Genomic DNA, 57671 nt, shown 5'->3' on the forward strand with positions numbered 1-57671 from the left:
GCGCATCGGCGTTCCGAGCGGCTCCTTGCAGTGAGAGTCGGCTATCGCTAAACGATAGCCGGATGTCGACGGGACGTCAGGCCTGGGCTGCTAAAACACGCCTTTCCCAGGGAGTAATTTCATCATGGAAACTGGTCAGCTCCAGTGTCTTCGAAGCGATGTAGCCTTCGATGAATTCCGCGCCGAACAGTTCCTTGGCCAACTGACTACGTTTCAGACGCTCAAGTGCCGCATGCAAGGTACACGGCAACGAAAGATTGTCCGGCACTTCGAACTCACCCTGGATCGGCGCACTCGGCTCCAATGCCTTCTCGATGCCATACAACCCCGCCGCCAGGCTGGCGGCAATCGCCAGATACGGGTTGGCATCGGCCCCCGGCAAGCGGTTCTCGACCCGACGGGCCACCGGCAAACTGGCCGGAATCCGCAGCCCCGCCGTCCGGTTGTCGTAGGACCAGCAGGCATTATTCGGTGAGGCGTAAGGGTGGCACAAGCGCTGATAGGAGTTCACGTTCGGCGCAAACAACGCAGTGAAATCGGCCATGCACGTTTGCTGACCGGCAATGAAATGGCGGAAGGTGGCCGTCTCCTGCCCCGCCTCGTCGCTGAACACGTTACGCCCCGAATCGATCTCGACCACGCTCTGGTGGATATGCATCGAACTGCCCGGCGTATGCGCCAACGGCTTGGCCATGCACACCACGCTCAGGCCGTGCTTGAGGGCCACTTCCTTGAGCAAGTGCTTGAACAGGAACGTCTGGTCGGCCAGCAACAGCGGATCACCGTGCAGCAGATTGATCTCGAACTGGCTGACGCCCATTTCGTGCATGAAGGTATCGCGAGGCAACCCCAACGCAGCCATGCACTCATAGACTTCATTGAAGAACGGCCGCAAGCCGTTGTTGGAACTGACGCTGAACGCCGACTGACCGTCTTCGCGGCGACCGTCCAGCCCCAGTGGCGGTTGAAAAGCCAGGGTCGGATCGGTGTTGGGGGCGAAGACAAAAAACTCGAGCTCGGTCGCCACCACAGGCGCCAGGCCGCGGGCCGCGTAACGGGCAATCACCGCCTTGAGCTGGCCACGGGTCGACAGGTTGGAACTGGTGGTGGTGCCCAGTTCATCCGCATCGCAAATGGCAAAGGCCCGCGGTGGATGGCTCCAGGGCAAGCGATGAATTTGCGCAGGGTCCGGGATCAGCGCCAGGTCGCCATCGTCGCTGCCGTAAAACCGCGCTGGCGGATAACCGCCCATGATGCATTGCAGCAGCACACCCCGCGCCATCTGCAAACGTCGACCGTCGAGAAAACCCTCGGCGGTCATCACTTTGCCCCGTGGAACGCCATTCAAATCCGGCGTGACACATTCAACTTGATCAATACCCGTCAATCGCTGCGCGAGTGAACTCAGGCCAACGGTCGTCATGACGCTATCCTTGTTATTGTGCGGGCCGCGAACGGCGACCGTACAAAATAGGCTCCACGTGTTCGGAATTTCAAGCAGCGTTAATAAATATGCTGCCGGTCAGGGCAGGTAAAGACGGAACACTCCACCACCCAACGGCCCGCCATTGCTGATTTCGGTACGCCCACTCACGCCATTGCGCTGATGCAGCGCGGCAATTCGCCCGGCAAAGTACAGGCCCAGCCCGGTGCTGCCGGTGCTTTGATTGATGCCCTGCACATAATCGGCCTGACGCTCGATCATCTGCGCCGGATACCCCTGGCCATCGTCATTGATGGTCAACACCAGTTGCCCGGCTTCGTCGCTGACGCTGATCAGAACGGCATGCCGTGCAAAGCGAATGGCGTTGTTGATGCAGTTGGCCAATACCGACGCGATCAACTCGCGGTCGAAGAAACCCAGCGGGCACAGCGGGTCCACTTCATAGGTGGCCATGATGCCGCGGCTGGCGAACACCTCCTGATGACAGGCCAGTTGCGCTTCGATGAAGTCGTCCAGTTCATGGTAGGCCGGTTGCAATGGCATCTGGTTGACGCCGAGCTTGTACAGCCCCAGCAACTGCACCAGCATGCCGTTGAGGTGGGCGAATTCGAAGTCGATCACACCCTGCTCCGGCGCCTGCCGCGCCGACTCCGGCAATCGCCCCAGCCACTGGCTGTGGGCCTGCATCAACATGGCCAGCGAGTTCTTCATGTCGTGCACGGTAGAGGCGATTACCGTGGAGAAATCCAGTGCCTGTTCGTTGTCGTTCATTGGCCAAGCGCCTTGCTTTTCAGCTTCTGGTAACGCGGATAGCGCGCGTCGGAGTCGGGCATCAGGCCAACCATTTTCAGGCAGGTCCGACATTCTTCCAGCTCCGCCGAAGGAACGCTGGTATCGGTGCCATGCAACAACGACTGCGCCATGTTCAGGGCGATACTGATGTTCTTCGGTTGCATCGCCAGGGCCTTGCGGAATACCTGCCGGGCCTCCACCAGGTTGCCGGTCTTGTAGACGCGCACCCCCTGACGGTTGAGTTCCGCGGCGGCATTGCCGGAATTGAGGATGCTCGGGTCGTCGGTCTGCTTGGCGATGTCCTTCATGACCACCGGATCGTCGCCGTAGATTTCCACGCAGTTTTTAAGCATCGCGGTCCCTGCCTCGGTCTGCCCGAGCAGTTTCAGCTGCTTGGCCACCAGCAAAGCCGCCTCGGCGCTCATGAATTGCTCCATGCCATCCAGACGCAGCAAGGCTTGCTCGGTGAGCTTGTCCGCCGTCTCGGCGTCGTTGAGCAACAGGCTGGTGGCCTTCATCAGGCGCGCGCGGATTTGCAGGCCCGGATCGGAGGGATTTTCCTTGGCCACGGCACTCAATGTGGTGTTGATTTCCAGGCGGGTGCGCGTGTCCAGGCCCCGTTCGCTGCCCTTGCTGATCAACGCATGGGCCAGGCCGAGGTTGCTTTCGGCATCCTTGAACCGCGATTGCGCACCCTGGCTCACGGCCTGGCGATAGGCCTTGGCCGCCGTGTCGAAGTCCTCGTTGGTCATCGCCAGCTTACCGAGCAACGCTTGCCGGCGTACCGCCAGCGGCGACAGGCGAATCGCCTCTTCCAGGACGCGCTGCGCACCCTTGGTATCCCCTTCGGCGACCAGCACGTCCGCCATGCCGTCATACAGCGACGGCATCATCGGGAAGACTTTCAGGGCTTTTTCATAAATGCCCTTGGCCTGCCCGACCTGACCACGCTTGAACAGCAACTTGCCCAACCCGGCAAACGCCCATGGCAACGGGCGGTCGGCGATGATGCCGTCGTAGAGACGCTCCAGCGCTTCGTTCTGATTCAGGTCGCGCAGGGCATCGGCGCGATAGCGCAGGCACAGCGGCGAGTAACGAATATCTTGTTTACACAGGGCGATGCAGGCATTGAGCACCTCCATCGGCTTGCCCCGGTCGAGGGCCTGCAGGATCGGCTTGAGCAGTGTCTTGCGCTGCTCCAGGCGCTCCAGGCGCTGAGCCAGGCTGGAACGGTTGAACGGCTTGGTCAGGTAGGCATCGGGCTCATGCTCCAATGCACTGAGCACCATGGCCTGGCTGGTTTCGGCGGTGACCATGACGAACACCGCTTCATGGCTGATCAGTTTTTCTACCATCAGGTCTTCGAGCACCTGCTGGCCATTCTTCTTGCCGTCACCCAGGTGAAAGTCCTGCAGGATGAAGTCATATTGCTTCTGCGAGCACATTTTCAGCGCCTGCTCGCCGGTATCGGCAGTGTCCACTTCCTTGACGCCCAGTTCACGCAGCATCGACCTGACCGAACTGCGGAAGTCCGAGAAATCATCGACGATCAGAAAACGCTTTTGGTGATACGACAGCATCGAAGATTTCCAGGCAATTTAAGAAGAAGAACCCAAAGGCAAATACACGGACGGACTCAGCTTCGCAGCCCTTGATTTGGCGCGCAGATGATAGCTGGTAGCCCTTAGCCATCAAACACCTTCTCATCGCCAATCAACACATGCATCGACGCGAGAAAAGGCTCGTAACTGCCCGTGTTATCGGCCAGCCATGGCATTCCCTTGAGAACCTTCCCCAACGCTCACTCTGAATATGTGAAGGCGTTACAGAAAACGAGACATCACGCACAAAAAAGCCCCACCGGAATCAATCTTCCGGCAGGGCTTTTTTGGACAGCAAAGTGCTGATGAATGATGGTGTCCCAGGGCAGGTTCGAACTGCCAACCTTCCCCTTAGGAGGGGGATGCTCTATCCAATTGAGCTACTGAGACACACGATGACCGCGACGATACGCGGTGCGATGGACGGCGAGCATGTTAACGGCCGGGCTGGCTTTTGTCATGTCGTCCGTAGGCTTTTTAAGTGTAGGCAGACGCCTCGGCCGGGCGCGGACTTGTTTACCGTGCAAATTGCATCACTGCAAAAAGCCATCATTGCAAAATGCAATACAGCACTTTACCAAAAATAACTTAATTCATTGTTTTTAAAGAATTTAATTGCCGATAAACTCTGGCATGCGAGCTGCTTCTGCTGTTCTCACAGAACAACCGAGGCCCGCCCCATGAAGAGCGCCCTTTCACTCTCCTATGCCATCGCACTGGCGGTTTTAGCGGGAGTTCATTTTGTTCCCGAGAGCAGCGCTATGCAGGTTGCCCAACGTATGCCGCATTACCTTCAGTTGCAGAAGGCACCGCAGCTGGCAGTGACGAGTGACCGGCACGGCTTTGTCAGTCAGGAAAACACCCTGATGCCGGCTCCATCCGCAGAACGTTTGGTATTTTGAATGACCCTCACCAGGAGTACTGCATGTCCAGATCAGCCGCGAGTTTCTTCATCCTCGCCTTGTCGAGCGGCATTTTTCATCTGTCATTGACCCAGGACATGGTCGTCACCCTTCCCCTGATCGCCTGTGGCGTATTCAGTGCGCTTTTCGTGCTCGCATTGATCGCCGGGCGCAAGATCAAGTTTGATCCGGTACTGCGTTGATCCTGACATGGCAGACCCGCTGCAAGGGCCTGCCATCCATCCTGAATTCACCCCCGCCATACGACTTCCCCTAGTAAATCGGCCATTTGCCACTATTCTGTAAAAGGTAAGGAACAGGGATCGAGTTCACTTTTTCCTGCCCGTCGGAAACCTTTCGTCGGGTGGAGAAAGCCCGAAGTGATACGGCCTGGTCGAACTTTTCAAACCAGTCCGCATTTCTGATAATTGGTGCTGGCAGAACGCCTTTATCCAGTTCAATATTTGTCACAGAATTGACGCCAAGGATATGGCTACTTTGAGGCATGATGCGCGCCTCTATCAATTCAGGTTGAACATTTGGTCAGAGCGCTTGTCCTACCAGACATCCTGCGGCCAATCCCGAAAACCGCTCCCCTGAACTAACCGGTTAAATATATGCGCCCATTGAAACAGGCAATTTATTCCAGCCGTACGGCTGACAAGTTCGTCGTACGTCTGCCAGACGGAATGCGTGAACGCATTGCCGAGGTGGCTCGCAATCATCATCGCAGCATGAACTCCGAAATCATTGCGCGCCTTGAGCAGAGTCTTATTCAGGAAGGCGCACTGGGAGAAGAGTTGAGCATGCGCCTGGACAGCCCGGAGCTTTCCTTGCACGAACGGGAGCTGCTGCAGCGCTTCCGCCAGCTCTCCCATCGACAGCAGAACGCCCTGGTTTCGCTGATCGCCCATGACGCTGAAATGGCCGCCGACGCGTCCTGATTCAGCCAGAAAGCCCAAGCCAGCCTGATCGCTGGCTTTTTTTTGCCTGAAATCCGGGCACAAAAAACCCGCCAAATGGCTAATGCCAGTCAGTTAAGCTGACTGGCATTTTTGTTTTTGATCGGATACTTCGGCGATTTGAGCCTGATTGCGCGGGGATAAATGCGTTCCTCCCGGCGATGCGGCAAGACATAGTGTGGGGCCGAGGCATGTAACTCGGCGAGATATTTGGGGATGCTCCCCGAGCGATCTACAGAAACACCGTTGATAAACCCCAGGATCGCCCAAGTGCACGCGGTGAAGCTCAGTTCGCACGGATGGATGCCCGGACAATGGCGACTCATTTCCACCATCTGATAACGCAACAGGTTGTAGCCCAGCAACACGCCCCACAACTCTTGCTCGATCATCTCGGGCGTCTTGCTACGCAACGTGTAGCTGCTGTTGAGCAGTGTCTGTTTCATTTCCCTGAACCCTAATTCGATCTCCCAGCGATGGCTGTACAGGTCGACGATTTCATCGGATGGGAAACGCAGCGGATCGGCCATCGACGTCAAAATCTGACAGGCCTTGCCCTTGACGGTTTTGCTCAGGAGCCTTGCGGTCAGGCGCTCCGGCAATCCCGGCCATTGCTTGCGGGCTTGCGGCGAAGTACTTAACAAGACAACCGCATCCTGGCGCCCCAAACGCTGAACCACTTCGTACTGCGTGCCTTTGCGTAACGGCATCAGCCAATGCCGCTCGGTGCCGGCCTGCTGCCATTGGTGCAACAACCCCAAAGAGTAGAAACCGCGATCGAACAGCGTCAGCGAGTGATCCGGCGTGGTGTCGATCAGTTGCTCTGCCAGCTTCATTTCGTTGCTGCGATAGCCGTCAAAAGCGCTGCCGATCAGCAAATGGCTGGTCAGCTCCATTTGGCAGACCATGCGTACCTGAGGAAAACCGGTATCGCCATGCTGGTTGCTGGCGGAGTCGTAACGCGCACGGTTTTCGGGGGTGTCGGGCGTTCGCCAGACGACGCCGTCGACCCCCAGCAAACGCAACCCGGCCCAGGTCGGATGGCCGGCCGCTTCATGCCAGCTTTGCTGCGTCAGATCGAAGACTTGTCGTACCGCCTCGCTGCCCAATCGCTGACGAGCCTGGACTACGGCGCTGGGCGCGACCAGCGGGCGTTGCCCGGGCAGCATGATGTTCATGCGACTGACCACATCCCACGCCGACATGCGCCGGAAAAACGCCATGGAGATGACGCACCAAAGCATCATTTCCAAGGGTAAGCGTCGCTTGCGCAAGGTGGCGACACCGGCTTGTTCCAAGGCCTGTTCGACCAGCGATGGATCAAGCAACGAGTCCAATCCCTCGAGGGAATTGGGAGTCGAGACGAAGTTGTGGGTCAGTTCCAGTGCCCGAGCCAGACGCATAAAAAAATCCGATGCCTATTCAGGCATCGGATTTTGATTTCTTGCGGCCAAAGGTCAAGCAATGAGACTTAACTGATCGGCATTAGCCAAATGGCGGGTTTTAGTGAAGTGGACTTCAGAGCAGGAAGATTGTCGCCAGCCCCAGGAAAATGAAGAAGCCGCCGCTGTCGGTCACGGCCGTGATCATCACACTGGCCCCCATCGCCGGGTCGCGCCCCACCTTCACCAGGGTCATCGGGATCAAAACCCCCATCAACGCCGCCAGTAGCAAGTTGAGCGTCATCGCGGCGGTCATCACCACGCCCAATGACCAACTGCCATAGAGCAGGTAGGCGACCACACCAATCACCCCGCCCCAGATCACGCCGTTGATCAGCGCTACCGCCAATTCCTTGCGCATCAGGCGCGAGGTATTGCCGGTGCTCACCTGGTCCAGCGCCATGGCCCGAACAATCATGGTGATGGTCTGGTTACCCGAGTTACCGCCGATCCCCGCCACGATCGGCATCAAAGCCGCAAGCGCCACGAGTTTCTCGATCGAACCTTCAAACAAACCGATGACCCGAGAAGCCACGAACGCGGTAATCAGGTTGATCGCCAGCCAGGCCCAACGGTTACGCAGGGATTTCCAGACCGACGCAAAAATGTCTTCTTCTTCACGCAGACCCGCCATGTTGAGAACTTCGCTTTCGCTCTCTTCACGGATCAGGTCGACCATTTCATCGATGGTCAGACGACCGATCAGCTTGCCGTTCTTGTCGACCACGGGGGCGGAGATCAAGTCGTAACGTTCGAACGCCTGGGCGGCGTCGTAGGCGTCTTCGTCCGGGTGGAAACTCACCGGATCGCTGGCCATCACCTCGGCAACCTGTTTGTCCGGATCGTTGACCAGCAAGCGCTTGATCGGCAACACGCCCTTGAGGACGCCGTCGTAATCGACCACGAACAGCTTGTCGGTGTGGCCCGGCAACTCCTTGAGACGGCGCAGGTAACGCAAGACCACTTCAAGGCTGACATCCTCGCGGATGGTCACCATCTCGAAGTCCATCAGCGCACCGACCTGCTCCTCGTCGTAGGACAGGGCCGAACGCACACGCTCGCGTTGTTGCTGGTCGAGGGTCTCCATGAGCTCATGGACGACGTCTCGCGGCAGCTCGGAGGCCAGGTCAGCGAGTTCGTCGGCATCCATGTCCTTGGCGGCTGCCAGGAGCTCGTGATCGTCCATGTCGGCGATCAGCGTTTCACGGACCGAATCGGATACTTCAAGGAGGATGTCGCCGTCGCGATCGGCCTTGACCAGTTGCCAAAGCGTCAGACGATCGCCCAGCGGCAAGGCTTCAAGGATGTAGGCAACGTCGGCGGAGTGCAGGTCATCGAGCTTGCGTTGCAACTCGACGAGGTTCTGCCGGTGGACCAGGTTCTCGACCCGGTCATGATGCGGGCCTTCCTGGCGGTGAGTCAGGTCTTCTACAACTCGCTGGCGCTGCAGCAGTTCGACCACCTGAGCCAAGCGATCCTGCAAGCTTTCCTGCGTTTTCTTTACTTCAACATCGGACATAGGCGAACTCCACTCCCAGCAGCGGGGCACGCCGGAAGGATCAATCAGTCAATTCATGATTGGTGAAACGGGGTACTGAGTAACTACTGGGTAAGTCCATGGAGGTATTCCACAAGCCCCGGCGGGGCTGACGGGCGCAATGATACACCGCCTGACGGTTTTAAACGTTAAAAAATCTCGGCTGAAACAAGCGCTTGCACAACAAACCTGAGCATCGTCCTGATCCATGAAAATGCGACGACGCATTCTGAAAGGAAAACACACACACCCTTCGAAAATTGTAGTCGCTACCCTTGAAAAGGAACGTCACGGCGGACGCTGGGGAGCATGCAGAGGCGATCATCAATCAGCGGGTGGTCGCCGGCATGAGCCAGCAAGACGTCGAAAGCGCTCTCTGCAAGCCGGACAGGATCAGTATTCGCAATTCAGCCACGAGCTACCGCTACGACACCCAGAGAGGTCGTAGTGCATACGTGGAGTTCGACGAGAGGGGATGCACGAAAGGAAAAGCCAAATTCCAGACGGCAAAAAGCCCGCATGAAATGCGGGCTTTCTGTTGTATGGTGCACTCGACAGGATTCGAACCTGTGACCGCTCGGTTCGTAGCCGAGTACTCTATCCAGCTGAGCTACGAGTGCAATTTGTGTTTTTATACCAGATCACAACTGGTTGAAGCCAAGTTACTTGCATTGCTGCAACCAACTCTTAAATGGTGCACTCGACAGGATTCGAACCTGTGACCGCTCGGTTCGTAGCCGAGTACTCTATCCAGCTGAGCTACGAGTGCATTTGTTGCCGCGCATTATAGGCCGTCTAATCTCTATGTCAAACACTTTTTCTAGTAATTTCAACAACTTACCGAAGAAGCCAGATTACAACGTACTACGCAAATAATGGCGGAGAACGGGGGATTCGAACCCCCGACACCCTTTTGAGGTGTACTCCCTTAGCAGGGGAGCGCCTTCGGCCACTCGGCCAGCTCTCCGCAACACGGGGCGTATATTAACCAGCTTCTTCCCCGTTTGCAAACATAAAAAACGATAAAAATTAATGGCTTGGTTCTTCGTCCTTCTCTTTCTTGATACGCAGGTAAATTTCTTCCCGGTGAACAGCCACCTCTTTGGGGGCATTAACGCCGATGCGCACTTGATTTCCTTTGACGCCGAGCACGGTCACGGTGATTTCGCCATCACCGATAATCAGGCTTTCTGCGCACCGACGAGTCAGAATCAGCATACCTTTCTCCTCACGCATTACATTTCAGGGACAACAGTCTGCAAAAAAAAGGCACTCGACCCACAACCGGAGCGGTCGCAGCCCTACATGCCTGAGTATTGACTAGCGCGAGCAAAAGAACAGCCTCGAGGTTCACGCCATTCAAAAAAACAAAAGGCGCGGTCAGACCGCGCCTTTTGGCAAACGCATCACTCGCCCTGGCGGGCCGGTGCGTCCAGTTCGAAAGCCGTGTGCAGAGCGCGCACAGCCAGTTCCAGATACTTCTCTTCGATCACTACGGAGACTTTGATTTCCGAAGTCGAGATCATCTGGATGTTGATGCTTTCCTTGGCCAGGGATTCGAACATGCGGCTGGCCACGCCTGCGTGAGAGCGCATGCCGACGCCGACGATCGACACCTTGGCGATCTTGGTGTCGCCCACGACTTCACGGGCACCCAGCTCGCCAGCGGTCTTTTCCAGCACGGCCTGCGCCGCCTGGTAGTCGTTGCGGTGCACGGTGAAGGTGAAGTCGGTGGTGTTATCGTGCGCAACGTTCTGCACGATCATGTCGACTTCGATGTTCGCGGCACTGATCGGGCCGAGAATCTTGAAGGCAACGCCCGGGATGTCTGGCACGCCACGGATGGTCAGCTTGGCTTCATCGCGGTTGAAAGCGATACCGGAAATGATCGGCTGTTCCATGGTTTCCTCTTCATCAATAGTAATGAGGGTGCCCGGACCCTCCTTGAAGCTGTGCAGTACGCGCAGCGGAACGTTGTACTTGCCGGCGAACTCGACCGCGCGGATCTGCAGCACCTTGGAACCGAGGCTGGCCATTTCCAGCATCTCTTCGAAGGTGATCTTGTCCAGCCGCTGAGCCACGGACACCACACGCGGGTCGGTGGTGTAGACGCCGTCGACGTCGGTGTAGATCTGGCATTCGTCAGCCTTCAGGGCTGCCGCCAGCGCCACGCCGGTGGTGTCGGAGCCGCCACGACCGAGGGTAGTGATGTTGCCGTGCTCGTCGACGCCCTGGAAACCGGCGACAACCACCACACGACCTGCCTTCAGGTCACCGCGAATCTTCTGGTCATCAATCTGCAAGATACGCGCTTTATTGTGCGCGCTATCCGTCAGGATCCGCACCTGGTTGCCGGTGTACGACACCGCCGGCACGCCGCGCTTGATCAGCGCCATGGCCAACAGGGCAATCGTCACCTGCTCACCGGTGGAAACGATCACGTCCAGCTCGCGCGGAACCGGTTGGCCGTCGCCACTGATTTGCTTGGCCAGATCGATCAGACGGTTGGTTTCGCCGCTCATTGCAGACAGCACAACCACCAGGTCATCGCCGGCATCACGGAATTTCTTAACCTTGTCGGCGACCTGCTCGATTCTCTCGACAGTGCCGACCGAGGTGCCTCCAAATTTCTGTACGATCAAAGCCATTTCAAAGCCGCCTCTGCCCATGAAGGGCGCCCAAATAATCACTCAAACAGCGTTGCGGCCCACCACTAGACTGCGGGCCGCAAGTACTGCCTTATAGACCCTGCTCTACAAACGGAACGGTCAGGGCCAGTGCCGCATCCAGTGCGCCGGCGTCGGTACCGCCGCCTTGCGCCATGTCTGGACGACCACCACCCTTCCCGCCCACTGCCGCAGCGGCTTGCTTCATCAAATCACCGGCTTTGAGTTGGCCAGTCAGGTCTTTGGTTACGCCTGCAACCAGAACGACCTTTTCCTCATGGACACTGCCGAGCAGGATCACTGCGCGGCCGAGTTTGTTTTTCAGTTGATCGACCAGCGCCAGCAGCGCCTTGCCATCCTGACCGTCCAGACGCACGGCCAGCACTTTCACGTCCTTGACGTCCAGCGCCTGGGCCGACAGATCGTCGCCCGCGGCACTGGCAGCCTTGGCTTGCAACTGCTCGAGTTGCTTCTCCAGCAGACGGTTGCGCTCCAGCACAGCCGACAGCTTGTCGATCAGGTTGTCGCGGCTGCCCTTGACCAAGCTGGCCGCTTCCTTGAGTTGTTCTTCCGCCGCGTTCAAGTAGGCCAGCGCTTGCGCACCGGTGACTGCCTCGATACGACGCACGCCCGATGCCACACCGCCTTCGCTGATGATTTTCAGCAGGCCGATGTCGCCGGTACGGTTGGCGTGGATACCGCCACACAGCTCGACGGAGAAATCGCCCATGCTCAGTACGCGCACGTTGTCGCCGTATTTCTCGCCGAACAGCGCCATGGCGCCTTTCTGCTTGGCGGTTTCGATGTCGGTCTCTTCGGTTTCAACTTCAGAGTTCTTGCGAATCTCGGCGTTGACGATGTCTTCCAGCGCTTTCAGCTGTTCAGGCTTGATGGCTTCGAAGTGGCTGAAGTCGAAGCGCAGGCGCTGACTGTCGACCAGCGAGCCTTTCTGCTGAACGTGATCGCCCAGTACCTGGCGCAATGCGGCGTGCAGCAAGTGAGTCGCCGAGTGGTTCAGCGACGTGGCGTGACGCACCTCGGCGTCAACGTGGGTCTCGACCGGCGCACCGACGATCAGGCTACCCGAATCCAGGATACCGTGGTGCAGGAATGCGCCGCCGGTCTTGGTGGTGTCGCGCACGTCGAAACGCGCAGCGCCAGCCTGGAGGAAGCCGCAATCACCAATCTGACCACCGGATTCGGCATAGAACGGCGTCTGATCGAGAACGACCACGCCCTCTTCGCCTTCGCTCAATACGTCAACCGATTGCCCATCTTTATAGAGAGCAACGATCTTGGCGGAACCGCTGTGAGCGGTGTAACCGGTGAACTCGGTGGCCACATCGACCTTGACCAGGCTGTTGTAGTCCATGCCGAAGGAACTGGCGGAACGGGCACGGACGCGCTGGGCTTCCATCTCGCGTTCGAAACCTTCTTCGTCGATGGTCAGGCTGCGCTCGCGAGCGATGTCGCCGGTCAGGTCCATCGGGAAGCCATAGGTGTCGTAGAGTTTGAACACCACGTCGCCCGGCACCACGTCGCCTTTGAGTTCAGCCAGATCCTGCTCGAGGATCTTCAGGCCCTGCTCCAGGGTTTTGGCGAATTGCTCTTCTTCAGCCTTCAGCACGCGCTCGATGTGCGCCTGCTGGGATTTCAGCTCAGGGAAAGCTTCGCCCATCTCGACAACCAGGGCCGCAACGATCTGGTAGAAGAAACTGCCCTTGGCGCCCAGCTTGTTACCGTGGCGGCAGGCGCGACGGATGATCCGGCGCAGCACGTAGCCACGGCCTTCGTTGGACGGCAGCACGCCGTCGGCGATCAGGAAGCCGCAGGAACGGATGTGGTCAGCCACGACTTTCAACGAAGCCTGGGCGTCGTTGGTGCAGCCGATGGCCTTGGCCGAAGCGCTCAGCAGGCTCTGGAACAGGTCGATTTCATAGTTCGAGTGAACGTGCTGCAGCACGGCACTGATCCGCTCCAGGCCCATGCCGGTGTCGACCGACGGCGCTGGCAGCGGATGCAACACGCCATCGGCGGTGCGGTTGAACTGCATGAACACGTTGTTCCAGATTTCGATGTAACGGTCGCCGTCTTCTTCCGGCGAGCCCGGTGGGCCACCCCAGATGTCGGCGCCGTGATCGTAGAAAATCTCGGTGCAAGGACCGCACGGGCCGGTATCGCCCATGGTCCAGAAGTTGTCGGAGGCGTACGGCGCGCCCTTGTTGTCGCCGATGCGCACCATGCGCTCGGCCGGAACCCCGATTTCCTTGGTCCAGATGTCGTACGCCTCGTCATCGCTGGCGTAGACGGTGACCCAGAGCTTTTCCTTGGGCAGGTTCAACCATTTGTCGGAAGTCAGGAAGTTCCAGGCGTAGCTGATGGCATCACGCTTGAAATAGTCACCGAAGCTGAAGTTACCCAGCATTTCGAAGAAGGTGTGGTGACGAGCGGTATAACCGACGTTTTCCAGGTCGTTGTGCTTGCCGCCGGCGCGCACGCATTTCTGGCTGCTGACGGCGCGGGTGTACGCGCGCTTTTCCTGGCCCAGGAAGCAGTCCTTGAACTGGTTCATCCCCGCGTTGGTGAACAGCAGGGTTGGGTCGTTGCCCGGAATCAAAGAGCTGGAGGCTACACGGGTGTGGCCTTGCTCTTCGAAGAAGCGAAGGAAGGCTTCACGGATTTCTGCGCTTTTCATTAGGTTCTTCCACGGAGGCTGCGGCCAAAGGCCTGTTCGAAACGTCAACAGACGAAGCGACGGCAAAGGGCCGCATTATATCGGCCCTGCGCGCGGGGTACAGCGTGTTTATACGATAGAAACGGTCAATTGGAGTGCTAACGCTATCACTTGCGCGAAAAGTCGACGAATGTCGCGACGACCTGCTCGATTTGCGCACGGCTGATGTCCATGTGCGTGACCATGCGCAGACGCGCGGCGGCACTGAGCTTGATCCCGCGCTCGACGGCAAAGGCCTTGATCGCTTCGGCTTGGTCGCCCATCTGCACGTAAACCATGTTGGTCTGCACCGGCTCGACCTCGAAGCCCGCCCCGCGCAGGCCTTCGGCCAGCAACTGTGCGTTGGCATGGTCATCGGCCAGGCGCTGTACGTTGTTATCCAGCGCATACAGGCCTGCCGCCGCGAGAATACCGGCCTGACGCATGCCGCCACCGACCATCTTGCGCAGGCGCCGGGCCTTGCCGATCAGCTCGGCCGAGCCGCACAGCACCGAACCGACCGGTGCACCCAGGCCTTTGGACAGGCACACCGAGACGGAATCGAAATACTGGGTGATTTCCCGGGCATCCACACCCAGTTTCACTGCCGCGTTGTACAGACGTGCGCCGTCCAGGTGCAGTTGCAAGCCATGCTCGCGGGTAAAACTGCGCGCCCGGGCCAGGTATTCCAGTGGCAGGACCTTGCCTTGCATGGTGTTTTCCAGCGCCAGCAAACGGGTGCGGGCGAAATGGAAGTCGTCCGGCTTGATCGCCGCAGCGACCTGCGCCAGGTCCAGCGAACCATCGGCCTGCACTTCCAGCGGCTGTGGCTGGATCGAACCCAGCACCGCCGCGCCACCACCTTCGTATTTATAAGTGTGGGCCTGCTGGCCGACGATGTACTCGTCACCGCGCTCGCAATGGGCCATCAACCCCAGCAGGTTGCTCATGGTACCGGTCGGCACGAACAGTGCGGCGGCGAAACCCAGGCGCTGGGCCAGTTCGGCTTCCAGACGGTTGACCGTCGGATCTTCGCCATACACGTCATCGCCGGTCGCGGCCTTGGTCATCGCGTCGAGCATGCCGGCGCAAGGTTGGGTGACGGTGTCGCTGCGAAGATCGATAACACTCATGAATCTGGCCTCGGTAAGCAGGGGAAATCCCTTTCAGGTAGGAATTACTGCGGGCATGGCGACGATTAATCAACCCTTGGGCTCGGATAATGCTCACTAATAAAGCGAAATACTCGATAGCAATCATCCAAAAGGGGCCATGCGCACACCGCAAATATGTGATAAAAACGCTGCGCCGCCAAACATTCGGGCGGCAAAAACGTTCTCAGGGCGGGGTGCAACTCCCCACCGGCGGTAATTGCGCGCAATGCGCATAGCCCGCGAGCGCTTGGCGACGACGACGCTTCGGCGGTGGTTGGCGGCAAGGTCAGCAGACCCGGTGTGATCCCGGGGCCGACGGTCATAGTCCGGATGAAGAGAGAACGGGATTGACAACAAAGGGCCGTGCGCCGGCATTCGTGCGAGCGTGCGCACCCTCAGATCCCCTTCGATTCATAACGCCCTGTTTTTCACACAAACAGGAGTCAGAACATGCAACCCACCGCAATCGACAGCAAAAGCAAACACCATCAGGGCGAGCGCGTAGCGTTCATCCAGGCCTGCTGGCACAAGGACATTGTCGACCAGAGCCGTAAAGGCTTCGTCGCCGAAATGATTGCCCAGGGTTATCAGGAGTCCGACATCGATTTCTTCGAAGTCGGCGGCGCCTTTGAAATGCCCCTGCACGCCAAGTTGCTGGCCAAGACCGGTCGTTATTCCGGCATCGTCGCGGCAGCCCTGGTGGTGGACGGCGGCATCTACCGTCACGAGTTCGTCGCCCAGTCGGTAGTCAGCGGCCTGATGCAGGTGCAACTGGAAACCGAAGTGCCAGTGTTCTCGGTGTCCCTGACCCCGCATCACTTCCATGCCGGCGAAGAGCACCAGAAGTTCTTCTTCGAGCATTTCCTGCATAAAGGCCAGGAAGCGGCGAAGACCTGTGCGGATACGTTGCTGAAGATCCGTAGCCTGCGTCGCAGCGAGCCGCGTGCGCTAGCCGTGTAATCACCGCAAACCCTGTAGGAGCGAGCCTGCTCGCGATGGCGGACTTTCAGTCGACATTTATGCTGACTGATACACCGCTATCGCGAGCAGGCTCGCTCCTACATGGGCTCTACGCTGAATTCAGGCCAGGTTTTCGTCAGTGGTCGGCACGACCAGGATGCCGGCACGCAAACCATTCTTCACCTTGGGGTTCGGGAAGATGATCCGGGCGCCCTCTTCTTCGATGATCCAGCGGGTATTGGCGATGTCTTCCGCCAGCAGGTAACCCACTTCCAGCTCGGAAAAGTTCTCGATGTCCGCCGGCAGGTTCAGGCGGAAGCTGTCGCTGTGCTTGATGATTTCCCGTGCCACGCTGTACAGCTGCAAACCGTCCAGTGCCGTTTCAGTCAGTTCCGGCTCGGTGCCTTCGATGATCTGCTTGAGGCGCTTCTCCAGCAGCGAGACGTTGACCCCGTCGTTCTGACCAAACGGCCGCGCCTTGCCCAACTCCAGGGTGAAGGCCTCGGCACCCAGTTTATCGTAGGTATAGGAGCTGAACACGATGGACGGCTTGTTCTGCAACAACACCGCTTCCATGCCGGCAGCACGCAGGCGCGCCAGTTCGTGGCGCGAATGCTGGCGGTCTTCTTTCCACGGGTACAAGGCGAACTGCTCGATTTTCGAGCCACGAATCGCCGTGTGCAGGTCGTAGTGCAGGCGCTGGCGATCCGGCAGGCTGAAGAAGCTGGCAGCCAAACGCTCCAGCTCACAGGCGCGCAGGGCTTCGCAACCGCTGCTTTGTTCGTGACGGCCATTGAACAGCCGATTGACGTCCTGCTCGACGAAACGCTCGCCCTTGCGAATCGCTTCCGGGTTGCCGAACAGGAACAGAATACGTGCGCGCGGCTTCAGGTCGCCGCGGGCAATGTCGTGCAACAGGCGATCGAGCAACTCGATCGGCGCTGTTTCGTTGCCGTGGATCCCTGCCGACAGCAGCAGGTCCAGGCCGTTGTCACGGGCTTCAGGTGGCCGGACTTCCAACGCACCTTCGCTCAACCAGCGCATGCGCACGCCTTCGACAGTCAGTTGAGTCTTCTCCGCCGGTTCGCGGCCGGCGAGGGTCAGTTCAAGCAGTTTGCCGAGGGCGAGCATAGAGCGGTTTCCTTAGTGGTCGTGGTTGCAATCCGGGCCGTGAACGTGATCCTCGTCGTCGCTGAGGTCAGCCGGTTCCATCTCCAGTTGCAGACTTACCAGATTAGTCGCCAATGGGCGCAATAGCAGGTTGGCGTACTCGGCGTCGCCTTCTTCGACGTCCACACCGATCAGCAACTGGCCACGGCCGTCCTGCTGGATCCACAGCTCTTTACCTTGCCACAGGACCGCGACGCGGGTGCAGGAAGTCTCCAGTTGCGTGCCGTCGGTGTCTTCAAGGATCAGCTGCAGGGTATCGCTCATGTCTTTACGCTCTCGTTTGAGATGAAGCAGTGCGCCACCTTGCTCGGCAGCGCACCGTCGATCAATTGATCTGGAATGGATAAACCGCGCCCAGTTTAAGGATTTGCGTCAGTTCATCCAGTGCCGTCCGGCACTCAAGCAGCAATTGCGGGTCCGCCAGATCGTTTTCGGTCATGCGGTCGCGGTAGTGCTTTTCGACCCATTCGGTCAGTGTGCCGTACAACGGTGCCGTCATGATAACCCCTGGATTGACGGCCGCCAGTTCGGTTTCGTTGAGTGCGACGCGCAACCGCAGGCAAGCCGGGCCACCACCGTTCTGCATGCTCTGCTTGAGATCGAAGACTTTCACTTCGCGGATCAGGCCGCCGGAGCTGGTCAAACCCTGCAAGTACTGCCAGACACGCTCGTTGCCACGGCATTCTTCCGGCACGATCAACAGCATGGAGCCGTCAGGGCGCGACAGCAGCTGGCTATTGAACAGGTAGGAACGTACCGCGTCTTCCACGCTTACTGCGGAACGCGGTACGCATACGGACTGAAATTTCCCACCGACTTTGGCGAGTTTGCTCTGCAGTTCAGCGAGCATCTGTTCGGTGTCGAGGAACGCGTCCTCGTGATAGAACAGCACTTCGCCATTACCCACCGCGATCACATCGTTGTGGAACACGCCCTGATCGATCACCGACGGGTTCTGCTGGGCGTAGACCACGCCGTCATCGCTCAAGCCGTGCAAACGGGCAACGGCCTGGGACGCTTCGAGGGTCTGGCGCGCCGGGTACTTCTGCGGTGCCGGGTAGCGGGTATCGAACGCGCTGCGGCCGAACACGAAGAACTCGACACCGGCTTCGCCGTATTCACGGCAGAAACGCGTGTGGTTGGCCGCGCCTTCGTCACCGAATTGCGCCACGGCCGGCAAGGCGGCGTGGTGGGCGAAGTGTTTCTGGTCAGCGAACATCGCCCCCAGCACGCGGCTGGTGGTCGGGTGTTCGATGCTGCGGTGATATTTGCAGTTGAGGTTGGCGGCGGTGAAATGCACACGGCCATCAGCGGTGTCGGCGCTCGGGCTGACGGTGGCGGCGTTGGCCACCCACATGCTCGAGGCCGAGCAACTGGCCACCAGCAGCGGCATTGCGTCTTTGGCGGCGCGCTCGATCACTTCAGCATCGGTGCCGCCAAAGCCCAGGCGACGCAGTGCGGCCACATCCGGGCGCTCTTGCGGTGCCAGCACGCCTTGCTGGAAACCCATTTCCATCAGCGCTTTCATCTTTGCCAGGCCTTGCAGCGCCGCTTCCTTGGGGTTGGAAGACTGCTGGCTGTTGCTCTGGGACGCGACGTTGCCGTAGGACAGGCCGCCGTAGTTATGGGTCGGCCCCACTAGACCGTCAAAATTGACTTCATAGGATTTCATCAGCGAGGCTCCACGAGAATCTGTTGTTATAGGCTTCAGTAACTAACTGTTCAGTGCGACCGAGTCGCGGCCTTCGCGGGCAAGCCCGCTCCCACAGGTTCAGCAGTGTTCACAAATTTTGTGTTCGACGCAGTCCTTGTGGGAGCGGGCTTGCCCGCGAATGGGCGTTACGCCATTTTCACGCCAGGCGTAAGGGCCGACGGCATCACCAGGGTCGGCGTTTCCAGCGAGGCCACCGGGTACGCGCAGTAATCCGCCGCGTAGTAGGCGCTGGCGCGGTGGTTACCCGAGGCGCCGACGCCGCCGAACGGCGCGCTGCTCGCGGCGCCGGTCAACTGCTTGTTCCAGTTGACGATACCGGCACGGCTTTCCAGCCAGAATTGCTGGTAGCGCGCTTCGGAATCCGACAGCAGGCCCGCGGCCAGACCGTAGGCGGTGTCGTTGGCTTCAGCGATCGCTGCTTCAAAATCAGCGTAGCGGATCACCTGCAGCAACGGGCCGAACAGCTCTTCGTCAGGACGATCGGCAACGGCGCTCACGTCCAGGATGCCAGGGGTCAGCAAGGCTGATTGAGCCTGAGGCTGAGTCATTTCCAGCAGCGCCACGGCACCGTTGGCCAGCAGATGTTCTTGCGCGTCCATCAACGCTTTCGCAGCGCCAAGGGAAACCACCGAGCCCATGAATGGCGCCGGTTGTTGATCGAAAGCACCGACTTCGATAGTCGCACTGACCGCTACCAGGCGCGCCAGCAACGAGTCGCCCCAGGCACCTTGTGGCACCAGCAAACGGCGGGCACAGGTGCAACGCTGGCCGGCGGAGATGAACGCCGACTGAATGATGGTGTAAACGGCGGCATCGAGATCAGCGACCTGATCGACCACCAGCGGGTTGTTACCGCCCATCTCCAGCGCGAGGATCTTGTCCGGACGACCGGCGAATTGCTGGTGCAGGTGATTGCCGGTGCGGCTGGAACCGGTGAAGAACAGCCCGTCGATGCCCGGGTTCGCCGCCAGGGCGATGCCGGTTTCGCGAGCGCCTTGCAGCAGGTTCAATACGCCGGCCGGCAGGCCAGCCTCGATCCAGCACTTGACCGTCAGCTCGGCGACTTTCGGCGTCAGTTCGCTGGGTTTGAACAGCACACTGTTGCCGGCCAGCAGTGCCGGCACGATATGGCCGTTCGGCAGGTGGCCCGGGAAGTTGTAAGGACCAAACACCGCCACCACACCGTGTGGCTTGTGGCGCAGCACAGCGGTGGCGTCGCCCAGCGGGCCGCTCTTCTCGCCGGTACGCTCGCGGTAGCTCTGCACCGAGATGGCAATTTTGTTGACCATGCTGGTGACTTCGGTCGCGGCTTCCCACAGGGGTTTGCCGGTTTCTTCGCCGATGGTGCGGGCCAGTTCGTCAGCGTGATTCTTCAGAGCAGCGGCGAAGGCTTCCAGCACCGAAATACGCTCTTCCAGGGTACGCCGTGCCCAGCCCGGGAACGCCTGACGCGCAGCCTGCACAGCCGACTCGACCTGAGCGGCGGTGGCGCCAACGCCGGACCACAGCACCTGCTGGGTCACCGGGTTCAGCGACTCGAAGGCTTCGCCCTGACCTGTCAGCCATTCACCTGCGATGTAAAGCGACTTCATTATTTCGACTCCCGAGCTGCGGACAACGCCACGGCGCGCACTTGATCGCCAGCGTTGAGTTGAAGACGTTTAGCGGTCTGCGGATCGACCACCAGGGTGCCGGCGGCCAGACGTGCCGGCGCAGCAGTGATGCGGCAGTCTTCGCGCTTGCGGTTGTGAATGATGAATGGCGTGGCGTCGTCGCCCGGCGTGCCGATGGCCAGCACCAGCGCCTGGCTGTCGCGCACGGCGCGGATCTTGGCGGTTTCGCACTCGATCGCAGGACCCGCGTCGAAAATGTCGACGTAGCCCTGGTAGCTGAAACCTTCGCTCTTGAGCATGGCCAGCGCCGGCTCGGTGTCCGGGTGAACCTGACCGATCACGTTGCGCGCATCCGGCGACAGGAAGCAGGTGTACAGCGGGAATTTCGGCATCAGTTCGGCGATGAACGCCTTGTTGCCCACGCCGGTCAGGTAGTCAGCCTGGCTGAATTCCATCTTGAAGAAGTGCCGACCCAGGCTTTCCCAGAACGGCGAACGCCCGGCTTCGTCGGACACACCGCGCATCTCGGCAATGATCTTGTTGCCGAACAGTTGCGGGAATTCGGCGATAAACAGCATCCGCGCCTTGGACAACATGCGGCCGTTGAGGCCGGTACGGTAATCGGCGTGCAGGAACAGCGAGCACAGCTCGGAGTTGCCGGTCAGGTCGTTGGCCAGGAACAGCGTCGGGATTTCACGATAGATGTTCAGCTCTTGCGAAGCGCTGACCGTCAGACCGACCCGGAAGTTGTACCAGGGCTCACGCAGGCCGACGGCACCGGCAATGGCGGAAATGCCCACCACGCGAGCGTCGTCATCTTCGAGCACGAACAGGTAGTCCGCGTCGCCCCGCCCGGCTTCGCCGCGGAAGGTCTTCTCGGCCCAGCCGACCCGATGGGCCAGCCGCTCTTCGTTGGCCGGCAAGGTGGTCAGGCCTGTGCCGGTGCTGCGGGCCAGGTCGATCAGAGCGGGTAAATCGCTGCTGCGTACGGGACGAACGATCATGCTATCTCCTCAAACGGGCCGCTTGCGCCACCCGTGAAACTTCGCTGCTTTCTAGGCATCAATTGCGACGTTAAACCGCGACCAGGCGCACGCTGGCACCCTCGCCGACACCCAGGGCTTCGGCCGCTTCCAAGTCCAGGGTCACCGGTTTGCCCGGCGCGTAATCGAGCTCGAGCATCACCGCGCGGTAGTCCTGCAACTGGGCATTGGCCACCAGATACTGGCGACCGACGCCTTTGACCGGTTCGCCGATCTTCACCGGTACCACACGGCTCTGGGCGATCGAACGAATCCCCGAGACACGGGCATGCAGGGTCGGGCCACCGTCGAAGATGTCGATGTAGTGATCGGTCTCGAAGCCTTCGCGCATCAGGATGTCGAAGGTGATCTGCGCCCGCGGGTGCACCTGGCCCATGGCTTCTTGAGCGGAGTCCGGCAGCAGTGGGACGTAGATCGGATAGTGCGGCATCAGTTCGGCGAGGAACGTACGGCTTTTCAGCCCGCACAGACGCTCGGCTTCGGCGTAGTTGAGGTCGAAGAAGTTGCGACCGATGGCATCCCAGAATGGCGAGTCGCCGTTTTCATCGCTGTAACCGACGATCTCGGTCACCACCGAATCGGCAAAACGCTCCGGATGGCTGGCCACGAACAGCAAGCGGCCACGGGAGTTGAGCTCCGACCACGGCGATCCCACCAGCTCGCGCTGCACATAGAAGCTGGTCAGCAAGCTGTTGCCGGTCAGGTCATGGCACTGCGAGAGCACGTGGATCTTGTTGTGAATCTTCAGCTCGCGGGAAGCGTGCACGAAGGTTTCGTTGCGAAAGCTGTAGAACGGCTCGGAGTAACCGGCCGATGCCACGATGGCCGAGCAACCGACCAGCTTGCCGGTGGCAGAGTCTTCAAGGACGAAGAAATAGCTTTCCTCACCGTTGAAACTCACTTCAGCGGCGAACGAGGCTTCGCTTGCGGCGATCTTGTCGCTCAGGCGTTCAACGTCATCCGGCAAGGAAGTGACACCAATCGGACTGTCCGCAGCCAGACGCTGTACCTCGCCCAGATCAGCCATTTGCGCGGGGCGCATCACCAGCATGGTGTCACTCCTTTTTCTAAAACTCTTTGAGGAAAATAAGCCGGCCCTGCCTTTTGAAGACCTCGGTAGGAGCGAGCCTGCTCGCGATGGTGGATCAGCAACAAAGTAGTCGACTGACACACCATCGCGAGCAGGCTCGCTCCTACAGAAAAGCGGGGCCGGCATAAAAATTGGGTTCGACGCCTGACTTGCAGGCGTCGAAGGGTCTATCAGGCTTGCGTCAGTTTTGCTGCGGCACGTTCGAAGCGGTCCAGACCGGCATCGATATCGGCGTCTTCCACCACCAGGCTCGGGGCGAAACGCACCACGTCCGGGCCGGCTTGCAGAATCATCAGGCCTTCTTGTTCAGCGGCGTTGAAGATGTCCTTGGCCTTGCCTTTCCAGGCATCGCTCAGCACGCAGCCGATCAACAGACCCAGGCCACGGACCTGGGTGAACAGGCCGTACTTCTCGCCGATCTGCTCAAGGCGTGCCTTGAACTTGTCGTGCTTGGCGTTAACGCCGGCCAGCACTTCAGGGGTGTTGATCACGTCGATCACGGCTTCGGCGACAGCGCACGCCAGCGGGTTGCCGCCGTAAGTGGTGCCGTGGGTGCCGACGACCAGGTGCTTGGCCAGGTCTTCAGTGGTCAGCATGGCGGCGATCGGGAAACCGCCGCCCAGGCTCTTGGCGCTGGTCAGGATGTCCGGGGTCACACCGTAATGCTGGTAGGCGAACAGGTGGCCAGTACGGCCCATGCCGGTTTGCACTTCGTCGAACACCAGCAGCGCGTTGTGCTCGTTGCACAGTTCGCGGGCGCCTTGCAGGTAAGCCAGTTCGGCCGGCAGTACGCCGCCCTCACCTTGAATCGGCTCCAGGACCACGGCGCAGGTCTTGTCGGAAACGGCGGCTTTCAACGCAGCCAGATCGTTGTACGGCACGTGGGTGATACCGGTGATCTTCGGACCGAAGCCGTCGGAATACTTCGACTGGCCACCGACGTTCACGGTGAACAGGGTACGGCCGTGGAAGCTGTTGAGCGCGGCGATGATTTCGTACTTCTCGCTGCCATAACGGTCAAACGCGACACGACGGGCCAGCTTGAAGGCGGCCTCGTTGGCTTCGGCGCCGGAGTTACAGAAGAAGGCGCGCTCGGCAAAGGTGGCGTCGACCAGCTTGTGCGCCAGGCGCAGGGCCGGCTCATTGGTGAACACGTTGGACACGTGCCACAGCTTGTTCGCCTGCTCGGTCAAGGCACCGACCAGCGCCGGATGCGCGTGACCCAATACGTTGACGGCAATCCCGCCGGCGAAGTCGATCAGCTCGCGGCCGGACTGGTCCCAAACGCGGGAACCGGCGCCACGCACAGGAATGAATGCGGCAGGCGCATAGTTGGGAACCATTACCTGATCGAAATCGGCGCGTTGTACCGCAGCGTGCTCAACGGACATCGGAGTCTCCTGAAGAGAAAACACTCGCCTGAAACTGGCGAGCTTGGTGAGGATTGTAAGGACAGTTTTCAGCCCGGCCTTGCCGCCAAGCGACAACTTCTTATAGCGCAAACCCCGGATTTTCCCGGGTTTACGGCAATGCGACATATAGGGTCGCAAAGGCGCAGTTTAACTGGCGGCGGGCGTTTGCGGCAGGCTTGCTGCGTTGTAACGCTTGCCAATGGTCCGAGTGCGGTAAATATGTACCGCACAGCGTCCAGGTTCGCGGGTTTTCCTAGTGGCCCTTCAAAGCCAACGGCCACTGACCCCATGACTACCGAATCTACTGCCACTGTTACTTCCGATGCTTTCAGGCCGGATGCTCATTTCCAGCATCTGCAGAATGTCATCCCCTCCTGGCTCCGCCATACGGCGCCCCACCGACGCGAGGCGCTGCGCAACATCACCCCTGCCCTCCCCGCCGGACTAGGGGCCGCATCGAAACATCACCACACCGAACTCACCAGATTGATCGCCCGACAGGTCTCCAGCCAAAACCAGGTCGACAAGGCGCTGGCCAACCTGCAGAACCCCGCGGACTTCGCCGAACCGTTGCTCAAGGCCGAAATCAAGCGCCGCTTCGGCCTGGATCTGAATGTGCGCGAAACGTTTTTGCGCCTCTACCTACCTGATCACCTGCCGTGGCTACGGCTGAAGTCGGGCGCTGCGCGCATCTGGACGGTATCGCTACTGGACGCCGCGCTGCACAATTTCGAAGATGCCGAGACCCGCTTCGATGCCTTCGAGCCGGCCTCGACGTACATCACCGCGCCGTCTTCCAACGGGCAATTCCTGACTTTGCCGCTGATCCTGGAAAAAATGCCTGTCACGGCATTTACCGGCATGTGTCGGGGGCTGGACATTGGCCAGCGCTATAAAACCTATCTGGAAGACAACCTGAGTATCGGCAACCCGGTGGACTCGGCGCTGCTGCAAGGGAAAATCCGCGACAGCCAGAAATCCGCAATCACCGCCGCATTGCACCTGGCGCAGATGCAAAACCTGCTGGGCAGCGACACCCACAGCCTGATGCTCGGCCTGCTCGACAACCTGCCGCATCTGCGCCTGCACAGGCAGCCATGGCGCGGTCATGACCTGACGATCCTCAACGCGCGCCTCACCGGCATCCTGCTGTTTGCCCCAGACCTGGAGCGCGCTCGGGAAGTGGTTCGCGTGGTGGCTTATATACCGGGCGACCCCGAACAGCCGATCAAGGAATACCCCTCGTCTGCGGCCTTCGCCGAGGAACTGGGCTGGCGTCTATGTGACCCCGCCTATCAACAGTTTTTCAGTCGCTTCATTAACCATGAGGACCGCGGTCACTTTTTCGCACAACTGAACCAGTTGCTTGTGCCGATCACCTGGCAACCGGTCCAGCCAGGCGATCCTCGTCCGACCTGGCGGGAACAGCCCAACCCGCGCGCGGATCTGAAGATCGTGGCAACGCCTGTCACAGCAGACCTGTGGACTCACCTCTACCAGAGCAAACTCAACAAGATCCTCAACGATGCGCGGGTGATCGCGGTGTCCACTGCAACGGTCGACCAGAAAGCCCGCTGGGCGCTGTGGGATTCCTTCACGGAAATTGCCTCGGCACTGCTGAACATCGCCGCTTTCGTCGCACTGCCGTTCGTGCCGTTTCTCGGCGAACTGATGCTGGGCTACATGGCCTACCAGTTGCTCGACGAAACCTTCGAAAGCGTGGTCGACTGGGCCGAGGGGCAGAGTCGCGAGGCCTTCGGGCACTTGATGGGGGTGGTGGAGTCCGCGGTGCAACTGGGGACCTTTGCCGCAGGGGGTGCGATCGCCGCCGGCGAATTTCGCTCGGTATTGCCCCGGGAGATCGTTGAATTCATCGACCGCTTCAATACGGTAAAACGGCCGAACGGCGACACCCGCTACTGGCAGCCCGACCTGACCGGCTATGAACACCCCGGGGTTTTACCCAAGGATGCAAAACCGGATGAGCTGGGATTGCACCCGCATCAGGGCAAAAACCTGCTGCCCCTGGAAAACAAGCACTACGCCGTGAGCAAGACCCCGCTAACCGGCGAGTACCGCATCGACCACCCCACCCGCCCTGACGCCTACAAACCACAACTGCGACACAACGGCAGCGGTGCCTGGCAAACCGAACTCGACCAGCCGTTGAGCTGGGACCAGTCCACCGTATTGCACCGTGTCGGCCCGGACATGCAGCGTTTTTCGGCCAGCACCCGCGAGCGCATCCTCAGCATCAGCGGCAGCCACGAAGATGCCCTGCGCAAGATGCACGTGAATGCCGGACAGGTGCCGCCGCTATTGGCCGACACACTCAAACGCTTCGGGATCGAACAGGACATACAAGCCTTTATCGATCAGATCGGCAGTGACCAGCCGGAACACTTCCTCAAGGCGGATCCGGTGACACAGTTGGAACTGCTCAATGAAAACGGCTACTGGCCGGCAGACAAAGGCTTGCGACTGTTCGACGACAATACGCAAACCCTTTGGCAAAGCCCGGCACCCGATGTGCCCGTGGTGCAAATCGATATCGCCCGCCTCACCGACGGCGACCTGCTGAAAACCTTTCTCCTGGCCCTGTCGGACAGCGAAGCCAGAACGCTGCTGGGCGAAGAGTTCGGTCACCGCTCCCCAACCGCGGAAAACCGGGCGCAGCGGTTGCGCCAGATACTCGCGCGGCTTGCCGAACAGAAACGGCAGACGCTGTTCGACCAGCGTTACCGCCGACTCGAACGTGGCGCTCGCGCAGCCGTACAAGTGGTCATGGATGCCGAACCCGGGCTGCCACGCAGCGTTGCACAAGCGATTGTGGACACAGCAAGCGACCTGGAACTGCAGCAGCTGAAAAACGCAACCCTTGCCCCTCGATTAGCCGAGCTGAGCCGGGAGGCCAGACTGCAAGTGCGCGTGACTCGCGCCTACGAGGGGCTTGAATTGCCATCGACCGAGAACAACCTCGACACCGACCGGCTGGCCTTGCACACCCTGGAAAAACTGCCGGGCTGGACGGCAGAGCTACGTCTGGAAATCCGCCAGTACGCCCATGAAGGTCCGCTGATCGACAGCCTTGGCCGTGTCGACGCGCCCCTGCGTAAAGTGCTGGTGCTCAGAGAAGAAGGCTCGTATCAGGCCTTCGATCATGACGGCGAAGAACTCAGCGGCACGGGCTCGCTTTACACCTGCCTGCTACAGGCCATGCCGGACAGCGAACGCACCGCCCTGAATCTGAATATCGGTGAAGGTGAACGGCTCAAGCAGCTGATTCGCCAGCACGCCTTGAGCCGTGATGCATTGCGCGCGCTGCTGGCTCAACACCCCGACCTCAAACCCACCTACGACCCAAAGGTGATGCGCTTGCTTGGTGGCGGTGACGGGTATCGTCAAATGCCACGCAACATACCGACCTTGCAAAGTCGGGCGCAGACACTGTTTCCCCATCTGTCCGCCGAAGAGCTCGACGCCTTCGTCGAACGCTTGCAGCAACACCCCAGCGGACCACGGGCAGAACTGAGTCGGCTGATGACTCAACACGCGCAACTGCTGGAGACGCTTTCGTCCTGGCGCGATGAAATTCCGCTGTTCATTCCGGATACGCAAATCGGGATCACGCCCGAGCAATTCGCTGCGCAACAGCAGGTCCGCCGTCAATTCACTATCCATCTGGCCGACTGTTGGCGCCAGCAATGGACCCTCCCCGAGACCGCGCTTGAAGCAGTCGACCTCAACTTCCTCCAACCCATCATCGGCCAATTACCAACCCTGGGCACCGACTTCAGCGGCATCAGCATGCTAAGGATGGATGGCGGTAGCGCCACGCGGGGCATGCACGAGTTTCTGCGCAGTTTTACCGGGCTACGTTTCCTGAAACTGCGCGACTTCAACCTTGGTCGCCTGCCGGACACCCTTGCATCGCTGCAACTCGAAGAGCTCATTCTGAGCAATTGCGCGATCACCCTCAGCCCCGAAAGCCAAGTCGGGCTCGCGGGCCAACATCGGTTGACCACAATGGACTTGTACAAGAACCCCCTGGGCCTGGCACCCGATGTCGGCAGCATGCCCGATTTGAACTACATCGACCTATCGCAAACAGGCATCACTGAACTCCCGCGCGAATTGATGACGCGTCCGCGCCTGCGCACCGCCCTGCTCAATGACAACCAGATCAAAGAGTTGTCCGGCGCACTGTTCACGCTGCAACGAAGCACCCAGGAGGGGTTCGACCTGGGCAACAATCCGTTTTCCGGCGCAACCCGTGAACGCCTCAAGCAGCACTTCCTCCAGACCCATCAGGACTTCGGTATCTTTGCCGAGGAAGCCGACATCCACCGCGTGCAAGCGCTGTACCCCATGATGGACCAAGAGGACGCCAGCAAATTCGCGCTCCTGTTACCCGGCACACTGGACGAGGGTCGAATCGCATTGACCCGCTTGGAAGCGGAACTCACCACCCTTGAAAACGACCTGTCGGCCTGGACCGGCAATATTCCAGCCGTCCACCCCCACAGCAACCAACCCTTCACGGCCCAGCAACTGCTGATCGAACATTCGACGCGGGACGCATTCAGAGAGTCCGTACTGCGCTGCTGGCGCCGGGAAACCGGTCCGGATGATTTCAACGATACGCTGCAGGCGACTACTTATGACCTGAGTCTGGAGACGCGGATTACCGGCAACCTGCCGACACTGAGCGCAGACTTCAGCCATGTTTCCATGGTTTACCTGAGTAGCGAGAGCGGCCTGACCACAGGTATCACCGGGTTCCTGGAGCGCTTCCCCAAACTCAAGACCCTGGTGATCAACGACTTCAGGCTGGGCGATATCCCGGAGGCGATTTTCCGGATGAGCGATTTGAAGTCTCTCAATCTCCTGGACTGCAACATCACCCTGACCCCGCAGTCGGTCCTGAACCTGGCCGAGATGGCCCGGCTGGAATTCATCGACTTGAGAAACAATCCACTGGGGCTTGCTCCGGATATCAGCCAGATGACGGACCTGGCGACCTTGCAACTGGACAACTGCGAGCTCAGCGAATTACCCGCCGGACTGATGCAGCTCAAGAGCCTGGAAACCGTGGACCTGAGCGACAACGCGATCAGCCAGATACCCGCCGACCTCCTCGAGCTACCGTTGGAGGTCGCCGAAAGCATCAGCCTGCGGGGTAATCCGTTGTCTGAAGAAAGCCTGCAAATCCTGCTTGAGTATTTCAGGCTGACCAGCGTCGACTTCGGAGTTCAGGAAGTCATCGATCGAGCAGAACTGGAGGTGTCGACATCCGAGACGTCCGAACCGGAAAGTTGATCGGGATCAGGCGCGGATCAACCGCGCTCCGGCGGCACCGATGACAATTCGAACGGGCTGCTGCTGCGCCGCTGGTTGCGATCTTCCCGCGGCGTGGCACCGAAGAAATTGCGGTAGGCGCTGGAGAAATGCGGCCCCGAGGAGAAGCCACAGGACAGGCCGATCTGGATGATCGACTTGCTGGTTTGCATCAACATTTGCCGGGCCTTGTTCAGGCGCAGCTCCAGGTAGTACTGGCTCGGCACACGGTTGAGGTATTGCTTGAAGATCCGCTCCAACTGCCGACGGGACACGCACACATGTTGGGCGATTTCGTCGGTGGTCAGCGGCTCTTCGATGTTGGCTTCCATGAGCAACACGGCTTGAGTGAGCTTCGGATGGCTGGAACCGAGGCGGTTCTGCAACGGAATGCGCTGGCGTTCGCCGCCCTCGCGGATGCGCTCGACCACCAGTTCTTCGGATACCGCACCGGCCAGTTCCGCACCATGGTCGCGGGCCAGCACGGCCAGCAACAGGTCGAGCACCGACATGCCGCCGCACGCGGTCAGGCGATCGCGATCCCAGTCGAACAGGTGGCTGGTGGCGATGACCTTCGGAAAGCGCTCAGCGAAATCGTCCTGCCAGCGCCAATGCACGGCCGCGCGATAACCGTCGAGCAAGCCCAGTTGTGCCAGCGGGTAAACCCCGGCCGACAGACCGCCGATCACGCAACCGGAACGCACCAGTTGTTTGAGCGCACTGCTGAGCGCCGGCGCCAATGCGGTCGGTGGTTCGTCAGCGAGCAGGAACAGTTTCTGGAAGTTTTCGAGTTTGCCGGTCCACGCCTCACCCGGCAATTGCCAGGCGTTTTCGGCCGGCGGTTCGGCCTGCAGGAACGACAACTCGTAAACCACGTCCGGATGCACACGCTGGGCAACACGCAAGGCCTCCTCAGCCAGCGCAAGCGTCAGTGCTTTAGTGCTGGGCCAAATCAGGAAACCAATTCGATGGGCAGTCATGGTGGGCAATCCGAAGCGAAAACAGTGTTAAAAGCCAGAAGCGGCTGCAACCAAATTAGACCATCTGGCGCGCGCTGCGCAGCATGGCCTAATTTGGTGCGTAACGGGAGCGATTACTTCAAGCTGCCGGACAGGAATTGCTGCAAACGCTCGGATTGCGGGTTCACCAGCACTTCGCGCGGGTTGCCGCTTTCTTCGACCAGACCTTTGTGCAGGAACACCAACTGGTTCGACACTTCGCGGGCAAAGCCCATTTCGTGGGTCACCACGACCATGGTCCGGCCTTCCTGGGCCAGGGCCTGCATGACTTTCAGCACATCGCCGACCAGCTCCGGGTCGAGGGCCGAGGTCGGCTCGTCGAACAGCATCACCTCAGGCTCCATCGCCAGCGCACGGGCAATCGCCACGCGCTGCTGCTCGCCGCCGGACATGTGGCCAGGGTAAGCATCCTTGCGATGGGCCACGCCCACCTTGTTCAGGTAGTGCTCGGCTTTCTCGCGAGCTTCAGCCTTGGACATGCCCAGCACATGCACCGGCGCTTCCATGATGTTTTCCAGCGCGGTCATGTGCGACCACAGGTTGAAATGCTGGAACACCATCGACAGGCGCGAACGCATGCGTTGCAGCTGTTTCGGGTCGGCCGCCTTCAGCGCGCCGTCCTTGTTCGCCACCAGCTTCAGCTCTTCGTTGTTGAGCAGGATCCTGCCCGCGTGCGGCTGCTCCAGCAGGTTGATGCAGCGCAGGAAAGTACTTTTGCCGGAGCCACTGGAACCGATGATGCTGATCACATCGCCGGCTGCCGCTTTCAGGGACACGCCCTTGAGCACTTCGTGACTGCCATAGCGTTTATGCAGGTCTTGGACTTCAAGTTTGTACATGCTGTCGGTTCTCACAAAAACAGTCAGTCAGTGGTATTCAGTGCTTGCGCGGGGCCAGGTAGCCCAGCCAGCGGCGCTCGGCCATCTTGAACAGCTTCACCAGGATGAAGGTCAGGCACAGGTAGAACACGCCGGCGGTGATGTACGCCTCGAACGGCAGGTAGAACTGGGCGTTGACCGTGCGCGCGGCACCGGTGATGTCGATCAGGGTCACGATGGACGCCAGACTGGTGGTCTGCAGCATCATGATCACTTCGTTGCTGTACTGCGGCAGCGCGCGGCGCAGGGCCGACGGCAGCAGGATGCGCTTGTACATTTTGAACCGCGACATGCCCATGGCCTTGGCCGCTTCGATCTCGCCGTTCGGCGTGGCGCGCAGGCTGCCGGCGATGATTTCGGCGGTGTAGGCGCTGGTGTTGATCGCGAACGCCAGGCACGCACAGAACGTTGCGCTGGACAGCCACGGCCAGAGGAAGCTTTCACGCACCGCTTCGAATTGCGCCAGACCGTAGTAGATCAAGAACAGCTGCACCAGCATCGGCGTGCCGCGGATCACGTAGGTGTAGAGCCAGGCCGACATGTTGACGACCGCGTTTTTCGAGACGCGCATCAGGCCCAGCGGCAAGGCGCACAGCAAGCCGAAGAACAGCGACAGCGCGAGCAGTTTGAGGGTGGTCACCAGGCCGCCGAGGTACAGCGGCAAGGCCTCCCAAATGACGTTGTAGTCGAAGATCATAGATCAGCCGCCCTTACGCCTACCGAGTAGCGCTTCTCAAGGTGACGCAATGCCAGCAACGACACACTGGTGATCACCAGGTACATCGCGGCCACTGCGAGGAAGAAGGTGAAAGGCTCGCGGGTGGCATCGGCCGCCTGCTTGGCCTTGAACATCATGTCTTGCAGACCCACCACCGAAATCAGCGCGGTCGCCTTGGTCAATACCAGCCAGTTGTTGGTGAAACCCGGAATCGCCAGGCGAATCATCTGTGGCACCAACACCCGGAAGAACACCTGAAAACTGCTCATGCCGTAAGCCATGCCGGCTTCGGCCTGACCTTTGGGGATCGCCATGAAGGCGCCACGGAAGGTTTCCGACAGGTACGCACCGAAGATGAAGCCCAAGGTGCCGATACCGGCGGCCAACGGGTTCAGGTCGATGTACTCGTCAAAGCCGAGCAGCGGTGCGACGCGGTTGAGCAGGTCCTGTCCGCCGTAGAAAATCAGCAGGATCAGCACCAGGTCGGGAATACCGCGGATCACCGTGGAATACAGGTCGCCCAGCCAGGCCAGCCAGCGCACCGGCGACAGACGCAGTGCCACGCCGATCAGGCCCAGAACGATGGCCATGGCCATGGACGACAAGGCGAGCTGAAGCGTCAGCCAAGCGCCATCGAGGATGACAGCCCCGTAGCCTTTCAACATGATTCAGGTCCTCGAAAGTTGGGATGAAAAAATGGCGCAAACCTCAGAGATCCTGTTGCTTGCGCCATTTCGGACTTGTCGCTGGGACGTATTACTTGCCGTAGATATCGAAGGCGAAGTACTTGTCCTGGATTTGCTTGTACTTGCCGTTCGCACGAATGGCCGCGATAGCGTTGTTGAGCTTGTCCAGATCTTCCTTGTCGCCTTTGCGCACCGCGATGCCTACGCCGTCGCCGAAGTATTTGACGTCGGTGAACGCAGGGCCGACGAAGGCGAAACCTTTACCGGCGTCGGTTTTCAGGAAACCGTCATCCAGAAGCGTAGCGTCTGCCACGGTGCCGTCGAGGCGGCCGGCGGCCACGTCGAGGTAAATTTCGTTCTGCGAACCGTAAGGCTTGATCTCGGCACCCAGCGGGGCCAGGACTTCGCGGGCGAAACGCTCGTGGATCGAACCACGCTGCACGCCAATGTTCTTGCCCTTGAGCTCGGTCAGGCCTTCACTGACCTGAGTGCCTTCCTTCATCACCAGGCGAGCCGGGGTGTTGTAGTACTTGTTGGTGAAGTCCACGGACTTCTTGCGATCTTCAGTGATCGACATGGACGACAGGATCGCGTCGATCTTGCGCACTTTAAGCGCAGGGATCAGGCCGTCGAACTCTTGCTCGACCCAAACGCACTTGACCTTCATCTCTTCGCACAGAGCGTTGCCGATGTCGTAGTCGAAACCAACGATGCTGCCGTCCGGCGCTTTGGACGCGAACGGAGGGTAAGCCGCCTCGATACCGATTTTCAGAGGTTTTTCATCGGCGAAGGTTGGCAGGGACAGCACGGACAGTGCCAGGGCGCCAAGCAGCACGAGTTTCTTCATCTTGGGACTCCATCGGTAAAGGGCAAAAACGGCAGAGTGAGCAACAGCCCAATATGCGAGTGAGTGGAACCGGAAAGCAGTGCTGCGTCCTACATTGCGCGTGCGAAATTTCAACACGAGCAACGACGAGCGAGTGATCGGCATTCTAACGACAGGCCCGAGGCCGATATTTCTTCAATGCGACAACTAATTACAGAAGCACTGAGAAAGCCGTTTTAGCGCGTTGACAGCCCTGCAAAATCATGCAAGAGCAAAAGACATTGAACCGATCTATGTTGCAAATTGCGGGCCTATTATTGGCAAACCCTTCTAATCCGGCAAGCGCAGTGTAGTGGCTTATTTTTTTGAGGCGCATTTCAGGCCCGGATTTGGCCTCCGGCGTTTCCCAATGCCCCGTATTGGCGCGATGCGGTTACACATTCAGTAACCTGAAAGAATGCGGGTAACAGTAGGAATCGTCCTACGGCTGAAGCCGATATTTATTGGCTGTTGTTTATTGGGTGTCTGACAGATCGCCTTCGCGGGCAAGCCCGCTCCCACAGGGATTTGCGGTGTGCACGCGATCTGAACCACACCACGAAACCTGTGGGAGCGGGCTTGCCCGCGAAGAGGCCAGCCCAGCCAACACAAAAACCCCAGACACAAAAAAGCCCCGCCAGGCGCAACACCTGACAGGGCTTTCAGTGACTCAGAACCAGCGCTTACGCGACATTCATCGTCTTGTGCGTATCAATCAGGTGCTGCACCACACTCGGATCAGCCAAGGTGGAGATATCACCCAACCCATCGTACTCAGCCGTCGCAATCTTGCGCAGAATCCGCCGCATGATCTTGCCCGAGCGAGTCTTCGGCAGCCCCGGTGCCCACTGGATCACATCCGGCGAAGCAATCGGGCCGATCTCCTTGCGCACCCAGTTTTTCAGTTCCAGGCGCAGTTGCTCGTTCGGCTCTTCACCGTTCTTAAGGGTGACATAGACATAAATGCCCTGCCCCTTGATGTCGTGCGGCACACCGACCACAGCGGCTTCGGCGACTTTCGGGTGAGCGACCATCGCGCTTTCGATCTCGGCGGTACCCATGCGGTGGCCGGACACGTTGAGCACGTCGTCCACGCGACCGGTGATCCAGTAGTAACCATCGGCATCGCGACGGGCGCCGTCACCAGTGAAGTACATGCCACGGAAGGTCTTGAAGTAAGTGTCGACGAAGCGGTCATGGTCGCCAAACAGCGTACGCGCCTGGCCTGGCCACGAATCGAGAATCACCAGGTTGCCCTCGGCCTCGCCTTCGACGATGTTGCCCAGGTTGTCCACCAGTGCCGGCACCACGCCGAAGAACGGACGCGCCGCAGAGCCTGGCTTGAGCGCATGAGCGCCGGGTAGCGGGCTCATCATGTTGCCGCCGGTTTCGGTCTGCCACCAGGTGTCGACGATCGGGCAACGGGACTTGCCGACATTCTTGTAGTACCAGTCCCAGGCTTCCGGGTTGATCGGCTCGCCCACCGAACCCAACAGGCGCAGGCTGCTGCCGTCAGCCCCTTCAACAGCGGCGGTGCCCGAAGCCATCATGGCGCGGATTGCGGTCGGCGCGGTGTAGAGGATGTTGACCTTGTGCTTGTCGACGATCTTCGCTACCCGGGTGATGTCCGGGTAGTTCGGCACGCCTTCGAACAACAGCGTGGTCGCGCCGTTGGCCAGCGGGCCGTAGACGATGTAACTGTGGCCGGTGACCCAGCCGACGTCGGCGGTGCACCAGAAGATTTCACCCGGGCGGTAGTCGAACACGCGCTCGTGGGTCATGGCTGCATACAGCAGGTAGCCGCCAGTGGTGTGCTGCACGCCCTTGGGCTTGCCGGTGGAGCCCGAGGTATAAAGGATGAACAGCGCTTCTTCGGCGCCCATCTCTTTCGGCGCGCAAACGGTGCCGGCCACCTTCATCAGGTCCTCGAACCAGATGTCGCGATGCTGGTTCCACTTGATGTCGCCACCGGTGCGCTTGCACACGATGACTTTCTGGATGCTGCTGGTTTCCGGGTTGGTCAGCGCGTCGTCGACGTTGGCCTTGAGCGGGATCCTCTTGCCGGCACGAATACCTTCGTCAGCGGTGATCACCACTTTGGATTTGCAGTCGATGATGCGACCGGCCAGGGCTTCCGGCGAGAACCCGCCGAACACCACCGAGTGAATCGCGCCGATCCGGGTACAGGCCAGCATGGCGACCACGGCTTCGGGGATCATCGGCATATAGATAGTCACCACGTCGCCGCGGTGCACGTCCTGGCCACGCAGGGCGTTGGCGAACTTGCACACTTGCTCGTGCAATTCGCGGTAGGTGATGTTGCGGCTTTCGGCAGGGTCATCGCCCTCCCAGATGATCGCGACCTGATCACCGCGCTCGGCCAGATGGCGGTCGAGGCAGTTGTAGGAAACGTTCAGGGTGCCGTCGGCGAACCATTTGATGTCGACATGGTGATCGTCGAAGGAAGTCTGCTTCACCGTGGTGAAAGGCTTGATCCAGTCGAGGCGCTTGGCTTGCTCGCGCCAGAAGCCGTCGGGGTTGACGACCGACTGCTGGTACATCGCCTTGTAGGTCGCCTCGTCGGTCAGCGTGTTAGCCAGAACCTCGGGACGAACGGGATACAGGGAAGCCGCACTCATCTTTCTTACCTCGGTGGAATAGTTGTTTTTGTATGACCACGTTTTAGCGGGGCCGGGCCTATAGAACCATTCGACGATGGTAGTAACAAGCCCCTACAAAATGTCGTGAAAAACCTTCAAACCCACTACCGCCGCGGTACCTGTGGGAGCGAGCCTGCTCGCGAAGGGGCACTAAAGAACACCCATTTCAAGGCTGAGACCCGCACAGACCGGGGATTGTTACAGGATCTGTCAAAAGTGTTTATCAAATCCACGGCTATATGGACGAGGCGCCCACGCCTAAAATCAGCCACGCCAACAAGGCAACCTGATTAACCCAGTTGCAGCCCCCACGAAGGCAGTTAATCAAACACCCTGGTACTGAAGCTCCACACGCAATCCCAAAAGGATTGCGTGCCCCCTTTCGACCTCTAAAAGGTAAATATTAAATGAAAGCTTTATTGGTTCTGGCCCTCAGCAGCGTGTGCGTAACCGCCATGGCCGGCGAGGTCCCGACTGATGTCGCCCAGCAACAACCACCCATCGAGGAATACACTTACTCGATGAATCTGGACATCGCCAAAGTGATCTCCATGAGCGAAGCACCGAACGTGTGTGAAGTTGTACCGATGAAAATGGAATACGAAGACTCCAACGGCCAACGGCATATCCTGCGTTACAGCGCGATGGGCAACGGCTGCTCCAACGGCTGATCTCCTGCTTCACCCCTCCCCCAAAAGGTTCGACCCACCCGCCGCGATCAGGCAGATGAAGCGCCGAACCTTAAAGATCTATTAATTCGATTGCTTTAAGCATTTATTTGCGCTTTTTAATCGAAATGGCAGGCGTAGAATCAACTGCAACCCAAGACAAACAACACCTGCGAAACTGGAGTAACGACCATGAAAACCCAACTGATCCTCGCCCTGACCCTCTCCGTCCTGGCTGCCAACACCTTCGCTGCCGATGGTTACGACCGCACCGGCTCGGCTGCTTACACCACTGAAGCCGCTGTCGTTTCCGACGGTTACGACCACACCGGTTCCGCATCCTTCGCCGCCGATGGTGCCGATCACATCGGCGCAGGCAAACTGGCCTCCGATGGCGCTGACCATACTGGTGCCGCCCGCCTCGCCGCCGATGGCGCAGATCACGTCGGCGCCGCTCACCTGAGCTGATCCGCCAGCGTGACTTCACAGCCCGACTTCGGTCGGGCTTAGTTGTGTCTGGAGCCTGAGAAAACCCCACCGAAACACAAGATGTAGTGAAAAAAGCCTTTTTTGGTTATTTCTTGAACAAAAATAATCCGGGGCAAAAAATCAGGAAAAAAAATCTTCCCCCGCCAATGCCCTCCAAAGCCCTGTAAACCCTCACTCCGACCGAAAAACGGCCCCCGTCGACCGATCCGTGAGCCATTTCGCCGCACCACAGCACGCAAAACTTCCCTATAATGCGGCCTTAAACGGGCCTGCAATATTCCCTTACAGGGACGAAAAGCCAGTCTGAAGCCCCGCACAAGCGATCAAAGCTTGCTGCGCCCATCAGTGGCTCTCGGAACCCCGTACAAAATTCTGTTTGATGCCTGCGTATAGCTGCCGCAAAAAACGATTCCTTTAGATCCAACGCGGCCAGTAAGGCCGTGTGAAAAACTGACCTATCCAATTTCACACGGGCACACTGGCCCTCACGCAGGAGACGACACGTCATGCTGAGCTGGGACGAATTCGACAAAGAAGACACGGAAGTAGCAGTCAAGGGCACTAACGCTGGCCACGCCACCGAAGCCAACATGGACCGTCTCGACAGCGCCGGCGGTGCCGCCGCCCTGGAAGCCCGTGCCGTGACCGCCACTGACTCCGCCGCCGTTGCCCGCGCCAAAGCTGCCCTGGATTCCCTCGACGTCGCCGAAGGCCTCGCCGAACTCGAAGGCGCCTCCGCCCGTGTCGCCGTTGACGAAAAGCGCATGATCAACTGCCGCGCCGACCTCAACCAACTCGTACCCTTCAAGTACGACTGGGCCTGGCAGAAGTACCTGGACGGCTGCGCAAACCACTGGATGCCGCAAGAAGTCAACATGACCGCCGACATCGCCCTCTGGAAAGACCCGGAAGGCCTGACCGACGACGAGCGCCGCATCGTGATGCGCAACCTCGGCTTCTTCTCCACCGCCGACTCCCTGGTTGCCAACAACCTGGTCCTGGCCGTGTACCGCCTGATCACCAACCCGGAATGCCGCCAGTACATCCTGCGCCAGGCCTTCGAAGAGGCGATCCACACCCACGCCTACCAGTACTGCATCGAATCGCTGGCCATGGATGAAGGCGAAATCTTCAACATGTACCACGAGATCCCGTCGGTCGCGAAAAAAGCCACCTGGGGCCTGAAATACACCCGTTCGATCTCCGATCCGAAGTTCGAAACCGGCACCGTCGAAACCGACAAAGAGTTGCTGCGCAACCTGATCGCCTACTACTGCGTTCTGGAAGGCATCTTCTTCTACTGCGGCTTCACCCAGATCCTCTCCATGGGCCGCCGCAACAAAATGACCGGCGTCGCCGAGCAGTTCCAGTACATCCTGCGCGACGAATCCATGCACCTGAACTTCGGCATCGACGTGATCAACCAGATCAAAATCGAAAACCCGCATTTGTGGGATGCCGAGATGAAGGAAGAGGCTTCGCAGATGATTCTGCAAGGTACTCAGCTGGAGATCGAATACGCACGTGACACCATGCCTCGTGGGGTGTTGGGTATGAATGCGGCGATGATGGAGGACTACCTGAAGTTCATCGCTAACCGTCGCCTGTCGCAGATCGGTTTGAAGGAAGAGTATCCAGGGACGACCAACCCGTTCCCTTGGATGAGCGAGATCATGGACTTGAAGAAAGAGAAGAACTTCTTTGAGACGAGAGTGATTGAGTATCAGACTGGTGGGGCTTTGAGCTGGGATTGATTCCCTAGTCGTGAAGTCGCATCAAAACCTGAACCCATCTCATAAAAAATGAAACGGGTTCTGCGAAAAGGGTTGCCAGCTGGCAGCCCTTTTTTTGTTTTTGCTTCGGCGAAAACGAGACTATTGCGGTCGAAGAGGTAGAAGTTTCAGAGCGCGACATTGACCGCATCGAGAAATCCGTGCGCGCCGGGTAAGGAATCCATGAGGTATTTCCTCGACTGGCGACGGTAGGCACACGGAAGGATTGTGAAGGGGTGAACCTAGTCGTTCATTTTACTAAGAAGGCGCTCCTGTTCGCTATATCGGTGGTGACGATCCTGCCGATGCGGCGGCGGTGCGTGAGCTAGATCTCCAGAAGAAGTTTTACTTAGGGGCGGCACAGCTCGCGGAGAAGCTCAGTCTGACGCAGCCAAAGGCCAGAGCATTACGAGTCCACTTAGGGGGCGATGAGGATGTGTCCTGCCGTCATGTCTTTGAGTTTGACTCGACCAGACATCCCTGCTTTTCTGACAATGCGTTCAGGAGAATGCGTGAAACCCTGGATTACCTGGATATCGAGGAGATTTGGTGGGCGCGTCCGCGATAGGAGAAGCTGACTCAAAGCTCGGCGGTCAGCACCTTGATACCAACCGCTTCGCAGAACCGTCCCACAGCGGTCAGCGATTTCCCTACCCACACTGACTCGCGCCGCGAGCAGATCGGCAGCCACTTGGCGCCGAGGCGCAGTTACAGGCGCCAGGTCTCGCGGTCCCGCAGCACGCGAAACTCTCGCGCCGCCCCGGTCTCGACCTACGCGCCAAGGTCTACTGCTCAATGGATCTCTTCATTGGCAGCCCTTTCGTTCCACTACTACGCCATGCCCCCTTTCGCCGAACATGGCTATAGCAAAAAGCCATCTTAAAGGGCGCAACCAAATCTCGGATCACGATGCCGCGCCCGATTGTCACGCATTGGCGCTGACTAGCTCAGTCCACAATTGCCTCGGCTCGCCCACCTGTGACTCCATCTCCCGAATCGAATCAACCACCAACCCGCGTCTGATTTCCGGTAAGCGCTCCATAAACCCAAGGACAGCGCGCTCAGCCGCAAAATCAGCCGCGCCTTGCAAGCATGAATAACGATTACAGCCTCTACACTACTATCAAGATACAAATGTCGACGGCGCTTCACGAAGATGGCACAGTGACACACAGCTCAAAAACTGAGGTAGTGCCGCTATAGACGTCGCCAAGAGCCTGCGCAGCGCTGCATGATTTTGAACCATTCAGCATAAGGATTTGCGTCAATGACCGCATGCACCCCTGCTGTTAATCCCATAAAAGCTTGGCTCAGTGAATTTTTACTCACCCGAGAGCTATTCAAAGGCCCCAACGGCAAACCTCTGTATAGCTACCAACTGTCCGAACACGAGTACGCATCCTTACGTGATTTGCTTCGAAAGTATTTGCGTCTGGCGTCCAGTCCAGTCCAGTTCATACACCTGGGAGCATGTTTTTGTTTATTCGTCAGTGAGCAGTACCGTAGAAATTACAACAGCTCATGGTCCTGGTCAGGCGCTGAGAGCGAGTTAGCCGTCTCACTTTCACACAGCCAGCATGCAACCTTGACCAGTAAAGGACTGGAATACTGGAAGCGCCCTATTCGATACCGTGAAAACGGTAGGGATTGGCTAGGGTCACTTTTCGCAGAAGGTGGGTTACCTTGGCCCCTAGTTCAAAAGGAATCACATGGCTTTGGCAAAGCCGTCAATCGAGGCATTAATCTCTTCAGTGCAGGGAGCAGCCACCGAACAACTGCTGACCTAATAGCGGCGCACGAAGATGAATTGCCAATTTCCTTTCGAAATCTAGAAACCAGGCAGCTGCTTGCCGGCATTGTTGAACAGTTGATGCATCTGGCGGGGCAATATCCGCTTAAGGATCAGAAAGACCCGGCTGCCTACCTGGATAAAGTCGCTCCTGAGTGGACAGAAGCCTTTCCAATCCCTCTCGATGAAACTAACGCTAGAGGCCTGATTAATGATTGGCTACATGATGCTGGCAAGCAGCGGCTTGATAGCAAAGAGGCCCTAATTCAAGCCCGAGCATTCACCTGTGAGCATTTTCTATTAGGCACACTGCCAGACTGGAGGATTAGGACAGAGCTTGCCTTACCAAAGGAACACTCATTTGATATTGATGCCCAGCAGCTGGGTAGCACTCGGCTCGATCAAGCCTATTACGAAGGTGAGCACATACTAGCTCGTGGGCCTGCGGTGTATGCCCAGCTGAACGAGTCGCGTCTGACGATCCGCTTCTCCAATCCCTCAATATCAATAGAACGTCGCCGGCTAGGCGAACCTGTCACGCTGCGCTTACTCGACAATGGACGAGTTGTTCAATGTTACCAATTCGACGGCAGCGAGTTGGATTACGAAGAGACGCCGTTAGTTTTTGAGCAGCGGGCTGACTGCTGGCAATTAGTCGGAACGTCCTCTTGCGGTGTTGCTGGTGAGTCCGCACGTATTCGCATTCCGACCAAATTTAGTATTTCGTCAGACGGCCCCGCACCATCGCTACTGACTACCGACAGAGAGAACGGCCAGTGGCTGGATTTACGGGCCGACATATCGCTCCAAAACGGCCCTGATCTCTATCGAATCGAGCTAAATAAAAATCTAAACGAACACCGTAAGCCCGCTCTGGCCGGTGTTCAGGGCCTCTATGACAGCAATCCGAGTGTTGTGTATTTGGGTTGGCCACGACTGGAGCTGCCCGAAGACTATGAGTTTGGTTTGGGCGATATTCTAGAGTTTGCTAATGGGCAACCCCTGGATAGTCTTCGCCGTAACGGCCCTTTAGGTGTCGTTCGTTACAACTTAAAAAGCCGCACGGGAAAAACGCTGTTAACACGCCGTTTTGCCGTCTTACCCAAAGAATTCAGTACCTCGTTGCTTCCCGCAACCACCGAAAAACCTGCGCGATTGCAGGTCAAAGGTGCGCTCCAGCTTGACTTGAAAATCGACAGCTCGCTGCTAATGGCCAAGCGGTTGGAGTCTGATCAGCCCGTAACCACTTTCAGCCTTATTCACCCAACCGATGCACCTCCTGCTGGTTTTACGCTGAAGATCGACCAGAAAAACAGCAATCAGCCACTACAACTTCGTCTCCCGTATCCGTATCAAGGGGCACGGCTTATTGGACCAGACGACCGGCCTTCACGAGCACATGAACTTACGTTAGCTGAGCTAATAGGTCATCGCATTGCATTGACCTCAGGACAAGCTCAAGGGCAAAGCTTCTACATGCAATTGGAACTGGTGTGCGAGGCGCTGCCGCATCCAAAACGGCACTATGAGATCAAAGTAGGCTCATCGCCCACGCTGCTAAATTTATTTAGCTACCAAAATGACATGCTGCAAATGCTAGGAGCAGTCGACGAACAAGATGCGTTTATCAGACTCACCCTAGAAACCGAAAAGCGTGCGCTCAGCCTGAATATCAGACGGTACAACGGCCGCTTGCAATGGGAAAATCGAGACACATTCACGATCTGCGAAATAAGTAACGCGACAATTTTGAATGAAACCGAAGCTGAAGCAATGTTGCTTTCCGATCCTAAGCAAGCACCAGTCAGAATTGAGGGACTCAAGAGCCAAGGTGTTACCACCGGGCGATTTATTATACCCAACACCATGCAACGTGATGGCCCATGGCTAATCTATCCTGCCAAAGATAGTAAAACTCAATTTCGCCCTGCGCTGTTCGTGTCGACATCGTCGATTGCTGAAATTCAAACTGAAGTTTTTTCCCTGCACAGGGCAACACAGGTTTACCACCCAAAAACCAACCCAGATGCCATCAGTCAACAAATCACCGCGATGGCAATAGAGTTTGGACACAGCGGCTGGCAATATTTAGCGGATTTGAAGCAGCACTACGCACACCTGCCGTTGTCTTCATTTGAAAGCTGGAAGGCACTGTCAAAGCAACCAGAGGCGCTTGCATTCGCGGTGCTCCGACTAGAAATGGACGAAGCTAGCATCCACTGGCGATCAGTCCAGCAATCAAATTAGTCATGACTGGAGGTTTCAACTTGATCAAGAAGCACTTCTTAAGCTTTGGTTGGGTAGCCAGTTCTCCATCTCACCTGAAATTGAAATAAAAGAACGAAGCAGGGAGCTTCAACACGCGAGAGTGATAACAGTAGATTGGGCATCGGGTAAGCGCAGCAAAGTTTTCCTTGATCAAGGAATGGGTTACTGGCGAGGTAGAATGCCGTATCGCGACCAGATGGGGTTTGACTTCCGCGCTAACCACGAGAGCCAAGCGCTACAAATGCTGGAGAAATATAAAATGGCGCAAATGTGTCCTAGCGGCGATTGGCCCACTTACATGAGTCTGCTCGTGAGCTAAGCCAAGCCAAGCACCCAATGAGTCAGAGAGTGGTGTCCACCTAAGGTAAAGTGGACGCCACTCGTCTGTCTTTAAAGGCGCTCCAAAATTATCTGTGCGTCGGATTTCTTTAGACCACTACACAAATCGAACATCTGAAAGCCCCCGATCTGATCGGGGCGTTCTTATGGGGTAGGAAAACACCTACTGGCAATCTCAGTAGTAGCTAAACCTCCTACAGAAAATCCAGCACATTCTGTATTGAGGGTCACTCCAAGCAACTCTAAACTTTATTGCAAGCGCCTAAGAAACGCCCAACGTAGAAGCGACTTCATCACACAGAATGCATGCTGGCATCCGCCATACATGCGCAATCCTGTGGGTAGGAGGAACCGCTTGTTGGGATTTCTTAAATCCTCTACGTCGGGCTCTGGCCATTTTCAACTTTATACGTAGAGGTAATGGATATGCCTGTAAATACTTCACTCCGATCAGTAATCTCTGATCCTTTCCATCCAATGATCTTTACCCTCCATAACCTACCGCTCCATGCCCTCCTGCTGGAAAATCAACCATGGTTCTGTGCCCGTGACATTGGCCGCTTGATGGGTGTCCATCTGAGTGATCGCATGGTCAGCAAACTGGATAAGGATCAACGCTGCTTCTTGTGGATTGAGTATTTCCGACAACCACGGAAACAGCTAATGCTCAGCGAGTCCGGTGTGTATGCACTATTGGTGTATCACTATGTTCCCGCAAATCGATTGTTACGCGAATGGCTGACCCAGCAGGTTGTGCAGGCCTTACGTGATGCCGTGCAGCCGTATGCTGCGGATCGACCGATGTTGAGTTCGTTGGACTGGCCGGAAATGTCGTTAAATCTGCTGCACTGGCGGGGTGAAAGTTGGATTCGGCTACGAGACATGCCTTACCTGTTAGACGATCAAACGCAGCGGCGGGTGTTGGTAGCTAAGCCTTGGTGGCGGAAGGTAGCCCGGGTGTTTCAGTCGTCGAAGCATTCGAGGGACTAAGGACAGCCTGTAGGAACGAAAACGCGAGGGTTTCCTACAAGCACTTCACCAACTGTCCTCATTTCCATAACCAGCAACTCGCAGCCTCTCAATATTTGCAGGCAACAGCCCTCACTGCCTCAGCACACAGTTCAATCAGGCTTCAATTGCTTCCAACCGCTGCTTCAACTTCTCATTCAGCAACGCTCCATGTACTCCAGAATGAATTTCCCGATGGCAACTTGGGCACACGGCTCCCACATAGCGCGGGTGATCTAGTCCACCATCTGAGAGCCGGTTTACGTGATGCGGCTCTAAGTAGGGGGTGCCATCCTTTTTCGTAAAAGGAGCCGGTTTCTCACAGCTCTCACATTCTCCCTTGGCGCGCATCAGCACATAGTGCGCAACCTTTCGGCTGCGCTGGTAGATCTTACGCGGAGCGGATACCCCTAAATCATCGCTGCTGGGCTTACATGCAGCCAGCGCAGCCAACCGCGCAGCATCCAGAGACCCGGAAAGGTCAGCCTCATCTTCATCCTGTTCTTCAGCTTCAATTGCTTCAGCAGGAATTGCCACAGGGACTAACCGAAAAACAATCGCCGTCCGATCCTGGCCGCTCACATCCGGCTGGATCTGCTCAAACGTGTCGGCGCAAGAAAACTCGCCCATGTAAGCGTTGCCTTTACCTTTGCCTAGGGACTTAAACAAGTGAAGCGCTCGACCATCCACGGCATGCTCAGCAATGGCTCGGTTGCCACGGGTCAAAGTCATCGGCCCGCGCTGCCCTTCACCGGTATAAAAGTAGGCGCCGTCTTCCCAGTGGTCGGCATACCCGTATTGTTCACCGCTATCGCCAGTGAACAAAAAAATCGCAGGGTAGGTAGCGGACGCTGCAATGCCGCTTTGCAGGCTTCCACCGAACGGTCCGTTGATTTCAGTTTTTCGGTCGTAAACAGCTCCCGGTCTGAACTGCAAGACATGCGTGCCCTCCCCACTCGGTAACTCCACAACAGTGAAGCCCCGCTTTTTTAGATAACTGTTGGTCGGGTGCCCACCGGAGAACTCTCCTACGGCAATGCCAGTTGCCAGAGAGACGATTTTCTTCGCCGGATACAGTTCGCCGCCCGAGTGAACGGCGTAACGGTGAGCTAAGTTTTTTTCCCAGCCCAGCCACTCGTGCTTACTCCGAAATTTACGGTCAAATTCCAGCAACGCTTTGTCTATTCGTTCCTTCGAAACCGCTTTGATCACCACGAGTGCTGCCCTTTATCGACAATGGCTGTAGGAAAATTCCTACAATCACCAAAGTATCAAAAGGCTTCAATTTGTTATAGGGCGAAAAGCCACTATTTCTAAGCGCTATTGCTCAATAACGGGCAGCGGTGGAATGGACCAGCCGCTGTTCGCCTGCTACATGAATCTCATATCTTCCACGACAATACTCTGCGCCCTCACCTCCCCAACCCACTAATCCGCCACGGACACACCGCTGCCCTAACCCCACTCGGCCCAACAATCTCCGGCGTCTGCCCCAAGGACCTCGCACTCAACACACTCCCCACCCGCTCAATCAACTGATCAAACCCCAACGTCGCATCCTCCTGATGCAATTTGCGCAGTTGTTCGACCAGGGCATAGGTAAAGGCCCCATAGCTGTTCGACCCCACCTCATACTCATTGGCTTTTTCGTTCTCCCGCGCGGCATAGAGCATCAGCGGCATGTACGGCCCATGGTGGCCGTAGAGTTTGCCTTGGCGCAGCAGTTGGGCTTTTTTCTCGGGACGAAGGCCCGTGGCGGCGCCTTGGGTGGTGCGGGTGCGGGTGAGGCCGCGGGTTTTGTTGTCTTGTTCGCTGAAGTCGCGGCGGTCGCTGTCGACGGCGTAGACGCGGCGGTCCCAGTCGCCGGCGTAGGGGTCCCAGCGCAGCATGCGGTGGCGGATGTCGCTGGGTGGGGTGATGCCACGCACGCGGCCGTTGCCGCGGGTCATGCCGCCGGCGTAGCAGCAGTCGAACATGACGGTGAGTTTGGCGCCGTGGCCGTCCGGGTCGAATGGCAGGTGGCTGTAGAACTGGCGGAACAGTTTGTCGGTGAAGTGGGTGCTTTCGTCGTCCCAGTCGAAGTCGTGGAGCACCAGGGTTTCGTCCATGCAGTCGGCTTCGCCGCTGCTGCTGTAGACCGGCAGTTGAGTGCCGTGGCCGGAGTAGAACAACACGCGCTCGTCCCCGGCGCGGGCGCCTTCCACCAGCCATTCGAGGCGCTCGACGAAGTTGGCCCGGGTCGCTCGGGCGTCGTGCAGCAATCGGATGTCGCCAGCGTCGTAGCCGCTTTCCTGGAGCATGCGGCTGATCAGGTAGGTGTCGTTGATGCAGCCGTCCAGGCGTGCACTCGGGTCGAGGTAATCGTTGATGCCGACCACCAGGGCGCGGCGTTTGCGTTGGCCGCTGCGGGACAGGAACGCTGGCACTTCCAGTGCCCGTGCGGCCACCACATCACGGGCCAATTGCGGCCAGAGGCCGGTCTGGCTGGTGGGTGACGACAAGTAGGCCTGGGCGGCGTGGTTGAGGTCGAGCAGGTCATCGCGCAATGGCAAGGTGAATTCGGTTTGCAGGTCGACCCGCGCGGAATCCGGCGAGGTGATTGGCCGGGTCAGCAAGCCGTCGTTGGGGTTATAGAGGTGGAACCAGCGGCGGATGCCTCGGCCGTTTTCGCTCAGGCGCAGGACTCTCCCGCCCCACACTTCGCGCATCACCAGCGGCAGTGCGATCGGTGAGCCGAAGCTGACGAACACCCGGCCATCGATGCGCTTGAGTGCCGAACCTTTTTTCGCCACCGACCGGCGCAGGGCGTCGTAGCCGATCAGGCTGCCCAAGCCTTGGGCGAAGATGATCTGCGGATTGAATGCGTCGATCTTTGCGAGCAGATGTTGAGTCAACTCCGTGCGCAAATCGGCGTCTTCGATCCATTGCACGAGGGCGCCCACCGTGGTGCGCAACATCTGGTTGACCGGCAGGCCCCAACTGCCGAAGTTCTCGTCGGCCTTGCCCCTGGCATCGGCCCTCAGCATCGCCAGGCCTCGGGTGATCTGGGCGAAGTCCGGCCCCTCCTTGAGTTGCTCATCGAAGCACAGAAAGTCGATGTCCTGGTCATCGATGGGGCGACCGTTCTGTGCCAGTTGAGTGCGGATCAAGGTGCGCCATTGTTCCTGCCAGTTCGCATCGATACCGCCCTGCCCGCCCGTTGCCCGGCTGAACCCCACGCCGGGCAGGCACAGGACGCGCAGCCGTGTTGGCGCGACCTCCGATCCCGGCTCGACCAAGGCTTTGCTGGCCGGCGCCGCCACCGGGGGCACCGTTTGCCCTTGGGCGGTGACCATCAAATCCTGCAGGCGCCGCAGTTTCGCCTCCAGGCTGTCTGCACTGGGCGCGGCAGGCGTGAGTGCCGCCTGGCCCGGATCAGCCAGGGCACGACTGCGGTTGCCAAGAAAACCGCTGACCCACTGGGCGCTGCTCTTCCAGATCTGCTCTGGATCGAGGCCATCGAGGTAACCGGTGGCGCTGTCCACCACCTGTCGGCTTTGGGTCGCCAGTTCGGACTCGATCAATGGCAACCCGGCGCGACTCGGCACCACGGTGGCCGCCAATGTCGGCGCTGCCGTTACGCTCGGTGCGGCACGCCAGATGGGTGCATTGCCGAAGTGCTGCGCGGCGACCACCCGTGGGCCGAGGGCACTGCGCGGCACCTTGAAGTGATCGCAAAGAAACGCCAGCAAACTGGTGTGATCGTAGTGCTGCGCCTGGACATCGCCCGTCCAGGGGATCAAACCCGGCTTGAGCCACGGCGAAGCCAGGATCGCCGGTACACGCACGCCGAGGCGGGTGAAGGGGTTCTTCCAGGGCACATCGACCGTTGAACCGGTTGCCACGCAAGTTGGCGGCACCACGTGGTCTTGGAAGCCGCCATGTTCGTCGTACAACAGCACGAACAAGGTTTTGCTCCAGACAGCGGCATTGGCCGACAAGGCGTTGAACACCTCGCCGACGAACTGATCGCCAAAGCGCAAATCTTCAGGTGGATGATGGGACACGTTTGGCCCGAGTTTGCCGTTGAGCAGGCCATAGCTCGGTTCGATCCACGACAGTTCAGGGAGTTTGTTTCCGGCGACGTCTGCCTTGAAGTCGTCGATGCTCAGGTGCTGCAAACCACCCTTGACCAGCGCCGCCAACGGAACAGCGCCGTCGGAATAAATGCGCGCGTCATGGCCGTTGTTGCGCAGCAGCGAAAAAATGCTCTCGCCGCCGAACTGTGCGATCAGGCTTTTGATGCCGGCCAGTACCGTGCCGGTGGAGGGCATCAGTAGATGACCATTGCAACTGCCGAGCATGGCAAAAAAACGGTTCGGCCAGGTCGGGCCTGGGACCGAGGAAAACCAGCGGTCGCACACGGTGAAATTGCGCGCCAATCCGTGGATGGCCGGCAGCGTATCCTTCGCGGGCGTAGCGCCGAACGGGATGTAGTTCATCGCCCGCTGGGCCATGGATTGCGACCAGGTTTTGTACACTTTCAGGTCGGTGCGGGCCTTGTCGTAGGCGTCCTGGGCAAAACCATTGAGCGTGGGGTTGGCCGGGCTGGTCTTGAAGGCGACGCCCAGTTGTTTCTCTACATTGACGAACTCGTGACCAAGGTCGAAACCCTCGCTGTTGCTCGGCGGCAACGCCGGAGGCAGAGGGGGCGGCGGCGCCCACAGGCTGTAGTTCTCCGGGAACTCCGAGGCCTGGGTGATCACCGTCGAATTGCCATTGGCCAGCTTCAGCGGGTTGGTGCTGGGCGCCTTGCGGTTGATACCGTCACACGCGGGATTAATGCTTGTGTAATCCCCCAGCAAATGGTCGAACGAACGGTTTTCCATCATCAGTACGACAACGTGTTCAATCCCGGCGGGCCAGTTGTTCGGCATGGTTCGCTCCTTGATGTGAAGTCTCTATTTCGATCTCGCGGGTTTCACGGCAACCGGTTCCCTTCATCTTCCCGCTCCCTGTCATCCACCTGATAGTTCGCCACATAACTATCCACAGCCGTCCCAATCGTTGGGAAGAACGCCGTCTCCCCCAGCCGCGCAAACAACCCGAACCGCTTGAGCTTGTCCTTGACCGGGTCTTTCATCTCGGCAATGCACAACTCGATACCCGCCGCGTGCAGGGTGTCGTCCAGTTCGGCCAGCATGTCGGCGGAGGTCACGTCGACGCTGGTGACCGGTTCTGCGGCGACCACCAGCCAGCGCACAGGTGTGGGCGATGCCGCCACGGCGTCCAGCACGCGGTCGCTGAATAGTTCGGCGTTGGCGAAGAACAAGGGTGCATCCCAGCGAAACAGGACAAGGCCGGGGATCAGGCGCGCGTCTGGGTAGCGTTTGATGTCGTGGTAGCCCTTGACCCCATCCGCGCGCCCCAATACCGCGGAGTACGGGCGCCAGCCATCCCAGAGGAACTCAATGACGGCAATCACGATGGCCAGGCCGATGCCCTCGATCGCGCCGAACACGGTCACGCCGACCGTACAGACAATCGACAGCCAGCATTCCCAGCGCTGGATGCGATAGATCCGGCGCAGGTCGGCGATTTCGATCAGGCCAATGGCCGAGGCGATCACGACTGCCGCCAGGGCGCTGGACGGTAAATGCTGCAACAGGTCCGGTGCCACCAGCAGCAGCAAGGCAACCGCCAGTGCGCCGACGACGCCGGTCAGTTGGGTTTTGGCGCCGGCGGCCTCGGCCACGGGCGTACGTGACGAGCTGCTGCTGATCGGGAAGCCCTGGAAAAAACCGGCAGCCAGGTTGGCGATGCCGAGGCCTACCATTTCCTGGTTCGGGTTGACGTAGGTTCGGGTCCGCGCCGCATAGACGCGGGAGAGCACGCTGGTGTCGGCGAACGAGACCAGTGCGACGGCACACCCGCCGATCAAAACCGGGACGATATCGGCGCTGGTGATCCAGGGGATGGCGAAACCGGGCAAGCCCTGGGGGAGTGAACCGAGGACCGACACTCCGGCGCGTGTCGCCAGGTCGAGCACTCCCACCACGACCGTCGCGCCTACCACGGCGATCAGGATGCCCGGCAGTCGCGGCCATCTTTTGAGTAGCAGGATCGCTGCCAGGGTGAGCCCGCCCACCGTGAAGGTGGTCCAGTTGACCTTTCCCTCCATCACCGCTGAGGCGATGGCCCATATGTTTCTCAATGGGCCCTCGGATTCAATCGAAAAACCGAACAGTTTGGGCAACTGGCTGATCAATACCGTCAGTGCGATGCCGTTCATGTAGCCGTAACGGATCGGTTTGGACAGCAGCTCGGTGATAAAACCCAGTCGCGCGATACCGGCCAGGATACACACCGCTCCCGAGACGATCGCCATCATCCCCGCCAGGGCGACGGCACGCTGCGGGTCGCCGCCGGAGAGTGGAATGATCACGGCAAGGATGACGGCCACCAGGGAGGAATCCGGCCCCATCACCAGAATTCGGCTGGGGCCGAACAAGGCATAGAACAGCAGCGGAACGATGGTCGCGTAGAGGCCATAAATGCCGGGCACGCCCGAAGCCACCGCATAGGCGATACCGACGGGCACCAGCATCGTGGTCAGCACCAGGCCGGCCACGATGTCATAACGCAACCATGCCGGTTGGTACTCGCGCAGCATGCCCAGCCCCGGTAGCCAGCGGCGCCAACCGGTCTGTTCGTCCCGGCGAGCTATCCGGCCCTGCTCCGGGAGGGGGGGCGAAGCATCTGTTTGGCTCATGAACCGCCCTCGTTGATGGACCGCGCAAACTCCGGGATATCGAAGTGATCTCAGTGTAGCTATTGCTTCGAATGCGCCATCACTGGAAGCTGTTCACCTAAAGGACTTGGAACCCGACATGAAATTCGACCTCGCCTACTGCCTCAGCCTCAACGACAAGTTGTCGATCTACGACGTTCGGGATCTGAACTTCGACGAGACGATGGATTTCGACTCCGCCAGGGAACACTTCCAGTGCCCCAACGATGCCTGTCGCCTGGCGTTCGATGCCACCAATGAGCTGGGTACCTTCAACGCCAAGAATGTGAACTACGTGCGCACACCGCACTTCAAGAACCTGCCGAGTACGCGGCATGTCGAGGGCTGCCCTTATGTCAGCTTGAAGACGCCGATGTCGGGTGTGGATGAGGCGGAAACGGATGACAGTCGCGAGGAAAATTTCCCGTCGGAATTGTTACTGACTCGGCGTGAATATGTGCGTAAGCCGCCCAGCCCGGTGGTGATTGCCGATGTGGTTCGGGATAAGCCATTGGCGCCTAAAGCGGCTAGCAACGTCGAGCAACCGAACAGGGAATCGGCCCCGGACAAGACCAGCGTCTTCGCCCATCCGGTGGAGTGTTTCGTGTCGAACTTCGACGACAAGGATTTGCTCAAGCGCGTGCCGCTGAAAATTGGCGAGCACACCGCGCCTTACGGGTCGTTTTTCAAGAAAATCGAATACCTGCAAGACAACAAGGGGCTGATTTACTGGGGCAAGGTCAAGGAGATCAAGGACTACACCCAGAGCTTTCGCATCGATTTCGAGAAGAAGGTCTGGTTCGAGAAAAAGCCTTACTCGGTCAATGTTTACCTGAGCAAAAAGCTGATCGACAGCTACCGCAAGCGCAAGGCGTTCCTGGAGGAGATCAAGCATGCCATCGAGAGCGGGCGGGAGTTGTACTGCTTCTTTTATGGCGTAACGCCCGAGCTGAAGCAGGTGCCGAGCAAGAAAAACCCCGAGCAGACGTTCGGGGTGTTCAGCGCCAACATTGAAAACCTGGATCACTTTATTGTGCGCGAAGCGCCGGGGTTGGTGGGCAAATAAGCGCAGTGCCATTCGTCTGGCTGAAAAGAAATATCAAAAATTGCATTTGATCCGAGCTCAAAACAACTGTACAAAAACACAGTATATTTTGACCAACACTCTCGAGCCCGGAGAACACCATGGCCTCTCAAGCGATGAAAATCACCCTGGAACGTATCGCCCTCTTCCAATTCACCCCGGCCCACTGCGCCCAGGCCCGAGCGATGCTGGGCTGGAGTGTAGAAGAGCTGTCGCGGGAATCCCGAGTCTCGGTGGATGCCATTCAACGCTTCGAGGCACGCCAGGAGGTGCTGGATGTCACGCGCCTGGCACTGGCCTATCGGTTCGAATCGGAAGGGTTGGTGTTCTTCCCGGGGTTTGCCCCGGGTCGAGGGATGAATGTGAAGGGGTCGACGCCGAATCCGGTTGGGCGGGCGGATTTTGCGATGGTGGAGTGAAATTCAGTGAATATGGAGTCGCCGACCTGAAGCCTGATATGGAGCAGAACGGCGACTTGAGCTAGCTCTTACAATCGTCAAGGATTGAAAGCAGGTGCTTGCCGCGCGTGGGAAGCTTGTTCATAACCATAAGCTATCGCCAGAAGTTCGGCTTCGCTCCAGCGGGCTCCGTAGAAAAAGAGCGACGTAGGCAATCCATCGGCGTCCATTCCGGTTGGCATCATGATGCCGGGGTATCCCGCCAGCGGTACGACGCTCATGGCAGGCGACGCCACATCCGAGACCAAGGCATCCAGTTTGTGTGCTGCCAGTAAATCATCGATTGCTGTGGCGTTCTCACCTTGAATGCGCTGCCAAAGCCTGTTGTAAGCACGCTCATCAAAGTCAATTCTACTGGCCTCGCTCAGCGTGCTTTGTCCATATCCCTCGGCGCCCTGAGTGCGCTCATTGAAACTCATTAACGCCTCCAGGGTGGTGACTGCGATGCCGCTACGACTCGCAAGATAACGAGGCAAGTCTCGCTTGATCCCCATTCTGAAGGCCTCTTCGACCTGCTCCGACAAAGGATCGTTGAGCTCCACGGGTATCAAGCTTGCACCAGCCTCCTGAATGACTTGCAGAGCCTGGGAAAACTGCGGATCAAACTCGGAGCCATCGGTGCCGGTATGAAATTTTGCGGGAAATCCTATGCGCTTTCCGACCAAAGCGTTCGGCTTCAGCAATACCGTGTAGTCCATGACGTTGATGGCCGACGGATTGTCGGCAGGGTCAGCCTTGTCATTGCCCTTCATGGCGCTCAACAGCAACGCTGCATCGCGGACGGTGCGAGTCATTGGGCCTGGTGTATCAAGTTTGCGGGTTACTGGAACGATGCCACTGCGACTCAGCAACCCCACCGTTGGCCTGAGGCCTACCACGCCATTGAGCGCCGCAGGACAAATGATCGAACCGGCAGTTTCCGTTCCGACAGTGAGGGGCGCGAAACCCGCTGCTACAGCAACTGCCGAGCCGGAGCTGGATCCGCATGGGTCTGCGCTCAACACGTGAGGATTTTTAGTCTGCCCGCCTCGACTGCTCCATCCGCTGGGAATGCCCGGGTCGCGAAAGTGGGCCCATTCGCTGAGGTTGGTTTTACCTAAAATGATTGCCCCGGCCTCTCTGAGACGCTTCACGATAAAGGCATCTTGAGCAGCGGGTTGTCCGACCATGGCCAATGAGCCGGCACTAGTCTGCATCAGGTCTGACGTATCTATATTGTCCTTGAGCAAAACAGGAATGCCATGCAACGGGCCGCGTACTTGCCCATTTTTTCGCTCTTTATCCAGTGACTTGGCTATTTCAAGCGCCTCAGGATTGAGCTCTATGATCGAGTTGATCGCTGGCCCTTGTGTATCCAGCAACTCGATCCGACGTTGTAAATACTGGACAAGGCTAACCGCGCTCAACTGCCCTCGATTCATTCTTTGGTTGATTTCATCGACACTTAAATACTCCAGCCTTGTTTCAGGCGTCGGTGTCTGTGCATGGGCTGTGCTTGCCACTATCGATATCAGAAAAGCTAGTCCCAGCCGCGTCATGTGACTGTTTAAGGTTACGTCCATGTAAAAAGATCCTTGTGGAGGTTGATTAGTGAGCGAAAAAGCTCAGGCGCTAATCAGCCTACAGACGCGACCGGAAATGTCCGTCATCACTTACCGCCGGATCACGTAGGAATGCTCACCTCAATCTATAGCTTCTTTACCCAATACTTTGTTGACTCTGGTAGACCTGTTGCTCGACTTCATACCACCACGCACCACCACGCTGTGGATGCATCAAGCTGAACGCTTCTCCCATCTGCGGTGTGGTGATCGACACGTTGCGTTCCCAGGCCAGGGCCAGGATGCGGTCGAAGGGTTCGTACCAGGCGTGCATCGACAGGTCGAAAGTGCCGTTGTGGATCGGCAGTAGCCAGCGGCCCTTGAGGTCGAGGTGGGCTTGCAGGGTTTGTTCGGGTTGCATGTGCACGTGCGGCCAGTCGACGTTGTAGGCACCGGTTTCCATCAGGGTCAGGTCGAATGGGCCGTACTGTTCGCCGATGCGTTTGAAGCCGTCGAAGTAGCCGCTGTCGCCGCTGAAGAAAAGACGTGTGTCGCCGTCGATCATCACCCACGAGGCCCAGAGGGTGCTGTTGCTGTCGAACAGGCCACGGCCGGAAAAGTGCTGCGACGGGGTGGCGATGAACTGTATGCCATCGACTTCCGTGCCTTGCCACCAATCCAGTTGGCGGACTTTGCCGGCGTCGATGCCCCACTTGATCAGGGTGTCGCCTACGCCCAGCGGGGTAAGGAAGTATTTGGTCTTGTCCGCGAGCTTGAGCACCGCCTGGTAATCCAGGTGGTCATAGTGGTCGTGGGACAGGATCACCGCTTCAATAGGCGGCAATTGTTCCAGGCTGATCGGTGGCTGGTGAAAACGCTTGGGGCCGGCCCATTGTACGGGCGAGGCACGCTCGGCGAAGACCGGGTCGGTGATCCAGAATTTATCGCGCAGCTTGAGCAACACTGTGGAGTGGCCCAGGCGATAGACGCTGTGGTTGGGCGCCGCGATCAGCGCAGCTTGAGTCAGGGCTTGCACCGGGACGGGCGCGCTCGGGCGGGTGTTTTGCGGTTTGTGGAACAGCACGTTCCACAGGATGCCCATGGTTTTGCCGAAGCTTAAACGTTGAACCGGCGTGAAGTTTTGATACTGCCCTTGAGCCTGTCGGGACGCTTCAGGTGTGGAGGCGTTGTCCGCCGGGGAGTTTGAATTGGCCATGACTGAATGACTCCAGAAAAACCGCGCATCACGCGACTTTCCGCTTTGGGACGATAAATGGCCAAGGCACGCACGCATCAGCCGGACTTTCTATTTTTGCTGGGCAGGGTTAACAAAACATTACACTGCACAGTGTAGTTTCTAGGTTGCATCAAAGTCGATGACAAGTAAACTACCGAGTGTAATTCCCCCTCTCTTCCTGCCGAAGCGTACTTATGACAGCTCCACAGCGCCTCACCGACCGAAAACGCCAAGCGATCATTCAAGCCGCGATCAACGAGTTCCGTGACAACGGTTTCGAGATCACCAGCATGGACAAGATTGCAGCCACTGCCGGTGTGTCGAAGCGCACGGTGTACAACCACTTTCCCAGCAAGGAAGAGTTGTTCGCCGAAATCCTCAATCAGTTATGGATCCGGGTGACGGCAGAACAGGAAACGGCCTACCGTCCCGACCTGCCGTTGCGCGACCAATTGTGCGTATTGCTGAAGGCCAAGCTGCAAATGATGGGCGATGATAATTTTCTCGACCTGGCGCGGGTGGCGATAGCGGCGACGATTCATTCCCCGGAGCGGGCGCAGGATATGGTGGCGCGAATGGGCGAGCGCGAAGAAGGGCTGACGGTATGGATTCGTGCCGCTCAGGCCGATGGTCGGTTGAAAGCCGTTGCCCCTGATTTTGCCGCACAACAGGTGCAGGGGCTGCTCAAGTCGTTTGCCTTCTGGCCGCAGATTTCCATGGGCAAGCCAGGCTTGTCACCCGAAGAACAACATCAGGTGGCCGAGTCCGCGCTGGACATGTTTCTGGCCTGCTATCAGTTGCAATAAATGACAAGGTCGACGGTGGTGTCGATGGATTGATGGCTCTGATTTGAATGTGCGATGTGTTTCAGAATGAAACCGGCGCTGAGGCTATAGTGAGCTTCAGTCCCAGCACCAGACAGAGAGCATCATGACCACCAGCCACGAAACCGCCGCCCACGTCGATCACCTGCGTTTCCATCGTCCTCATGCCCACCTGGCGCCAACATTCGGCAATGACAAGTTTGCCCTGCGCGCCGAAGCCTTTGCGCGGTTCTTCGGTACACCGACTTTTCTCGGCGCACAAACGCTGATCGTAGTGGTCTGGGTGTGCCTCAACCTGTCCGGTTTCACCCATTTCGATTTATACCCGTTCATCCTGCTCAACCTGGCTTTCAGCCTGCAATCGGCCTATGCCGCGCCATTGATTCTGTTGGCCCAGACACGTCAGGCCGCGCGGGACAAAGCCCAGTCCGATGCCGATGCACAGCACCGCGAAGCGCTGGCGACCGCCAACAGTGAGCGACAGGCGCAAGCCGCGAAAAACACTGCGCAACTGCTGGAGCTGCTTGAGCAGAACACCCGCCTCACGGAGATGACCAAGGCCCTCACCGAGCGCATCGAAAACCTGACCTCGGAAATGCATCAGCACTTTGTGCGCAAGGATGAGCCCAAGGCCTGAACGGTTTCACGGCAGTTTCAGCGCCCGCCCCAACTCATCGAACAAGGTGACCACCGAGCGCAAGGCGCGGCAGTCGGGGCGGGTCAGCAGCCACAGCGCGGTGTCGTATCCGTGAAGCGGTTCGCTCAGCGGCTGTAATCCGTCGCCGATCAAGAAGTCCGGCAACGCCGCGACACCCAGCCCCGCCCTGACCAGCTCAGTCACCGACAGCATGCTGTTACAGCGATAGCCCGGCGTTACGCCCGGCAAGGCCTGGCGACGCCAGGTAACGGTCGGGTGATCAGGCAGGAAGTCATCCGGGGCGATCCAGGTCAACGCGGCCAGGTCAGTGCTATTGACCGATTGCAGGTATCTCTCGCTGGCACACACGCGGTAGGAAATCTCCGCCAGCCGCCGTCCCACCAGATGTT

The 57671-nt window shown here is 58.5% G+C and carries 44 protein-coding genes, 4 tRNA genes and 1 riboswitch (2 of these 49 cut by a window edge); of the genes, 14 read left to right on the forward strand and 34 right to left on the reverse strand.

Going from position 1 to position 57671, the window contains the following annotated elements; all coding sequences use genetic code 11:
* From AABM52_RS23790 to AABM52_RS23810, 5 genes are all read right to left on the reverse strand, one after another.
* A protein-coding gene (locus AABM52_RS23790; RefSeq protein WP_347908396.1) for an MFS transporter crosses the window boundary here: on the reverse strand, positions 1-6 show its beginning. The gene continues 1365 nt to the left of window position 1, outside the view; 6 of the gene's 1371 nt are visible here — the first part of the coding sequence; the start codon lies at positions 4-6; its stop codon lies off the left edge, out of view.
* A 70-nt stretch (positions 7-76) separates the two neighbouring features.
* Positions 77-1321 carry a glutamine synthetase family protein gene (locus AABM52_RS23795; protein WP_347912679.1) on the reverse strand — a complete coding sequence of 415 codons (1245 nt, stop codon included), beginning with the start codon at positions 1319-1321 and terminating at the stop codon, positions 77-79.
* Positions 1322-1522: 201 nt separating this feature from the next.
* Positions 1523-2215 (reverse strand): HAMP domain-containing sensor histidine kinase, encoded by a 693-nt coding sequence (locus AABM52_RS23800; protein WP_347908397.1) that lies wholly within the window; start codon positions 2213-2215, stop codon positions 1523-1525.
* Positions 2212-3816: a response regulator gene (locus AABM52_RS23805; protein ID WP_347908398.1), complete on the reverse strand. Its 1605-nt coding sequence runs from the start codon at positions 3814-3816 to the stop codon at positions 2212-2214. The genes AABM52_RS23800 and AABM52_RS23805 overlap by 4 nt, the downstream gene beginning before the upstream one ends.
* A gap of 334 nt (positions 3817-4150) precedes the next feature.
* A tRNA-Arg gene (locus AABM52_RS23810) sits at positions 4151-4227 on the reverse strand.
* A 290-nt stretch (positions 4228-4517) separates the two neighbouring features.
* Between AABM52_RS23810 and AABM52_RS23815 the strand changes: the two genes are divergently transcribed.
* Both AABM52_RS23815 and AABM52_RS23820 read left to right on the forward strand, forming a co-directional pair.
* The gene (locus tag AABM52_RS23815) at positions 4518-4739 is read left to right on the forward strand and encodes a hypothetical protein (RefSeq protein WP_347908400.1); all 222 of its coding nucleotides are present in this window, start codon (positions 4518-4520) and stop codon (positions 4737-4739) included.
* A 23-nt stretch (positions 4740-4762) separates the two neighbouring features.
* A complete protein-coding gene (locus tag AABM52_RS23820; RefSeq protein ID WP_056724158.1) occupies positions 4763-4942 on the forward strand; it encodes a PA3371 family protein in 180 nt (59 codons plus the stop codon).
* A gap of 70 nt (positions 4943-5012) precedes the next feature.
* On the opposite strand, the gene AABM52_RS23825 is transcribed toward AABM52_RS23820, so the two are convergent.
* Positions 5013-5246, reverse strand: a complete 234-nt coding sequence (locus tag AABM52_RS23825) for a hypothetical protein (protein ID WP_347912715.1) — start codon at positions 5244-5246, stop codon at positions 5013-5015.
* Between the two features lie 110 nt (positions 5247-5356).
* Between AABM52_RS23825 and AABM52_RS23830 the strand changes: the two genes are divergently transcribed.
* Positions 5357-5683 (forward strand): Arc family DNA-binding protein, encoded by a 327-nt coding sequence (locus AABM52_RS23830; protein ID WP_003178899.1) that lies wholly within the window; start codon positions 5357-5359, stop codon positions 5681-5683.
* An 89-nt stretch (positions 5684-5772) separates the two neighbouring features.
* Here the strand turns inward: AABM52_RS23830 and AABM52_RS23835 are convergent, their stop codons facing one another.
* The 9 genes from AABM52_RS23835 to ltaE all read right to left on the reverse strand — a co-directional run bounded on the left by AABM52_RS23835 (position 5773) and on the right by ltaE (position 15192).
* A complete protein-coding gene (locus AABM52_RS23835) occupies positions 5773-7104 on the reverse strand; it encodes an IS4 family transposase (protein WP_347908402.1) in 1332 nt (443 codons plus the stop codon).
* Between the two features lie 115 nt (positions 7105-7219).
* Positions 7220-8662 (reverse strand): magnesium transporter, encoded by a 1443-nt coding sequence (mgtE, locus tag AABM52_RS23840; RefSeq protein ID WP_347908404.1) that lies wholly within the window; start codon positions 8660-8662, stop codon positions 7220-7222.
* A gap of 561 nt (positions 8663-9223) precedes the next feature.
* Positions 9224-9300, reverse strand: a tRNA-Arg gene (locus AABM52_RS23845).
* A 72-nt stretch (positions 9301-9372) separates the two neighbouring features.
* A tRNA-Arg gene (locus tag AABM52_RS23850) sits at positions 9373-9449 on the reverse strand.
* A 107-nt stretch (positions 9450-9556) separates the two neighbouring features.
* Positions 9557-9647: transfer RNA gene (locus tag AABM52_RS23855), tRNA-Ser, on the reverse strand.
* A 62-nt stretch (positions 9648-9709) separates the two neighbouring features.
* Positions 9710-9898, reverse strand: a complete 189-nt coding sequence (csrA, locus tag AABM52_RS23860; RefSeq protein ID WP_002554426.1) for a carbon storage regulator CsrA — start codon at positions 9896-9898, stop codon at positions 9710-9712.
* Positions 9899-10086: 188 nt separating this feature from the next.
* The gene (locus AABM52_RS23865) at positions 10087-11328 is read right to left on the reverse strand and encodes an aspartate kinase (RefSeq protein ID WP_007971040.1); all 1242 of its coding nucleotides are present in this window, start codon (positions 11326-11328) and stop codon (positions 10087-10089) included.
* A gap of 91 nt (positions 11329-11419) precedes the next feature.
* Complete coding sequence (gene alaS / locus AABM52_RS23870; protein ID WP_347908406.1) at positions 11420-14041, reverse strand: alanine--tRNA ligase; 2622 nt, start codon at positions 14039-14041, stop codon at positions 11420-11422.
* Positions 14042-14187: 146 nt separating this feature from the next.
* Entirely contained in the window at positions 14188-15192 is a 1005-nt protein-coding gene (gene ltaE, locus AABM52_RS23875; RefSeq protein ID WP_347908409.1) for a low-specificity L-threonine aldolase, read from the reverse strand.
* Positions 15193-15389: 197 nt separating this feature from the next.
* Positions 15390-15560, forward strand: a riboswitch (FMN riboswitch).
* A gap of 103 nt (positions 15561-15663) precedes the next feature.
* Here ltaE and AABM52_RS23880 point away from each other — a divergent pair.
* Positions 15664-16173 (forward strand): 6,7-dimethyl-8-ribityllumazine synthase, encoded by a 510-nt coding sequence (locus AABM52_RS23880; protein ID WP_347908411.1) that lies wholly within the window; start codon positions 15664-15666, stop codon positions 16171-16173.
* Positions 16174-16293: 120 nt separating this feature from the next.
* Here AABM52_RS23880 and astE read toward each other — a convergent pair whose 3' ends face one another.
* From astE to AABM52_RS23915, 7 genes are all read right to left on the reverse strand, one after another.
* Complete coding sequence (astE, locus tag AABM52_RS23885; RefSeq protein ID WP_347908414.1) at positions 16294-17304, reverse strand: succinylglutamate desuccinylase; 1011 nt, start codon at positions 17302-17304, stop codon at positions 16294-16296.
* Positions 17305-17316: 12 nt separating this feature from the next.
* A complete protein-coding gene (locus AABM52_RS23890) occupies positions 17317-17607 on the reverse strand; it encodes a topoisomerase II (protein WP_347908416.1) in 291 nt (96 codons plus the stop codon).
* Positions 17608-17668: 61 nt separating this feature from the next.
* Complete coding sequence (gene astB, locus AABM52_RS23895; RefSeq protein WP_347908418.1) at positions 17669-19015, reverse strand: N-succinylarginine dihydrolase; 1347 nt, start codon at positions 19013-19015, stop codon at positions 17669-17671.
* A 167-nt stretch (positions 19016-19182) separates the two neighbouring features.
* A complete protein-coding gene (gene astD / locus AABM52_RS23900; RefSeq protein ID WP_347912680.1) occupies positions 19183-20652 on the reverse strand; it encodes a succinylglutamate-semialdehyde dehydrogenase in 1470 nt (489 codons plus the stop codon).
* Positions 20649-21674, reverse strand: a complete 1026-nt coding sequence (gene astA / locus AABM52_RS23905; RefSeq protein ID WP_347908421.1) for an arginine N-succinyltransferase — start codon at positions 21672-21674, stop codon at positions 20649-20651. The genes astD and astA overlap by 4 nt, the downstream gene beginning before the upstream one ends.
* A 70-nt stretch (positions 21675-21744) precedes the next feature.
* Positions 21745-22764: an arginine/ornithine succinyltransferase subunit alpha gene (aruF, locus tag AABM52_RS23910; RefSeq protein ID WP_046042322.1), complete on the reverse strand. Its 1020-nt coding sequence runs from the start codon at positions 22762-22764 to the stop codon at positions 21745-21747.
* A 209-nt stretch (positions 22765-22973) separates the two neighbouring features.
* The gene (locus tag AABM52_RS23915) at positions 22974-24194 is read right to left on the reverse strand and encodes an aspartate aminotransferase family protein (protein WP_347908422.1); all 1221 of its coding nucleotides are present in this window, start codon (positions 24192-24194) and stop codon (positions 22974-22976) included.
* Positions 24195-24701: 507 nt separating this feature from the next.
* Here AABM52_RS23915 and AABM52_RS23920 point away from each other — a divergent pair.
* Positions 24702-29534 carry a DUF6543 domain-containing protein gene (locus AABM52_RS23920; protein ID WP_347908423.1) on the forward strand — a complete coding sequence of 1611 codons (4833 nt, stop codon included), beginning with the start codon at positions 24702-24704 and terminating at the stop codon, positions 29532-29534.
* Positions 29535-29551: 17 nt separating this feature from the next.
* On the opposite strand, the gene argR is transcribed toward AABM52_RS23920, so the two are convergent.
* The 6 genes from argR to acs all read right to left on the reverse strand — a co-directional run bounded on the left by argR (position 29552) and on the right by acs (position 36357).
* The gene (argR, locus tag AABM52_RS23925) at positions 29552-30532 is read right to left on the reverse strand and encodes a transcriptional regulator ArgR (protein WP_347908425.1); all 981 of its coding nucleotides are present in this window, start codon (positions 30530-30532) and stop codon (positions 29552-29554) included.
* Positions 30533-30645: 113 nt separating this feature from the next.
* Positions 30646-31410, reverse strand: coding sequence for an ATP-binding cassette domain-containing protein (locus AABM52_RS23930; protein ID WP_347908427.1), 765 nt, complete (start codon positions 31408-31410; stop codon positions 30646-30648).
* A gap of 37 nt (positions 31411-31447) precedes the next feature.
* Positions 31448-32146 (reverse strand): ABC transporter permease, encoded by a 699-nt coding sequence (locus AABM52_RS23935; protein WP_347908429.1) that lies wholly within the window; start codon positions 32144-32146, stop codon positions 31448-31450.
* Positions 32143-32832, reverse strand: a complete 690-nt coding sequence (locus tag AABM52_RS23940) for an ABC transporter permease (protein WP_015096506.1) — start codon at positions 32830-32832, stop codon at positions 32143-32145. The genes AABM52_RS23935 and AABM52_RS23940 overlap by 4 nt, the downstream gene beginning before the upstream one ends.
* A gap of 91 nt (positions 32833-32923) precedes the next feature.
* Positions 32924-33700, reverse strand: coding sequence for an ABC transporter substrate-binding protein (locus tag AABM52_RS23945; RefSeq protein WP_116261908.1), 777 nt, complete (start codon positions 33698-33700; stop codon positions 32924-32926).
* Between the two features lie 701 nt (positions 33701-34401).
* Positions 34402-36357 carry an acetate--CoA ligase gene (gene acs / locus AABM52_RS23950; protein WP_347908432.1) on the reverse strand — a complete coding sequence of 652 codons (1956 nt, stop codon included), beginning with the start codon at positions 36355-36357 and terminating at the stop codon, positions 34402-34404.
* Positions 36358-36785: 428 nt separating this feature from the next.
* Here acs and AABM52_RS23955 point away from each other — a divergent pair, with 428 nt between their 5' ends.
* The 5 genes from AABM52_RS23955 (at position 36786) to AABM52_RS23975 (ending at position 44693) form a co-directional block, all read left to right on the forward strand.
* Positions 36786-37049, forward strand: a complete 264-nt coding sequence (locus tag AABM52_RS23955; RefSeq protein ID WP_347908435.1) for a DUF2790 domain-containing protein — start codon at positions 36786-36788, stop codon at positions 37047-37049.
* A 189-nt stretch (positions 37050-37238) separates the two neighbouring features.
* The gene (locus AABM52_RS23960) at positions 37239-37514 is read left to right on the forward strand and encodes a hypothetical protein (RefSeq protein ID WP_347908438.1); all 276 of its coding nucleotides are present in this window, start codon (positions 37239-37241) and stop codon (positions 37512-37514) included.
* A 527-nt stretch (positions 37515-38041) separates the two neighbouring features.
* Positions 38042-39289 (forward strand): ribonucleotide-diphosphate reductase subunit beta, encoded by a 1248-nt coding sequence (locus AABM52_RS23965; RefSeq protein WP_347908441.1) that lies wholly within the window; start codon positions 38042-38044, stop codon positions 39287-39289.
* A gap of 1285 nt (positions 39290-40574) precedes the next feature.
* Positions 40575-43343, forward strand: a complete 2769-nt coding sequence (locus tag AABM52_RS23970; protein ID WP_347908443.1) for an STY4851/ECs_5259 family protein — start codon at positions 40575-40577, stop codon at positions 43341-43343.
* 816 nt (positions 43344-44159) lie between these two features.
* Complete coding sequence (locus AABM52_RS23975; RefSeq protein WP_347912681.1) at positions 44160-44693, forward strand: Bro-N domain-containing protein; 534 nt, start codon at positions 44160-44162, stop codon at positions 44691-44693.
* A gap of 135 nt (positions 44694-44828) precedes the next feature.
* Here the strand turns inward: AABM52_RS23975 and AABM52_RS23980 are convergent, their stop codons facing one another.
* The 3 genes from AABM52_RS23980 to AABM52_RS23990 all read right to left on the reverse strand — a co-directional run bounded on the left by AABM52_RS23980 (position 44829) and on the right by AABM52_RS23990 (position 51462).
* Positions 44829-45926, reverse strand: coding sequence for an HNH endonuclease (locus tag AABM52_RS23980; RefSeq protein WP_347908446.1), 1098 nt, complete (start codon positions 45924-45926; stop codon positions 44829-44831).
* 197 nt (positions 45927-46123) lie between these two features.
* Positions 46124-49627: an alkaline phosphatase family protein gene (locus AABM52_RS23985; RefSeq protein WP_347908448.1), complete on the reverse strand. Its 3504-nt coding sequence runs from the start codon at positions 49625-49627 to the stop codon at positions 46124-46126.
* A 44-nt stretch (positions 49628-49671) separates the two neighbouring features.
* On the reverse strand, positions 49672-51462 hold the full coding sequence (locus tag AABM52_RS23990; RefSeq protein ID WP_347908450.1) for a SulP family inorganic anion transporter: 1791 nt from the start codon (positions 51460-51462) through the stop codon (positions 49672-49674).
* 118 nt (positions 51463-51580) lie between these two features.
* On the opposite strand from AABM52_RS23990, the gene AABM52_RS23995 reads away from it, so the two are divergent.
* Positions 51581-52546: a hypothetical protein gene (locus tag AABM52_RS23995; RefSeq protein ID WP_347908452.1), complete on the forward strand. Its 966-nt coding sequence runs from the start codon at positions 51581-51583 to the stop codon at positions 52544-52546.
* A 119-nt stretch (positions 52547-52665) separates the two neighbouring features.
* The gene (locus tag AABM52_RS24000) at positions 52666-52983 is read left to right on the forward strand and encodes a helix-turn-helix transcriptional regulator (RefSeq protein ID WP_007998876.1); all 318 of its coding nucleotides are present in this window, start codon (positions 52666-52668) and stop codon (positions 52981-52983) included.
* A 77-nt stretch (positions 52984-53060) separates the two neighbouring features.
* On the opposite strand, the gene AABM52_RS24005 is transcribed toward AABM52_RS24000, so the two are convergent.
* On the reverse strand, positions 53061-54584 hold the full coding sequence (locus tag AABM52_RS24005; protein ID WP_347908455.1) for an amidase family protein: 1524 nt from the start codon (positions 54582-54584) through the stop codon (positions 53061-53063).
* Positions 54585-54720: 136 nt separating this feature from the next.
* Positions 54721-55779 carry an MBL fold metallo-hydrolase gene (locus AABM52_RS24010; RefSeq protein WP_347908457.1) on the reverse strand — a complete coding sequence of 353 codons (1059 nt, stop codon included), beginning with the start codon at positions 55777-55779 and terminating at the stop codon, positions 54721-54723.
* Positions 55780-55994: 215 nt separating this feature from the next.
* Between AABM52_RS24010 and AABM52_RS24015 the strand changes: the two genes are divergently transcribed.
* Together AABM52_RS24015 and AABM52_RS24020 are read left to right on the forward strand one after the other, a co-directional pair.
* Positions 55995-56606 (forward strand): TetR/AcrR family transcriptional regulator, encoded by a 612-nt coding sequence (locus AABM52_RS24015; protein WP_347908459.1) that lies wholly within the window; start codon positions 55995-55997, stop codon positions 56604-56606.
* Between the two features lie 124 nt (positions 56607-56730).
* Entirely contained in the window at positions 56731-57261 is a 531-nt protein-coding gene (locus AABM52_RS24020; RefSeq protein ID WP_347908460.1) for a DUF1003 domain-containing protein, read from the forward strand.
* Between the two features lie 6 nt (positions 57262-57267).
* On the opposite strand, the gene AABM52_RS24025 is transcribed toward AABM52_RS24020, so the two are convergent.
* Positions 57268-57671, reverse strand: the 3' portion of a protein-coding gene (locus tag AABM52_RS24025; protein WP_347908462.1) for a LysR family transcriptional regulator. It continues 538 nt past the right edge of the window; the window shows 404 of its 942 coding nt (coding positions 539-942); the start codon falls outside the window, past its right edge; the stop codon is at positions 57268-57270.

It is taken from the genome of Pseudomonas grandcourensis (genome assembly GCF_039909015.1).
GTDB lineage: Bacteria > Pseudomonadota > Gammaproteobacteria > Pseudomonadales > Pseudomonadaceae > Aquipseudomonas > Aquipseudomonas grandcourensis.

Excerpts from the sequence above, each read along its gene's own strand:
- AABM52_RS23795 (WP_347912679.1), bottom strand. The coding sequence starts at position 1,321 with ATGACCGCCGAGGGTTTTCTCGACGGTCGACGTTTGCAGATGGCGCGG.
- AABM52_RS23800 (WP_347908397.1), bottom strand. The coding sequence starts at position 2,215 with ATGAACGACAACGAACAGGCACTGGATTTCTCCACGGTAATCGCCTCT.
- AABM52_RS23805 (WP_347908398.1), bottom strand. The coding sequence starts at position 3,816 with ATGCTGTCGTATCACCAAAAGCGTTTTCTGATCGTCGATGATTTCTCG.
- AABM52_RS23815 (WP_347908400.1), top strand. The coding sequence starts at position 4,518 with ATGAAGAGCGCCCTTTCACTCTCCTATGCCATCGCACTGGCGGTTTTA.
- AABM52_RS23820 (WP_056724158.1), top strand. The coding sequence starts at position 4,763 with ATGTCCAGATCAGCCGCGAGTTTCTTCATCCTCGCCTTGTCGAGCGGC.
- AABM52_RS23825 (WP_347912715.1), bottom strand. The coding sequence starts at position 5,246 with ATGCCTCAAAGTAGCCATATCCTTGGCGTCAATTCTGTGACAAATATT.
- AABM52_RS23830 (WP_003178899.1), top strand. The coding sequence starts at position 5,357 with ATGCGCCCATTGAAACAGGCAATTTATTCCAGCCGTACGGCTGACAAG.
- AABM52_RS23835 (WP_347908402.1), bottom strand. The coding sequence starts at position 7,104 with ATGCGTCTGGCTCGGGCACTGGAACTGACCCACAACTTCGTCTCGACT.
- mgtE (WP_347908404.1), bottom strand. The coding sequence starts at position 8,662 with ATGTCCGATGTTGAAGTAAAGAAAACGCAGGAAAGCTTGCAGGATCGC.
- csrA (WP_002554426.1), bottom strand. The coding sequence starts at position 9,898 with ATGCTGATTCTGACTCGTCGGTGCGCAGAAAGCCTGATTATCGGTGAT.
- AABM52_RS23865 (WP_007971040.1), bottom strand. The coding sequence starts at position 11,328 with ATGGCTTTGATCGTACAGAAATTTGGAGGCACCTCGGTCGGCACTGTC.
- alaS (WP_347908406.1), bottom strand. The coding sequence starts at position 14,041 with ATGAAAAGCGCAGAAATCCGTGAAGCCTTCCTTCGCTTCTTCGAAGAG.
- ltaE (WP_347908409.1), bottom strand. The coding sequence starts at position 15,192 with ATGAGTGTTATCGATCTTCGCAGCGACACCGTCACCCAACCTTGCGCC.
- AABM52_RS23880 (WP_347908411.1), top strand. The coding sequence starts at position 15,664 with ATGCAACCCACCGCAATCGACAGCAAAAGCAAACACCATCAGGGCGAG.
- astE (WP_347908414.1), bottom strand. The coding sequence starts at position 17,304 with ATGCTCGCCCTCGGCAAACTGCTTGAACTGACCCTCGCCGGCCGCGAA.
- AABM52_RS23890 (WP_347908416.1), bottom strand. The coding sequence starts at position 17,607 with ATGAGCGATACCCTGCAGCTGATCCTTGAAGACACCGACGGCACGCAA.
- astB (WP_347908418.1), bottom strand. The coding sequence starts at position 19,015 with ATGAAATCCTATGAAGTCAATTTTGACGGTCTAGTGGGGCCGACCCAT.
- astA (WP_347908421.1), bottom strand. The coding sequence starts at position 21,674 with ATGATCGTTCGTCCCGTACGCAGCAGCGATTTACCCGCTCTGATCGAC.
- aruF (WP_046042322.1), bottom strand. The coding sequence starts at position 22,764 with ATGCTGGTGATGCGCCCCGCGCAAATGGCTGATCTGGGCGAGGTACAG.
- AABM52_RS23915 (WP_347908422.1), bottom strand. The coding sequence starts at position 24,194 with ATGTCCGTTGAGCACGCTGCGGTACAACGCGCCGATTTCGATCAGGTA.
- argR (WP_347908425.1), bottom strand. The coding sequence starts at position 30,532 with ATGACTGCCCATCGAATTGGTTTCCTGATTTGGCCCAGCACTAAAGCA.
- AABM52_RS23930 (WP_347908427.1), bottom strand. The coding sequence starts at position 31,410 with ATGTACAAACTTGAAGTCCAAGACCTGCATAAACGCTATGGCAGTCAC.
- AABM52_RS23935 (WP_347908429.1), bottom strand. The coding sequence starts at position 32,146 with ATGATCTTCGACTACAACGTCATTTGGGAGGCCTTGCCGCTGTACCTC.
- AABM52_RS23940 (WP_015096506.1), bottom strand. The coding sequence starts at position 32,832 with ATGTTGAAAGGCTACGGGGCTGTCATCCTCGATGGCGCTTGGCTGACG.
- AABM52_RS23945 (WP_116261908.1), bottom strand. The coding sequence starts at position 33,700 with ATGAAGAAACTCGTGCTGCTTGGCGCCCTGGCACTGTCCGTGCTGTCC.
- acs (WP_347908432.1), bottom strand. The coding sequence starts at position 36,357 with ATGAGTGCGGCTTCCCTGTATCCCGTTCGTCCCGAGGTTCTGGCTAAC.
- AABM52_RS23955 (WP_347908435.1), top strand. The coding sequence starts at position 36,786 with ATGAAAGCTTTATTGGTTCTGGCCCTCAGCAGCGTGTGCGTAACCGCC.
- AABM52_RS23960 (WP_347908438.1), top strand. The coding sequence starts at position 37,239 with ATGAAAACCCAACTGATCCTCGCCCTGACCCTCTCCGTCCTGGCTGCC.
- AABM52_RS23965 (WP_347908441.1), top strand. The coding sequence starts at position 38,042 with ATGCTGAGCTGGGACGAATTCGACAAAGAAGACACGGAAGTAGCAGTC.
- AABM52_RS23970 (WP_347908443.1), top strand. The coding sequence starts at position 40,575 with ATGACCGCATGCACCCCTGCTGTTAATCCCATAAAAGCTTGGCTCAGT.
- AABM52_RS23985 (WP_347908448.1), bottom strand. The coding sequence starts at position 49,627 with ATGCCGAACAACTGGCCCGCCGGGATTGAACACGTTGTCGTACTGATG.
- AABM52_RS23990 (WP_347908450.1), bottom strand. The coding sequence starts at position 51,462 with ATGAGCCAAACAGATGCTTCGCCCCCCCTCCCGGAGCAGGGCCGGATA.
- AABM52_RS23995 (WP_347908452.1), top strand. The coding sequence starts at position 51,581 with ATGAAATTCGACCTCGCCTACTGCCTCAGCCTCAACGACAAGTTGTCG.
- AABM52_RS24000 (WP_007998876.1), top strand. The coding sequence starts at position 52,666 with ATGGCCTCTCAAGCGATGAAAATCACCCTGGAACGTATCGCCCTCTTC.
- AABM52_RS24005 (WP_347908455.1), bottom strand. The coding sequence starts at position 54,584 with ATGGACGTAACCTTAAACAGTCACATGACGCGGCTGGGACTAGCTTTT.
- AABM52_RS24010 (WP_347908457.1), bottom strand. The coding sequence starts at position 55,779 with ATGGCCAATTCAAACTCCCCGGCGGACAACGCCTCCACACCTGAAGCG.
- AABM52_RS24015 (WP_347908459.1), top strand. The coding sequence starts at position 55,995 with ATGACAGCTCCACAGCGCCTCACCGACCGAAAACGCCAAGCGATCATT.
- AABM52_RS24020 (WP_347908460.1), top strand. The coding sequence starts at position 56,731 with ATGACCACCAGCCACGAAACCGCCGCCCACGTCGATCACCTGCGTTTC.